The organism is Neobacillus sp. GCM10023253 (assembly GCF_042653105.1).
GTDB lineage: Bacteria > Bacillota > Bacilli > Bacillales > Cytobacillaceae > Neobacillus > Neobacillus citreus.
The window spans coordinates 1-57,671 of sequence record NZ_JBHSHV010000007.1; the positions used below are offsets into that span (position 1 = coordinate 1).

Genomic DNA, 57,671 nt, shown 5'->3' on the forward strand with positions numbered 1-57,671 from the left:
CCCCTTTCCAGGTTATTTCCCTTGTCACTAGTGTAAATAATTTACCATTTTCGTGTCCAATGGATTAAGGGGTCCTAAAAGCATAAGCCTACTTTACTTGCGATACTGGTTCCAAATAAGTTTGAAATGCCTTTTCATATGCATGACAAGCCTGTAAGACAAGTTTATCTGCAAATCTGTTTCCTGCCACCTGCAAACCGACAGGCAACCCGCTGCTTGTCAACCCAACTGGCAATGAGGCCGCAGGGTGTCCTGTTAAATTATAAATTTGTGTAAGCATCCAATCTGTGGAAGGGTTTACACTTTTTCCGTTAATCAAGGACGGACCCGGTAAGTGGTGTTCGAACGCTGTTGTTGCCAGAACAGGTGAAAGTAACAAATCATAATTGTTTAATACATCTTGGATTTTTTTCCATACAATCGTTCGTTTAATTTCAATCGCTTTATAATCAATCGCACTAAGCTTTCTACCGATTGCAATCATTTTGGCCATGCCATCCGAGAAGCTTGCGGGATCGTTATCGAAATATTCGCCGTAGCTGGCAGCAAATTTCACGCACCACATTCCGGAGAAGGCACGAGCTAGTTCCTTTAAGCTTAAACCCAGATCAAGGTCAATCTCTTCCACTTCACAGCCAAGATCAGCATAATGCCCAACCGCTTTGTCGATAACTTCGGCAACATCATCCGAAATTTCATACAGACCGAAGTTACGGGTATAGGCAATCTTTAGGCCCTTCAAATCCCTGTCAAGGTCCGTGAAATCCTCTCCTGAATCCGGAATAGAATTTGGATTATTCACATCATAGCCGGCCATAACCGAAAGTAGCAACGCAGCATCTTCCACAGTTCTTGCCATCGGCCCATTATGTAAATACGGATGTTCGGACCCAAATAAATTGAGACGATCCTCATGAGGAACCAGACCAAAGGTTGGCTTTAACCCAAAAATACCTGTCAGTGCTGCCGGAATGCGGATGGATCCGCCTCCATCGCTTCCTTCGGCGAACGGTGCAAGTTTAGCGGCCACAGCTGCAGCAGAACCGCCGCTTGACCCCCCTGGAGTTAACCTGTCATCCCAAGGATTTTTCGTCACCCCAAACAGTGGGTTATCTGTAACCCCTTTATGGCCGAATTCCGGTGTGTTTGTTTTTCCAAGGACAATCCCGCCCTCAGCCTTAATTCTTTGTAAAAAAATAGGGTCATAATCCGGAACATAATCTTTAAAAAGTGGAGATCCATATGTAGTTAAAATCCCTTTGGTGGGGGTTAAATCCTTGATGGCAATCGGGATACCGTGAAGCTTGCCAACGTTTTTTCCCTTCATCACGGATTCCTCAGCTCTGATTGCTTCTTCGAGAGCTTGTTCATTGATTGTCACATATGCATTCCATTTGGAATTGTGTGTTTCAATTCGATTTAAAAAGGCTCTTATTACCTCGACTGGGGACAATTCCTTTTGTCTGATTAACTTGCCTAACTCTATCGCCGTGAAATCTGTAATGGACACGCCATTCACTCCTTTTTGGGTTAGTCTTCCTTTCTATTATACTTGAATTTATCGTCAATTTTAATTATTTTCTGAATATTTGTTTAAAAAAAGCGCAAGGAACTCTCGAAACCTAGTTCCTTGCGCTTATCTTTTATTTCACCATCTTATTCAATAGAAATTCTACTTTTTCGATTAAACGCCCTTTTGAGGCAGAATCCCAATCCATTTCATTTATGGTTTCCTTCATATTAATAAACCACATTTCCGCCCGTTCTGGAGCGATTTGAAAGGGATGCCGATCCTTAACCTGATTCTCATGATCGTGAGTTGTTTCTTCAGACACCAGTCGATTGATAAATGTGCGTTGACGATTCTTTAACTGTTCAATGTCCACGTTTCTTTCTTTAAACATGTTGATATAGTAATCATCCTTCATCAACCTATCATAAAAGCGGTCCACGAACTCGTTAACTTTTTCCTGATCCAATATTTGAGACATGACAATACCTCTTTTCACAATAATAACAGTAATTTCTAATACCATTATAGTGTAAACCAAAAGGAGAAACTGTGACATGAATCACAATATAAATGATTTGCACAACCAAGATTCCTTGATCTGCTTGCATCAAATGAATCTGCTCATTTAGCTTGTCACAGTTTAGCTATGTACTATCTCCCTTATAAAAATACCTATATGTAATTTACATTTATATGTGTTAAAAAATTAAACTTGATGATATACTAAATTAAGTCTAATCATTATCGGTTTTTTCACCATAAAAATATAGGAAATAAAGGTTTTATCCAAACCCTTAGGAGGAATGAACTTTGAGTGAGGTACAAAAAAGTTGCTCCGAAATTCCTTATTTACGTCTCGGTGCCGGTGAGCCATTAGTTTTCATTCACGGACTTGGTGAAGTGAAGGAAGGTTGGTCAGATCAATTCGAATTAGCCAATCAGTTTGACTTAATCATTCCGGATTTACGTGGACATGGTGAGTATCATTTTCCCGGTGAAATATCCATTTATAACTTTGCCTACGATGTGATCACATTATTAAAAAGCCTTGGAATTGAAAACGCGCACATTTGCGGTTTATCAATGGGCGGAATGGTGGCACAGGAAATCTATCGTCAGGCACCAGAAATGTGCCGCTCCTTGCTGCTAGTAAGTACATTCCATTATGCCCCAAAACAGTTTGGGGAATTATTTTTAAAATACCGTCGTGCTCTGGTAAAGAATAAATCCTTGGAAGGTATGAAAGAAACTGCCGCCAAGACTTGTTTATATTCTTGGTCAAAGGAAAACTTCGAAAAGTTTTTCCGATATTATCAACCAAATAAAGAATTCTATATCCAATCGGCGGAAGCGTGTTTGAAAGTGAATTATTTAAGATTACTTTCAAACATAACTGTACCTACCCTTATAATCGGCGGACAATATGATTCTGTCACTCCAGTTTGGATACAGTACTTAATGCATAAGCAAATTGCCCACTCCGAGTTTGTGATATTCAGAAATACTGGTCATGTTGCCAAGCTTGAGGCAAAAGATGCCTTTAACAAAGAACTTCGTAACTTCTTAAATAAACTTAATACCGCAAGTTAGCCTCCCCCCATTATTACTAATTCCATACTTAAAGCCCCTCTCAACCAAGAGGGGCTTTCTTTATAATACTACCAATTTTTATTTCTTCCAAAGCCTGTTTCATTCAATACTCTGCTATATCGCAAGCTTAAATAGTAGGTTCATTTCCAGAGTTTTTCCTGACCAAATGGACAATAAATGTCCCCATGAAGGTGGTAATTAAAATGCTGAAGAATATGATTTCATCAATATGAATTCCAAATGAAGAAATAATCATTTTTACTCCGATTATTGCAATTAATATAAATGAGGTTGTTTCAAATTCCGGTATTTTAGTAATCAATTTCAGGAATAACTGAGCGACTCCCCGCATCATTAAAATCCCTAATATTCCGCCTAGGAACAAAACCCATTCTTCATTGGAGACGCCAAATGCGGCAACAATGCTATCAAAGCTAAAGGCAATGTCCATTAACTCCACCGTTAACACGGTCCTCCAGAAGCCCATTCTTTTAGGCCGAACCTCATCCTCTTCTTCTTTTTTCAAAAATAAGTTCTGCAGGACAATAAACAGCAAATAGTGGCCGCAGACAATCTTGATCCATGCAATATGAATTAAGGAAACACCTATGCCAATGACCAATAATCGAAAAAAATAGGCACCGAATATTCCATAGAATAATGCCTTCTTTCTCTGTTCCTTTGGCAGATGCTTCACCATTACTGCCAACACCAAAGCATTGTCCGCAGATAATAATCCTTCAAGAATGATCAATGAACCAATAATGCCCCAGCTGGCATGATCAAAAGCTACAGATTCAAAAGCCTTTAATGAAAAAAATGTACTATAATTGTGGATTATTTCTTGAAGGAATTCCATCAGCATGTTTACTCCTTTACCTTAAGCTAGAATTCTCTGTTTTTTACCTACAGATCGAAGGTTTGTCCACTTTAAATTGACCGTCCTTTCCTTCTCTCTAAATTTATGAACTGCTTTGTGATATATGAATTAAAAATAATTAAAGTCTACAAAGTCCCTTTTCCTGTACCTTTCTTTCCCATTAAAAGCAGGATATCTGATAGTTTTTCAGAATACATTATAAAAGACTGAAAGGGGTGGTTGTTCGATATGCTTCGGGCTGAAAAAATGGAAGTGAAGGATGGTCTAGCGGCCATTGAGCATTTTTTTCAAAAAGGCTGGACGGATGGTCTGCCAATTGTTCCGCCGACGGAAGAGCGAATCTATGAAATGTTGCAAAGTGTCAATATGGAACCGGACACCATCGTTGGTGCCATTCCTGAAAGAGGAAGAGTTTTTACAGCTGAAATAGTAGCCATAAATGCGGTCATGGCAGGTTGTTTGCCAGGATATTTCCCGGTCGTCATGGCAGCGGTACAAGCCATCTGTGAACCTGAATTTGGACTGCACGGACCAAGTGCCAGTACTCATGGTGCTGCCATCATGATTGCCGTAAATGGTCCCATTGTCGAACAAATTGGGTTAAATTCTGGTGCTAATGCCTTTGGCCCTGGGAATCGGGCAAACGCCACGATTGGACGGGCGATTCGCTTGTTGATGATAAATGCCGGCGGTTCTCCAGAATTCGACCGCTCGACACTTGGCACCCCAGCCAAATACAGCTTTTGTTTTGCTGAAAAAAAGACGGATTGGACACCTCTTCATGTTCAAAGAGGATTTAAAGAAAATGATAGTACAGTTACTGTGTTTGCCTGTGAAGGCCCAAATCAAATTCAAAATCATGGTTCCCTTAACAGCGTTGGAATTCTTCGAACGATGTCGGACCGGATGAGTGCTTTAGGTACCATGAATATGGCGAGTGAAACGGAAATGGCGGTTGTCCTTTGCCCTGAACATTACCATCACCTGCAAAAGGAAGGCTGGTCTAAGGAAAGTGTTCAGCAATTTCTCTACGAGAATGCAAAAAGGTCAATACGTGATATGAAACATGGCGGAATCATCGATGCGCCCATTGATGAGGGAGATGAATATAAATTTAAACACGCTATTCCTTCCCCTGAACAAATCCTTTTAATGGTAGCCGGCGGGGAAGCGGGAAGATTTTCCGCTTGTATGCCGGGATGGTTTAGCTACAAACAGTCTAAAGCCGTCACAAAGTCGATTAAAGCCGCAACAGGATTCACCTGACACGAGTGCTCTTAACCAATCGGTGATTGGTTTTCATAATTACTTTTCAATAGAAAGGATGGCTGCGATTTGAGTTTAATTGTGTTTAATCCTACCTCTGGTCCTAGTTTAAAAGAATTGCGAATGGCGAAAAGAGAAAAATCTTTAGAAGGCAGTGTCATCGGGTTAGTCGATAACGGAAAGAAGAATTCAGACACCGTCATTCGTTTTCTAGCAGAACGTCTTCAGCAAAAATATAATCTGAAGGATGTCATCCACCATAAAAAATTATCTTTTTCACATGGTCTCACCGATGCAGAGGCTAGTATGCTTGCCGAGAAATGTGACTTTATCATCTCCGGGGTCGGGGATTGAGGGTCCTGCAGCTCGGGCAGTTTGCTCGATGGGATTATTATGGAAAAACACGGCATCCCGACAGCCGTCATCAGCACCAAACCCTTTATTTCTTCAAGTAAAGCCATGGCAATCGCACACGGAATACCTGATTACCCATTTGCTACCATCCCGCACCCTATTGCGGCGACGGAAAAAGAGGTTCTTCATCAGTGGGTAGAGAAGATTGTTGGCGACGTTGAAGATATCCTATTAAGAAGTTTATAAAGAGAATAACCTGCTAAGATGGGTTCGTCCGTCTCGGCAGGTTATTTAAATTAGGTACCAAATAAGAAACCGACTTATAAATTATTACCTTTCTATAAATAAATCATTTTATAAGTTCACTTCCACTCTTGATTTCTAGATACTTTGGTCTTATGAACTCTTTATAAGACCACTTCTACACTTGTTTTCTAGCAACTTTGGTCTTATGAACCTTTTATAAGACCACTTCACACTTGTTTTCAAGCAACTTTGGTCTTATGAGCCTTTTATAAGACCACTTCTACACTTGTTTTCTAGCAACTTTGGTCTTATGAACTCTTTATAAGACCACTTCTATACTTGCTTTCCAGCCTTTTCGGTCTTATGAACTCTTTATAAGACCACTTCTATACTTGCTTTCCAGCCTTTTCGGTCTTATGAACCTTCTATAAGACCACTTCAACACTTGTTTTCTAGCAACTTTGGTCTTATGAGCCTTTTATAAGACCACTTCAACACTTGTTTTCTAGCGACTTTAGTCTTATGAACCTTTTATAAGACCACTTCAACACTTGTTTTCTAGCGACTTTTGTCTTATGAACCTTTTATAAGACCACTTCAACACTTGTTTTCTAGCGACTTTTGTCTTATGAGCCTTTTATAAGACCATTTCTACTCTTCTTCTCAAACCCCTTTGGTCTGAGAACTCTTATATGACCATTTCTATAACCAAAAAATAAAGCACTGAGGCCAGCCCCCAGTGCTTAAGACTTTTTATTAGAATTTAGAATGGTAGTTTGCGATTTCCCAAGAGTGAACGGCAGTACGATAGCTGTCCCATTCTCCTTTTTTCAGGGAAACATATTCTGTGTAAACGTGCTCTCCCAATGTTTGAGAAGCAATTTCTCCAGCCTCTAATTCTTTTAAAGCTTCAGCTAAGCTTCCCGGAAGATTGTCGATGCCGCGGAATGCTCTTTCTTCTTCATTCATGTGGAAAATATCCTCTTGAATTTGCGCCGGCGCTTCTAATTCTTTTACAATTCCATCCAGGCCTGCCGAAGCAATAACCGCAAACGTTAAATATGGGTTGGATGATGGATCTGGACAGCGTAATTCTACACGAGTAGCAAGACCTCTTTTGGCAGGAATACGAATAAGGGCTGAACGATTTGATGTGGACCATGCAATATAGCACGGTGCCTCATAGCCAGGAACCAAACGCTTGTAAGAGTTTACTAGCGGGTTCGTGATGGCAGTAAAGCTCTTTACATTTTCTAATACACCTGCAATAAATTGATAGGCTTTTTTCGATAATTGTAATTCATCAGAAGGATCGAAGAATACATTTTCGCTTCCCTCAAAGAATGACATATTGACGTGCATTCCGGAACCATTGATACCGAAAACCGGCTTTGGCATAAAGGTAGCATGCAAACCAAATTTCTTCGCAACTGTCTTAACAACCCACTTATAAGTAGTCGCCAAGTCCGCAGCAGTAAGGACATCTGCATATTTAAAGTTAATTTCATGCTGCCCTTCTGCAACCTCGTGGTGAGAGGCTTCAATCGTAAAGCCCATTGCCTTCAAGGCACGGTAGATTTCTAGGCGAACACGTTCACCTAAATCATATGGAGATGGCTCGAAATAGCCAGCTTTATCGCCGAGCTCCTGAGTTGGGTAACCATTTTCATCTGTTTTAAAAAGGAAGAATTCCAATTCAGGACCGACCGAAATGGTATAGCCTTGATCAGCAGCACGTTCCACTGTTTTCTTCAGGACATTTCTCGTGTCACCTTCAAATAGAGTACCATCCGGGTTTTTAACGGAGCATAAGAAACGTGCTTCTGAATAACCTTGTTCAACAGTCCAAGGAAGTACCGCAAATGTATTTAGGTCTGGCTGCAAATAAAGGTCTGACTTATTAATCGGAGAAAAACCTTTAATGGAAGAACCATCAAACATCATCTTACCTTCAACCACATCATCAAACTGCTCTACTGTAACAGTGACATGCTTTAAGATGCCTTCAATATCGACGAATTGTAAGTGCAAAAGCTCAACACTTTTTTCGTTCATGATTTTCTTAATTTGTTCTAAAGTTGTAGAATCAATTGCCACATTTGAAATAAGTGTTTCAGTCATGTCACATTACCTCTCAATTTCATGTTATATTTTCTTACATTATATTTAAAAGTTTATCATTAGACAAGTACTTTCTGCATATTTTTTTGAATATTTATGCTAGTTTTTCAGAAAGCGTTTTCATAATATGATAATGGACAATAGGTTACTATCAATTTATAAGAGGTTTTTTATTCATAAATATACATAATTATGTATGATAAACTAAAAAAGCCGACATTCCTACCTAGAATGTCGGCTTTAACAGCATGTTCGTTACCTTATAGGTTTTGTTTTTTCATAATATCATTAATTACTTCCTGAAACATTTCATTCAAAACACTCTTTTTTTGGGCTTTAAGCCATTCAATCTGGTTTATGGGCAGTTTTAATTTTAAACTAACCTCTTCCAACGGCATTTCCACTTTTCTTATTTCTTCCAATGTGATGCCCTCTTCAATATTAGGAAACCATGAATCATTTTCATTGATTTTATCGAAATCCTCATATTCATTTAGATCATCAAGTTCAGAAAATAAATTTAGCTGTGGCAAGCCTCCTGGGAGGATTTTCGCATGCATAATGGTCTGAAGGATGCGACCGTCCTCTAATTCTATTTCCATAATCAGGTTTTCAAACTTTCTATATTTTTTCACCGTCACTTCGCTCACAATGAGATCCAATTGCAAGCTGAATCCAGAACTTGATTCAAAAATATAGATGGCACTATTAAAAATATGGATACTCTCTCCATCGATTTTTACCGATTTTACAACAACCATATCTGTTCCCCCATGCAGCCGTCTCAAACATTCCTATAATTTTTAACTATTAACTTAATTTTATATCATAACCTATTAATTGTTCAATCGGCAGGAGGGCAGAATCCTATAACTATTTTACCCTGGCAAATCCAAATCCTGATGCGTAGTCATCCCCTGTTGCTGCACCGTAACCGCCTTTAATGTCGTATAGTTTAGCTCTTCTTTGCAGTTCTGCGCGGAGCTGAGTGTTGGTCCAGGATAAATTGGAGGACCAAATTTTCGCTGCTAACCCTGAAACATGCGGGGTGGCCATCGAAGTTCCGCTGATGGTATTGTAATTTCCATCGTACCAGGTAGATTGAATGTTACTGCCTGGCGCTGAAATTTCAACATCACGCTCCTGGATAATATAGTCACCATCAGTAGAGGAGTTGCCGCGGGACGAATAATTTGCGACTCGATACGTTCCGTTTTGTTGAACATTTTCCAAAGCAGCAACGGCTACAGCGTTTTTCAAGGCCCCCGGATAACCAATGGTATTATCGGCATAGCCGCTGTTTCCGGCCGCGGCGACAATCAGCGTACCTTTGCTGTAGGCGTAATCCACGGCGCTGGCAATCATGGTGTCTTTTCCGCTAGAACCAAGTGACATGGAAATGACTACTTTTGAACCAGTTCTAACTGCTTCATCTGCGGCATGGCGAATAGCACCAGCAATATCATCAGAATAACCGGAGCCTTGGTCATTTAACACCTTGTAAGCCCAAAGCTTAGCCTGTGGTGCTACACCATAGACTCCTAATCCATCAGAAGCTCCGTGAGCATTAGCTGTACCGGCTACGTGTGTGCCATGCCCGTTTCGGTCTGTACAAGTGCCATTAACTATTGAGGATGAAGATTGCGTAAAATCTTTACATTGCTCACCATTTCCAACTAAATCATAATGATTTATATATACACCTGTATCTAATACAGCAATTTTAATCCCCGTCCCGCCAGATGTGCTGCTAATATACGGATCATTATAAATTGCCTGAATTCCCCATGGTGTCCGGTCGTCCGGCAGAGAGGTTATGGCGGTTGCACCAACTTTTCCATTCGGCGCATTTTCAACTCGATCCAAATGCACCTCTGGTACTCTTTCAATCTTTATATTCTTATTATTCAATAATGCTTCATATTGCTTGGTATTTATAGTCGTTGTGAAGCCTTCTGTCCCAAAGTCCCAGCGAACGCCAACATTTTGCTTTGCTTTTGCCATTTCTGCACTTGGCCCTTCAATCATAACTCTAAATGTTTCATTTGAGTCAGGACCTTGACCGAATGCTCCGGTCGAAAACAAGGATGCCCCCATTAACAAACCAAGTATTGCAGAACCCACCTTTTTTGACTTTTTCATTCCCTCTTCCCCTCTCTTTTTTATGTAGCGGCATTCAACCGCAATATTGAGTTTATTTTTGAATCACTCATATATGAATGCGTTTACATTGATAAAAGTTGGGAAAATTTCTTTATAGCCCTTAGTTAACATAATACAATTATGGGTTCTCATTTTTCTATATGAATTTAATGCATTTAGAGCCAATAAAATGATATGATTATGGTTATGAATAAAAAAGGAAGCTCTCTTTCTTTTCACCTTGGAGGAACAGAATGAAAAAAATGAATAGAACCCTACTCGTCATCGGGATTATTTTTGTAGCGTTTAATTTACGGCCTGCCCTCACATCTGTGGGCCCCCTCATCGGATTTATCCGTACAGACTTAGGCATTTCAAACGGAACAGCCGGATTTATTACCACTCTGCCATTACTATCATTTGCCATCATTTCCGTGCTTGCACCAAGAATCAGCCGCACCTATGGCAATGAACGAACTATATTTTTCGGTCTTTTTATCTTATTTATAGGAATTATCATACGGTCACTTGGTTACATCCCAACCGTTTTTCTCGGCACCCTTCTGATCGGAGTTGGCATCGCAGTCGGGAATGTCCTCCTGCCTAGTTTAGTAAAGCTGAAATTCCCGGATAAGGTCGGAATCATGACAAGCACCTATACGACAGCACTTAGTACCTTTGCTGCGCTTGGGTCTGGGATTATTGTGCCGCTAGCCCAAGGGATGGCTTTAGGCTGGAAAACAGCTCTAGCTTTTTGGGCCGTATTAGCCGTGATGGCAATGATTATTTGGTTCCCGCAGCTTCGTGAAACAAGCGTCCGTAAACCGGTCGAGAACATACCTTCCGGAAATAAAGGCCTATGGTCTTCTGCATTGGCCTGGCAGGTTACCTTTTTTATAGGACTACAATCATTTTTGTTTTACTGCACAATCGCCTGGTTGCCGGCCATTTTAGAAAGCCATGGGATGAGCTTGACTTTAGCAGGCTGGATCCTTTCTATCATGCAATTGGCGGGACTTCCGGCCACGTTTATGACACCGGTCATAGCCGAACGTTTTCGACATCAAAAAGGAATGGTTCTCTTTTTAGGAATTCTTCACTTAGTTGGGTTATTTGGACTTATCTTTAGTAGTAATACCATATTATTAATAACGTCCGTTATTTTTATAGGAGTTGCCCAGAGTGCAAGCTTCAGTTTAGCCCTTACCTTTATCGGTTTAAGAACAACCGATGCCAAGCAAGCAGCGAGTTTATCGGGCATGTCTCAATCAATCGGCTATCTGCTGGCAGCAATCGGTCCTAGTTTGATTGGTTTCCTTTTCGACCAGACCCAGTCATGGACGATCCCGTTATTCGTTTTAGCAATTATAAATGTCATGTTAACCGTTGCAGGTATTGGTGCGGGAAGAAATCAATATGTATTTCGTGAACCATTGAAAAAAATTAGTTAAAAACTAAAAAAATGCCGGTACTCCTTTGTAAATAAGAGTAACCGGCATTTTTTTCTTCATTAAGAAAAACTATCTTCTTCTAAAGCCTTCTTCAACTAAAAATATTTCTGCCTCTTCCCGTGTACCGAAAGTTTCTTCGAGATTGAGTCCGAAATAAATATTCCAGGTTTCATCCTCGTTCACTAATAACAGAACTTGATTCTCCCCATTGACCCATCGTTCCTCTTCGTTATCCCCAATAATCGCTTCCTCTTCGATAGGCTTTTCAACAGCAGACAAGCTATTAATGGAGTCTCTAATCAGTTTTTTTAACTCTTCCTCCGAGTAGTCCCGAATATTAACCATCCCTTTTGAATCGGTTTGATATTGGGATATGCGGCCGGCATATACGAATCCATTTCCATTTGGATGGAGATGGTACACCACATTTTTCTTTTCATAAACACTTTCGTTATATTGGAAATTTACTCGTCCTAGTGAAACATTTACCTTCTCAAGTTCGGGAAATGATTCGATTACAGCCAGTTTTTCTTCAAAAGTTAGCATAATATCCTCCAAATTTCTATCTATAAAATATCATTTTAACCTACATTATAATATTTTGCATTTAAATCACCAACTTAATTAAAAAAGCCCTCTATCCCAGATAGAGGGCTTATAGCCTTATGCAGATTTACGGATGAAAGATTTCTTACCTTCTAAACGGTTCTTACGGTGTTCAGCAGTAGCCGTGAACAATACGTCTGTTGAGGAGTTCAATGCTGTTTCACAGGAATCCTGTAAAACACCGATGATAAAACCTACGCCGACAACTTGCATTGCCACGTCATTTGGGATTCCAAATAGGGAACATGCCAGTGGAATCAATAATAAGGATCCGCCCGCAACCCCCGAAGCACCGCAAGCACATACTGCCGACAGAACGCTTAGGATGATCGCTGTCGGGATGTCTACATGAATACCCAGCGTGTGAACTGCAGCCAATGTCAACACGGAAATTGTTACAGCAGCACCAGCCATATTGATGGTTGCTCCTAATGGAATAGAAACAGAGTAAGTATCCTTATCCAAACCTAGTTTTTCACATAATTTCATATTAACCGGAATATTGGCAGCAGAACTACGTGTAAAGAAGGCTGTAATGCCGCTTTCCTTAAGACACATAAACACAAGTGGGAACGGGTTTTGACGTGTAGCAACGAAAACGATAAGCGGATTGACGACAAGCGCCACAAAAATCATACAGCCGAGTAAAATGACTAGCAATTTTCCATAGCTAAGCAAAGAATCAATACCATTTGTCGTAATCGAGTCGATAACAAGACCCATGATGCCTAGCGGTGCCAACTTAATGACCCAAGTGACCATTTTGGAGACAGCATCGGAAAAGTTCGAAATCATTGTTTTTGTTGTATCCGGAGCATTTTTCAATGCAATACCAAGAACAACTGCCCAAGCTAAGATTCCGATATAGTTCGCATTAAAGATGGCTTTGACAGGGTTATCAACAACATTCAGAAGTAGAGTTTTCAGAACCTCTACAACACCCCCAGGAGCTGTCATATCCTCGGCGCCTTTTGCAAGAGTTAAATTTACTGGGAAAATAAAGCTTATAATTACTGCGATTAATCCTGCTAGAAATGTACCTAAGAGATAAAGAACGAGAATGGATTTCATATTCGTTTGTTGACCGCTCTTGTGCTGCGCGATGGCCGACATAACCAAGAAAAGTACCAATACAGGTGCAATGGCTTTTAAAGCACCGACAAATAATGAACCGAAAATGACTAGCGGCTTTGCTACTGCAGGAACCGTTAAAGCTAGGATAATACCAATAATCAAACCAACAATGATTTGTTTTACTAGACTTACTTGATTCCACTTTTTCAATAGGTTTTTCAAATAAACTCCCCCACTTTTTTATTATTTACGTAAAAAATATCTCTGCCAAACCCTATTGCCTAACATTATTATTATAAAGAATATTTAGATATCTCACAATAGTATTATTTTCAAGTATTTATATATAGAATATTTGAAAAATTCCTATAAATATAAAATCTTAGAAATCTATCAAGTTTATTCCCTGTCCAAATTATTATTAACACAATAATATCACAATCTCCTCTATTAGCGAATGGTATAATAATATAAACAGTTCCCTTAAGACGTCAGCTTTTTAGAAAACAAAACCCACCCTCATAGACAAAAAGGGTGGGTTACTTAGCTATCTTTTATTTTCGATTGACTAGATTTTCCTTTCTTTCCCTTCCCAGTGTGGGTCCCTCAATAGGCGGCGGACTACTTTTCCTACCGGACTTTTTGGCAAGGATTCAATGAATTCAATAGAAGAAGGCTTTTTATATGAAGCTAACTTCTCTTTACAAAATATGATAAGTTCTTCTTCAGATACTGTTTGGCCGTCTTTGAGAACGACATATGCCTTCACTGTTTCTACCCATTTTTCATCCGGAACACCAACTACAGCGGCTTCCATCACCGCCGGATGCTGATAGAGGATTTCCTCCACTTCCCGCGGATACACGTTAAAACCACCTGAAATGATCATATCTGATTTACGGTCAACCAAGAATAAATAACCTTTTTTATCGAGGTATCCCATATCCCGGGTATGTACCCAGCCATCTTTTATCGTTTCATCTGTTAATACAGGTTCATTCCAATAACCAAGCATAGCTTGACTGGATTTTACAGCAATCTCGCCAATTTCCCCAGCTTGGCGCTCCTCACCGAATTCATCAACTATTTTAATAGATGCAGTCGGAACGGGTCGGCCACAGGACAGCAATCTTTCTTCGCCTTCCTCTCCACCGATGGTATGGTCCTGTTTGTTTAAAATGGAAAGAATCAGCGGTGCCTCCGTTTGGCCGTAGTATTGAACAAATTTTGGGCCCCATAAGGCGAGTCCGCGCCGCAAAGCTTCACGAGGCATCGGTGACGCACCATATATAATATTTCTAACGGATTCAAAGGAATACTGTTCGACATTAGGCTGGGACAATAGCATGACAATCATGGTTGGAACTAAATTCAATGTGGTAGGTTTTTCATGGTGTATGGTTTGAAGATATTGTTCGGGATTGAAGCCTGACAGAATGGAATTTGCTGCACCTGATACCCAATGCGGAAGCACCAACGTACCTGACGCATGGGTCAATGGCGCCGCGTGAAGCATTGTATCTCCTTCGTGGATATCTAATGATGATAAGATATTATTGCTAATAGCTGTCCAAATTTCTTGAGTATGAACGGCTGCTTTAAGTGTACCAGTTGTTCCTGAAGTATATTGAATAGTGGCAATATCGGATTCATGTACTTTCACTGACGGTTCCTCTTCGGAAACACCTTTAACAAATTCCGCCATATTAATCATCCATGGTTCTCTTGTGGAACCATTCATTTGGCAGAAGTAACGGAGATTTTCACAATGAATTTTTATTTGTGCGGCTCGTTCACTAAATTCCTCTGTATATAAAAGCGCACTGGCACCGGTCTCCTTAATCATATGAATATGTTCATTCTCTGATAATCTTGTATTAAGTGGGACTCTGATAATCCCAGTAAGGAGAAGTGCAAAATCAATTTCAACACTTTGAAGGGAATTTGCCAGCAAAAATGCCACCCGGTCCCCTTTTTTGAGACCAAGGCTCAACAGGGCATTGGCTAAGCGATTGCTATTCCGATAAACTTGATCGAACGTTAATTTTTGCCCTTGAAAAATAACTCCTGTATGATTAGGGAAATAAACGGCACCTCTTTTGATTAATTCAGCTGCATTCACTAACGATTCCTCCCCGATAAGAATATATTTCTAACATTCAATAACGAATAAGATCCATTACCCGTCTATTTCAAGTTCAGTCCGAATTCTCCGTGCCTGCCCTGTCCTTTTGAAAAACGGGTGGCACCTTCTCTCGTTTCTCCACTATTAACGACATTCACCCCTAACAAGAACTCCAGCTGCATGGCCTTATCAAAGTCTTGATCAAAGCCCCGATAAACTGCTTCCCGGTCACTTATCATGCAAGCTTGTGGAAACTCGGCAATTTCCGCAGCAAGTTTTTCTGCCTCTTCCTTAGCTGTCCCTGTTTCAACGACACGGTTTGCTAAACCAATCAGCAGCGCCTCTTCCGCGTATACAGGCCGGCCAGTTAAAATCAAGTCCAATGCTCGGCTCATACCGATTAACCTTGGCAGTCTTTGCGTTCCGCCATCCACAAGCGGAACACCAAATCTCCGGCAAAACACACCCATGACAGCATCTCGTTCCATCACCCTCAGATCACACCAAAGGGCAAGCTCTATACCGCCAGCAACCGCGTAACCTGATACTGCAGCAATTACCGGTTTGGATAAGTGCATTCTGCTAGGTCCCATTGGACCATCCTTTAACATGTCAAGGTTCATTTCATTTCCTTCATCTTTAGAAAGCGCCTTCAAATCGGCCCCTGCACAAAAGGTTCCGCCTGCACCATGCAGAACAGCAACCCTTAATGTATCGTCATTTTCAAATTTTCTAAATGCATCCGCCAGCTCCTTAGCGGTCCTCCGATCAACAGCATTTCTCACTTCAGGTCGGTTAATCGTAATCGTACAGACCTTCCCCTTTTTCTCCATAATCACATTCATTCTTGACTGCCTCCTACTCTCCCGTTTAAATAACTAGAAATTAAATCTTTAAAGTTTAGTTCCATCTCGTCCATGTCATATAATTGATTATTCATTGTCCACATCGTCCCCAGGCCGATACCCATTGCGATAATCATGACAGGTAAGTTTTTTAGCTGCGTTCCCTTATTGGATACATCACCTAAATATTGCTGGGTATAATCTACTAGGTTGTTAAAAAACTTATTGATAATTTTACGGATTTGCGGATTATGATTTGCCTCGCCCAAATAATTTAAAAAAACGGCCATGTATTCAGGATTTTCTTTTGAAACCACATTAATATTTTCCAAATGCTTCATCAATTTGTCTTCCGGATTTTGCAGCGGTTCAACTGTTTCCATTACCTTTTCATGGGACCGGCGAAATGAAACCTTGAGAACCTGCATAAGCAAATCTTCCTTGCTTTTAAAATAATGATAAATAATCCCCGTGCTGATACCGGCTTCCTCGGCTATATCTTTCATGGACAAATTTGAAAGCCCCTTTGAAATAATACAATTTTTCGCGGCCACAATTACTTGCTCTTTCCTGATGTCTTCCATTCCTACTTTTGGCACAATGGCACCCCCTTTTTTTTTTTTTTATAATGAACGTTCAATATAAATAATAATACTTTAACGAATTTTCTGTCAACTATAACACCTTTTATTCCAACTCTTAAACTACATACGACTGTCCTGTCTGCATAAAATCTGGGACACCAAATCATACTAACATTGAGAAAATGTGGAATATTGGCAAGAGCACTTAAAAATACAGGGGAAATGGTACATGAAATTCCGTAAAAGGAAATTATTATCACAAATTATAAATGAAAAGAGTCAAATGGTTCTAGATGAACAACAATCGCTTTTGAGTAAGGATCGTTTATCTATCCATTTAGATGATAATGTACAAAAATTGGAATCCATCTATGCGGATTGTGCCGATATAAAGTTCCGGTATTTTATAATCGGAAATGAATCAAAAGCTGTTCTTATCTATGTTGACGGCATGTCAAACGTCGAAGAAATCGATAATAACCTTTTAACACCGTTAATGCGTTTAGAGCTAGAAACAGAACCGGATTTCCATGCTCTAATTGAAAAGACCCTAACGGTTTCTAATATAAAAGAAATACAAACCTATGATGATTTGGTTAATGAGGTTTCATCAGGAAATCCGATCATTTTAATAGACCATCAATCAAAAGGAATTTCCGCCGGAATTCCTAAATGGGAAAAACGTTCACTTCAAGAACCGACTGCAGAAACTGTGGTCCGGGGTCCGAGGGATGGCTTTATTGAAACGTTAAGCACAAATATTGTCCTCCTGCGCAGGAAAATAAGAAGTCCTAAATTGAAAATGAAATCCATTCAAATAGGACGCTATAGCCAAACACAAGTCGTCATCATGTACATCGAAGGTATTGCCGATCAAACGCTAATCGAAGAGGTTCAAAACCGTTTAAATCGGATTGATATTGACGGCATTCTCGAGAGTGGATATATCGAGGAGTTTATCAAAGATCATCCTTACTCTCCTTTTCCATTAATTTTAAATACTGAGCGCCCGGATATTGCAGCTGCAAGCTTACTGGAAGGTAACGTGGTCATCTTAACCGATGGGACTCCCTTCGCCTTGATTGCTCCAACGACCTTTTACTCCCTGCTGCAGTCACCAGAGGATTATTATGAAGGGTTTATCATTGGAACGCTGATTCGGTGGCTTCGTTATGTCTTTTTGCTGGTGGCCTTGTTGCTGCCTTCCGTTTACGTAGCCATCCTGACATACCATCAGGAAATGATTCCCACTACCCTGTTAATCAGCGTTGCAAAATCGCGGGAACAAATCCCTTTCCCGGCACTGGTAGAAGCATTGCTCATGGAAGTTTCATTCGAGGCACTTCGAGAGGCCGGCATCCGATTGCCTAAGAACATTGGTTCAGCGGTTAGCATTGTCGGTGCCCTTGTCATTGGTCAAGCAGCTGTCTCGGCGGGTTTGGTTTCAGCACCAATGGTCATGGCAGTGGCGATTACTGGGATTGCTTCCTTTTTAATCCCGCGTTACAGTGCATCGATTGTCCTTAGGATTCTTCGGTTCCCCATCATGTTTCTGGCTGGTACATTGGGATTAGTTGGCATCATGCTCGGACTTCTTACGATCATTGTTCATATGTGTACACTTCGTTCCTTTGGAGTTCCCTATCTGCAGCCCTTGGCGCCAATTAGAAATTCAGAGTTGAAGGACTCCATCATCAGGGCGCCCTGGTGGTCTTTTAAGAAGCGGCCCCATTGGACAGATGATTATAATAAGGTCCGCCAGCCAAATGGACAACAGCCTTCTCCTCTAAAAGGAAAGGAATAGGAGCTGACTTACCATGCTGGAACAAGGTAAAATTTCGCCGGTTCAAATGGCCTTGCTAATGATCCCGGCTATCATCGCAACTGTGCTTCTGTTGGTGCCATCGATAACCGCCAAACACGCCCATCATGATTTATGGCTGTCCCCAATATGGGCGTCCGGAACCGGTTTTTTCGTTGTGTTTTTATCCTATCAATTGAATAAACTTTTTCCAAAACAAACTATTATTGAATATAGCGAACAAATTCTTGGTAAAATATTCGGAAAATTGATTGGGGGCATTTTTCTATTTTTCTATTTGCACATAACAGGGATTATCGTGCGGGAATACGGCGAGTTTGTATCCGGCGCCGCACTGTTCCATACCCCAATGGGCGTTATAATCGGAACCATGGTAGTTGTTTGTTCGTTTGCAGTTCTTGGCGGCCTGGAAGTGATGGGTAGAGCCTCAGAAATCATCGTTCCCGTCGTGGTTCTTCTCTATATCTTGCTTTTCATTCTGCTCATCAAAGATTTGGAAGTAAATAATCTGTTTCCCATTATGGAAAAAGGGATTATGCCTTCGTTAATGGGGTCGATTGTCCCGCAAAGCTGGTACAGTGAGTTCATCCTGGTCTCTTTTTTATTGCCATATGTGACAAATCAGAAAAAAGGGGTTAAATGGGGATTTATAGCGGTTTTCATCGTCTTGTTTCTAATGGTTCTTACCAATATCATGACTCTCTTATTGTTTGGAAATTTGACCGCTTCCCTCACCTACCCTGTGATGGTGGCAGCCCGTTACATTAGTATCGCTGATTTCTTGGAACATTTGGAATCGATTGTAATGGCGATTTGGATTGCCGGGACCTTTATCAAAATTACGGTTTTTTATTATGCACTTGCTCTAGGCACCGCCCAGTGGCTTAAGCTCTCAGATTACCGCCCAATCGTGCTGCCGATTGGTTTCTTAATTCTCTTACAAGGGCTTTGGGCAGCGCGAGATCTTCAGGAATTATCCCATTTTCTTGCAACATCGGGGGCAATTTATATTTTATCCATTCAGGTAATTCTTCCAGTTATCCTGCTGATGACTGCATCCATTCGAAAAAAACTCGGACAGCGGAAAGGAAACAAGCAGAATGAAACACCGGTCAATCAGTGAAAAAGGACTGCTCTATTTTATTCTTATTTGTTCAGTCATTTTGCTCTCTGGCTGCTGGGACAGGAATGAAGTAAATGATTTGGCCTTAATTACAGCTGCAGGTTTTGACAAATTTGCAGATGATAAGATTGAGCTTACTGTTCTTGTTTATATTCCTAAAGGCGGCAGTAATGCTCAGGCAATGGAAAGCAACAACACCGGAGCGAGTCAAACCCTGGTAAGATCAGCTGTCGGGAAAACCGTTGCAGATGCCATGGCCAAACTTCAGGAGAAATTGCCAAGGAAAATCTTTTGGGGCCACACTGATGTTTTCCTCCTTCATGAGGAGCTTGCCAAAAAGGGGATTGCCGAACATGTTGACTTTATCATGCGGCATCCAACGCTTCGAGAACGCGGTCAAATTTTTGTCAGCAGCCAAAAGGCGAAAAAGTTATTAAGACTTATGCCCCCGCTCGAACGTGATTTGTCCGAGGTTTTGAAGGAATTAAGCCAGCATAAATTGGGATTAAACATTACCACCAAAAAATTAGCCCAAATGCTGCTTGGTGATTCAGGTGATTGTGCGCTGCCGTGGATTACCATCCTTCCCCCTGAAAGTAAGCATAAACCGCTGCAGACGATTGCTTATATTACAGGTACCGCCATTTTCAAAAAGGATAAAATGGTGGGAATCATTGACGATTCTGTTACAAGGGGCGTGCTTTGGCTAAGAAATGAGATTTTGTTAGGAGTGATTACGATTAAGCCTCCAAAAACAAATGGTTATATCTCAGTCAATGTATTGCAAGCACAATCAAAGCTGGTACCGAAAATACAGAATGGCATTTGGACAATCACGCTTAAATCAGAATCTGCCAGTGATATCGTTCAAAATACAACAAATTTAGATGTATCGGATCCGGTTGTTGTAAAATCTCTTGAACCTCTGTTAGCGAAAGAGGTTGAAAAAAGAATAAGACAGGCCAGGAATCAAGTGCAAGAGAAGATGAAAGCCGATATTTTTGGATTTGCTGAAGCCTTTCACCGTAAATATCCAGATGTATGGAATAAGAAAAAAAATCACTGGAATGAAATCTATCCCAATGTTGAATTAAAATTTGAGACTAAATCCCATATTCGCAGGCAGGGCCTAACTTCTTAACACACTTGCAGGAGAAAAAGAGGTGAAATCATGAAATGGGGTCTGGTGATAGCCAGTTTATTCATTGCCATCTCCATGTTTCTTTATCAATGGCCAAAACTAAAAAAGCATCAAAAGAAAGAAAAAGCAGCATTTCTATCACTAACCTTCCTTGGATTGTTTCTATCTGTTTTACTTATTTTTTTTCCAGAAATGCCAGGCCCCACTCAAATGATTGACTGGATTTACAAGCCATTAGGAAGGTTGATCGAAAAATAGGCTTTACGACAGTTAACTGTTGGTATCCGACAGTTAGAAGACCCTATCCGACGGTAATCCATTTTTTACTTCCGCAAAAATAAACAATCCACCCTAGCACTGGACTAAGGGTGGATTGTTTCGTAAAACGTTATTCAAATAAAGGACTGACGGCTTTTTTATTATGAACCCGATCGATGGCTTCAACTAGCAATGGACCAACGGACAATATCGTCATTTTACCGCTTCTCTTTTCTTCCGGAATGGAAATTGTATTGGTTACCACCAATTCTTTTATCGAAGATGATTCGATTCTGCTGACTGCTGGACCGGAAAGCAGCGGGTGTGTGCAGCAGGCATAGACAGCCTTCGCCCCTTTTTCCATCATGGCATTTGCTCCAGTTGTAATGGTCCCTGCTGTATCAATGAGATCATCCACAATAATTGCATTCTTTCCTTGAATGTTTCCAATAATGTTCATAATATCAGTTGTATCGTGCTCAGGGCGGCGCCGGTCAATCAAGGCAATCGGGGCATTTAACAGGCTGGCCATTTTTCTCGCTCTAACTACCCCGCCGTTATGCGGTGCAACCACAACGATATCTTCTAATCCTTTTTCTTCAAAATACTTTGAAAGAATCGGAATCCCGGTTAAATGCTCTACAGGTATATCAAAAAAACCTTGTACCTGCGGGGAATGGAAATCCATCGTAATAATCCTACTGGCACCAGCTGAAACCAGAAGATTCGCGACAAGTTTTGCTGTAATCGGTTCCCGCGATCTTGCTTTCCTGTCTTGGCGGGCATAGCCGTAATATGGCACAACAATGTTAATCACTTTTGCAGAAGCTCGTTTCAAGGCATCAATCATGATAAGAAGCTCCATAATATGTACATTCGTTGGATGTGAAGTAGATTGGACTAAGAAGACTTCACTTCCGCGAACACTTTCTTCTATGCTAATTTGAATTTCACCATCGCTAAATTGCTTCACGGAGCTTCGGCCTAACGTACAGCCTAAAAGTTCAGCCATTTCTTCTGCCAGCTTGCGGTTTGAATTTAAGGTAAACATTTTGAAGTCTTTATTTAATTGATAAGGCACCTTGTTTCCTCCAAAAATACTTTTTCTATTATTATAACATTCAATTGGGACAAGGATAAAATTTTGCTTAAAAATAAAAAAGCACCCTCGAAAGGATGCACCCATTATTATTTTTCAATTACCTCCACAGAGGAAATCCGTGTTGGATTGATGACAATTTTCTCGTCTCTGTCTAAATATACCAGCGTGTTATGCAAGGTTTTTTCACCATTTGCTGAATCAGTATAAAACGTTCGAGTGAAGTCTTTTAATGAATAATCCTTTTCGCTAATGACATATTCCTTCCCAGAATCCATGACGACTTTAATTTTCATTTCCCCCACTCCTAACTTATGTTGTTACTATTCATTATTCGATGTTGGAGGGTGAAAATCCTTTTGAAAAGCCATTCAATTTTTGAAATTATTAAGAACAACTGTTAATAACGTTTCTTTTTGCTGAATGATAAGACGAGATTTTTTAGCGTATAGAGTCTTCCCGAGAAAATAAATAAATCATCGTAGTTATTTTTTACATACTCTTCAATAATGTCGTGCCCTTCTTGAAACCTGTTCACTAAATAATGAGTGTATTTTCCATCCCAGGAAAATTGATTAATCCTAATAAGTTCATCTGCGATGATTTGATACTGAAACTCCTCCATGATTAGTTTCATTTGATACACCTTATCCACATTTACATAAACACTATTTTTATTTGCGTGGGTCTTATGGACAAATTTAATAAAGTTATTTATATTTTCAGCGAGCATGATCGCTTTTTGCATTTCGAATTGCATGTTTCCATCACCCCTGAAAACATAATGTTTTCCTAGGAAAAGTGTATGTTTAGAACTTTTATTATATTACAAAACGAAAAGTGCCAGGCACCTGTCAATGAATGATGCCCGGCACTTACTTTACTTTTTAAAAAATATACATACAAACTGAGATAATGATTCCCGTGTAAACAAGTGTGATGACGGTGAAGCCCATGATGTCGCGGATTTTCAGGCCAGCGATGGCTAAAAGCGGGATGGCCCAGAAAGGCTGGATCATGTTGGTCCAGGCATCGCCCCAGGCAACGGCCATGACCACTTTTGCCGGATTCACACCCATCTCTAGTGCAGCAGGAATAACCATCGGCGCCTGAACAGCCCATTGCCCGCCACCGGATGGAATAAACATGTTCAGCAGTCCCGCCGCCCAAAATGTAAATAATGGCAAAGTATTGCTCGTGGAAATATCCGTGAATAAATCGGAAATCCATAACGCCAAACCTGAAGCACCCATCATCCCCATGATTCCTGCGTAGAACGGGTATTGTAAGGCAAATTGGCCGACGCTGCCGGACGCCTTCAAAATCCCTTTTCCAAGGTCGCGGACGTTTCCATATAATAAAAGAGCAAACGTTAAGAAGATGAGGTTGACCGTATTTAAATCCAGTGAGAAGCCATTTTTCACAAAGTGATTGATTAGGTAAGATAATCCTAAAAGCCCTCCGAAAACGGTGATAAGTCTGCTTTTTTCTAATTTATCATTGAGGTAATTGGTCTCAGAATCTTTTGTGTCCACTTCAATTTTGTCTTCCAACAGTTTTTGATCAATAATAAAGCGGTCTTCTTTTCTTTTTGGATGGACTAGTTTCATGATGAATGGCAAAGTGAAGAAGGTGATGATGACGATGGCCAAATTTAAAGGTGAGAAAAGCGTCTCAGATGTTGGAATGATGCCAATTTTATCTTGAAAAACATGATCTTTTGTCGCTACGAACAAAGCCGGTGAGGAAGAAAGGCCGCCCTCCCAGATGACAAATCCTGAATATCCAGCGGCAACTAGGACTCGGTAATCCACATCCCGTACCTTTTTCGCCACTAGCTTCGCGATAATGCCGGCGACCACAAGTCCAAATGCCCAGCTGATCAGTGAGGCAAAAAGCGACGTAAAAGTCACTAGTAAAATAGCAGAAGTCGGCGTTTTACAAATTCCGGCGATTGATTCAAGTGTTTTCGAAACTGGTTTTGTTAAAGCTAAAGCGTAACTCATGATGAACGTAGTGATAATTTGCGCGGTAAAGGTTAACAGTCCCCAAAAACCGTCTCCCCAATAAATGGCCATGTCTACCGGCGACTTATCTGTGATGAACATTCCGCCAAGAAACGTGATCACCGTAAGTAAAACAGCAAAAACGAAGGCATCCGGCAGCCATCTTTCGGCAATTTTGGCAAAGAAAAGCCCAATTTTTGCAACAATATTATTCTGGTTATTTAGCGAAGATTTTGGTGATTCATTTTGCAGATTCGTTTTCATTTCATTTCCTCCCTTTTTCTAAGAAATAATTTTTCAATAAATGCTTTTGAATTTTTCCAACCGAAGTTCTGGGGAACTCTGAAAGAATCTGAACGGATTCCGGAACCTTAAATTTGGCCAGTTTATCCGTACAGAAATCAATTAACTCCTGTGGAAGAGTATTATACCCGTCCTTCAAGATAACGAAGGCGTGAATGGACTCGTCTCTCATCTCGTCTGGCATTCCTATGACAGCGCTTTCAAACACAGCGTGATGCTGATTCAAAACAGACTCGACTTCACTTGCTGCCACATTCTCTCCAGCCCGTTTGATCATATCCTTCTTCCGGTCAACAAAATAGAAGAAATCCTTATCCGGGTCTTTACGGGCCATATCCCCTGTATAAAGCCAGCCATCCCGCATTGTTTCGTTTGTGGCTGTTTCATTGTTAAAATACCCCTTCATAATCGTTCTGCCCGGAATACCGGAAACAACAATTTGCCCTTCCTCCCCATCCTCTACTTCACAGCCATTTTCATCCACTAGCTTGACGTTATAGGCAATATTAGGACGACCTATACTTAAGTTATCTCGATTTCCGTTGATTGGATTGATGAGTGGTGTCCCGACTGTTTCAGTCATGCCGTACAACTGGCATAATGGAACCTGGTACCTTTCCTCAAAGATACGCAGCTGTTCACTCGTTACTGCTTGGGCAAAAACAATTAAGCGCAGTTTGTTACTGGCATCCTCGGAATCAAATTCTTTTTTCAATATCATTTTGATTGGTGCGGCAAACAAGGAACCCACCGTGGCCTCGAGACGTCTCGCCTGCTTAAAATACCTGGAAGCGCTAAAGGATTCTGTTATGGCGATACTTGCGCCTACCGTCAGGGCCGGCATCGACAAATAATATTGACCGTTTCCATGGAAAATCGGCAGCACAATCATCACGCGGTCTTCAGGAGATAACCTTAACGACCTCGACATGATTTCCCCGACAAACACATAGTTGGCGTGAGTGATTAGAACCCCTTTTGGCTTGGAGGTCGTCCCGGATGTATACAATATAGCAGCAAGATCATCACTTGAGATTTCAGGAAACGCCTTCAATGGTCCGTGTTGCTTGATCACTTCATTAAGACTTACCCCATACTCTTGGCTGCCCTTGCTTCTTGATAAAAACAAACCATTTAATTGAGCTTGGAAACTAGTAAACTTCTCTACGTATTCATCTTCGGTAATGACAAGCCTTGTTTCCGAATGTTCCAATAAGTAGGCAATTTCATCTGCAGTGGAAAGAATATTAGTTGGCACCATAACCGCGCCGATGGATGTAATAGCGAACCAGGAAATCATAAAGTCCATGCTATTCGGCAAGTGCAACAGGACTTTATCACCCTTTTTAATACCGTAAGCATGTAAAGCGGATGCAAGCCTTCTGACCTGGCCGCAAAATTCTTCATATGTATGAGAAAGTGTCTGTTCGTCTTTGTCTTCAAATACGATAAAGGTCTTTTTTGGAAAAAGCGCAGTCATTTCTTCTAAAAGCTTTGGAATCGTTCTATTTCCGATAATATCTGTCATGGGTTGTTCCCTCCTGCCAACCATCGTTTCATTTTCAATGAATTCCTCCCTATTATTTTTAATAGTTCTGCACGTTTATCTAATATGCAATTTCCATGCCAAAACCACAAAACATTGTCATGTTCACAAAATTGTTATTTTTATAGTCTAAAAGCACAATAAAAGTGATTCTATTCAGAATCACTGATGAAGAACGTAATCGGTTTGCTGAAATCCAAGCCTCTGCATTTTTTTCACTAATGTTGATTGGCTGATACCGAGGGATTTCGCCGCTTTTCTTGTAGAACGGTATTGAACCATCGCTTCCATGATCATCGTTCTTTCAAGGTCTTGGACAACTTCTTTTAATGTCTTTTCAGTTGTTAAGGATTGGGACAAATACTGATGATTGAAAGAAAAATGGTGAGAATCGAGCATTTCTGACTCGACAGTTACCACAAGCCGTTCTATCAAGTTCTGCATCTCGCGAATGTTCCCTGGCCAGGAATAGGTCTTCATTTGGGTAATGGCCGCATCCGACAATTGTTTATTCAAGTTATATTTTTGGTTCAACTTCTTTAAAAAATAAAAAGCGAGCACCGGGATGTCCTCTTTCCGTTCGCGTAAGGAAGGAATTTTAATAGGAACAACATTTAAGCGGTAGTATAAGTCTTGGCGAAACTCCCCTCTGACTACCATTGATTCCAAGTCTTTATTAGTAGCTGAGATTATCCTAATATCTATTTTCTTCGATTGGCCGCCGCCAATCCGTCTGACTTCTAATTCCTGAATGACTCTTAAAAGCTTGACCTGGAGATGAAGCGGCATTTCCCCAATTTCATCAAGGAAAATGGTGCCTTTGTCGGCCTGTTCAAATAATCCTGCTCGCCCCCTGCTGTCAGCACCCGTAAAGGCCCCTTTTTCATAGCCAAATAACTCAGATTCAAGCAAATCCTTGGGGATGGCGGCACAATTTACTTTGATGAAGGGCTGATTGGCACGGGAACTTAATTTTTGAATTAAATTGGCGATTATTTCCTTCCCAACCCCTGATTCCCCAAGCAGCAAAACCGTCGAAAGAACCGGAGCGATTTTTTGCACTAAATCGATGACTTTCAGCATTTTATCACTATTAGCAACAATCCCATCATGCGAGATAATATGGTCCTTTTTTTGATAGAATTCCAATTCTTGCAAATACTGGTCAGCAAGCGCCTTGGTCTGTTTTAATTCGATCTTCAATTGATTTAAAGTGGAGATGTCCCTTAGGTTAGTGACCACATACAAAATTTCACCATTCTCATCAAAGATGGGATTTCCTGTTACCAATAGCTCTTTCCCGTTCACTTTTTGGACCATTGTCAGTCTTTCTTTTTTTTCTAAAACATGCATGGATATGGAATCGGAAATGATGCCTTGCTCTTTTAAATCGTTCATATGTTTCCCCATTAACTGTTCTTTTGTGGCACCCGTGACTCTTGTATAAGCCTTGTTCATTTTAAAACCATATCCGTTTTTATCGGTAATAAAAATTGGATCGTAGCTGGAGTCGATAAAATCTTCAAAAATCTTGGCCAATTTGCTGGTACGGTTTAATTCGTCAGTTAGTTTGTGAATTTGTTCTTGAAGATTTGTTCCCAAATTATTCATCTATTTCCACCCCTTGTCAGTTTATTATAAATTATCTGATTACTTTTTTCATCACTTAATAGTGGAAACTTGTCCTTGAAGAAGGAATACTTCAACTTGAACAAGAATAAATATAGTGGATTATGAACTGAGGTGACAAAGATGTTAAAACAGGAACAATTAAAGGAAATTAAAGCTCTACAAGAGACTTGTGAAAAAGAAGGTGGTTTCCACCTAAAGCTTAATGATGACATGCTCGAAAACCGTAGCGCAGACCGGCAGGAAGACTTCTTTCGTTACGAAGATGGCAAGCTCGTCGCTTTCCTAGGAAGCTATGGATTTGGAAATAAAGTGGAGCTTTGCGGGATGGTCCACCCGGATTATCGTAGAAGAGGGATTTTTTCGGAACTGCTGGAAATGGGACTTATCGAGGCAAAGAAACACGGTGCGAGCACGATTTTATTAAATGCTCCAACCGAGTCTCAATCAGCTAAGGATTTCTTGAAAAATATTCCGTGCACGTTTGCGGTGGCGGAGTATCAGATGAAATGGCAAGTTACTGAGTTATACGATGATCCTTCTGTAACTGTCAGACCTTCTGTTTCTAAGGAAGATTGGGAGGCTGAAATCCAGTTAGAAATTTCAGGCTTTGGGTTTAGTGAAAAAGAAGCACGGGAATTTCAGCAGACCATCTCGGAAACTAGCAGTGAGGATAGGCTGATTATTGAGGCCGAAGGCAGGATAGCTGGAAAGATGCGTGTTTCTGAGTTGAATGGTGAAGCTTGGATTTACGGTTTCGCGATTTTCCCTGAACTGCGAGGTAAAGGGATAGGACGTCGTGCTTTATCAAGGGTCGTCAAAATGGAACATCAGAAAGGCTTGCCGATTTTTCTCGAAGTCGAAGCTAAGAACGCCCATGCCCTGAGGCTCTATGAATCTTGCGGATTTAGGAGTTATCATTCGCAGGATTATTATCTATATCAGAATTAAAATCACAAACAGCCAGGATATGTTTAGTATCCTGGCTGTTTTTAGTGAATTATTCATTGCAGGTTTATCATTTTTTTAGGAAACATTTTTATAAAGTTAATCGTATTAAATATAAAGAACCTTTTTGGTGGTGATATTATGAAATATTCATCAAAGATGGATTGGTGGCTAACAGTTGTTGTTTTTGGGGGCATGATATTTGCAATTGGAAGCAGCGGTTTGGCGGTTTTTAAAGACACCCCGAATGTTGGAGAATTAATAGTTGCCCTCCTGTTCCCGATTCTATTATCCATTTTTATAGTGTGGCTGTGGCTGACTACTTACTATGTTTTTGATGATAAATACTTAATTGTCAGGTATGGGCCATTTAAGAAAATTATTCCTTTTTATTCAATAAAATCTGTCAGGAAAACGATGAATCCCTTATCTAGCCCAGCGTTGTCTTTAAAAAGACTTGAGATAACGTACGGTCAATATGATACTGTTCTCATTTCACCTAAGGACAGGGATGAGTTTATGGACGTTCTTGCCAAACACTGTCCTCATGCAAAAATAATAAGATCATAGAAAGTGCCAGATGGCCGCTAAAAGGTGGTACCTGGCACTTTTTTTGGTTTATATCATCGTTTATAGAGACACACGGGTAATATCGAGCGAGTACTATTTTTACCATTCGTGGGTTACCAGACACCTGTTTGGGCAAAATAGGGCTTCTATTTTTACCGTTCACAAGTTTCCGGGCACCTCGCGGGTAAAATAAACCCCCTATTTTTACCGTTCACAGGTTTCCAAGCATCACGCGGGTAATATAGTACCTCTATTTTTACCGTCAAAACTATCCAGGCATCCCAACGGGTAAAATACTAACCAACTTATCTCTAAGTTCATCACTCTAACTTTTTTTCTTCACCACAATCCCGCATTGTTCCTCCAACGGCAGAATAACCGCCGACATATCCAAATCACCTAAACCTTGCTCGGTTGACAAGCGATAGGCCTCCTCTGCCAATTGACCCGTAAATTCCCTCAACCCTGCCTCTTGTAATAGCTGATTGGCCAAGCGGACGTCTTTGTGAACATATTTCACGGCGCCGCCAGGCTCAAATTGGCGGTCGAATACATACTCCTTCATATGTCTCCGCAAAATTCGGCTGTCCCCATAGCTCGCAGAGAGAATTTTGTAAAGTTGCTCTGGGGCAAGGCCAAATTTAGACCCGGTTACCATCACTTCAGAAACTGCCAAGGAATGAACCGCAACAAGATATTGGTTCATGAGTTTGGCAATGCTGCCAGCACCTGATTGACCGAGATGTTCAATTGTTCCCCCGACAACGCCTAGTATCGGAAAAACCTTTTCAAAAGCAGTCCGTTCGCCCCCGGCCATTATCGTTAAAGATCCACTTTCCGCACCCTCTGGCCCGCCGCTTACCGGGCAGTCGAGATAACTCAATCCTTTTTCAATGGCACGAGCGTGGATGGTCTTGCTCGTATCTGCACCGACCGAAGTAAAATCGATACAAATGGTACCGGGCCGGGCATTTTCGAGGATTCCGCCGTTTCCTTGATACACTTCTAGAACGTCCCCTGGCATCGATAAACATGTGCAAATAACATCACTGTTTTGTGCCAGAGATGAGATAGATTCTTCTTGTCCTGCACCATGCTCCACCAACGCTTTTACTTTTTCCTTCGTCCGGTTATAGACATTTACTTGATACCCGTGATCCAAGAGCCTTTTTACCATCCTTGAACCCATTACTCCAATCCCAACAAATCCTATTTTCATGTTTATTTTCCTCCTCCCCTAAGCCATTCGAAGCTATCTTGGCTTTTCCCTAAAGGGGTATATTCCAGCCCAATATACCCTTCATATGTATCATGTAAATATTGAAAAATACTTTGATAATCCATTTCCCCTATGCCAGGCTGATTCCGCCCCGGAACATCGGCAATTTGAATATGGCCCACCACGTCTGCATATTGTTGAAAAAGTGTGAGCGGATTCCCATGGATTCTTTGAATATGGTAAAAATCAAATTGAAGCTTCACATTCGGCAACCTCAACGTATCGAGAATGTCCTTTGCCTGATGAATATCACTCAAAAAATAATCCGGCATATCGTTCTGGTTAATCGGTTCTATCAAAACTGTGAGGCCATGCTTCGCCATTTCCGTTCCGGCAAAGAAAAGGTTCTCAAGAAAGACTTCATTAGCGATTTTCTTATCATCTTCGGAAACGATACCGGCCATACAGTGAATTCTCGGAACGTTCATGGCTGTGGCATACTTTATTCCTTCCATAACTGAACTTCTAAATTCATCCACCCGATTAGGGTCTACCGCAAGGCCACGGTCACCCTTTGACCAAGTACCTGGCGGCAAATTCAAGAGAACCATCGATAATTCATTCCGGACAAGTTCCATCTGAATTTCTTCTATCGAATAAGCATAAGGAAATTGACACTCCACATATGAAAATCCACATTCCCGAGCTTTTTTTAACCGTTCCAAAAAAGGAACTTCAGTAAAAATAGTGGTAAGGTTAACAGCAAATTTGTTCATCTTAAACTCCATCAATAAAAATTTTTAGAAAAGCACTAAATTAAAGATTCGACTATAATTTTAATTTTTCCTTGCTTTTTTTCAAAAAATCGACAAATAAAATGCCTGGTACCGTCTTAAACCGGATGATACCAGGCACATGTTACATTATTTAGATGCGAATTCCGGCTTTCTTTTTTCTAAAAAGGCAGATGTTCCTTCGTTTTTGTCTTCTGTAGAAAACAGGACAGCTTGGGCAAGTTTTTCAATAAGCAGGCCAGTTCTTTGGTCTGTTTCAAATCCGGTTAAAACGGCAAGCTTTGCCAACTTAACAGCAAGCGGTCCTTTTGCAAGGATTTTATCGGCTACTTCCTCGGTTTTTGCTACCAGATCTTCCGGTGCTACTACTTCAGATACTAATCCAATCCGGTACGCTTCTTCGCCGTCAATCATTTTTCCAGTTAGAATCATCTCAAGCGCTTTCCCTTTGCCAACGACGCGAGCTAGTCGCTGGGTCCCGCCAGCAGAAGGAATGATAGCAAGATTCAGTTCCGGCAGGCCAAACTTGGCATTCGCGGACGCAACCCTTATATCACAAGAAAGCGCAAGCTCGCAGCCCCCGCCTAAGGCAAAGCCGTTTACCATCGCAATGGTTGGTTTATCATACATTTCAATGAGGTCATATACCTCTTGCATCCCGCCCGGTTTGAAAACATCAAGAGCAGTCTTCTTTTTTAACTGGCTGATATCTGCTCCTGCAGCGAAGGATTTTTCACCTTTTCCGGTAAAAACAACAACGCCGACTGAATCGTCTCCCCTTAACTCGTTAAGCGCGGCAACAATCTCCTGCAAAGTCTCAAAGTTCAAAGCATTGCGAAGCTCAGGACGATTGATGACGATATAGGCAAGGCGCCCTTTTCGATTAATTTCAAGATTTTGATAGTTTTGCATCAATAACTCCCCCTATTAATTATAGTTATAAAACCCTTTACCGCTTTTCTTTCCAAGCCGCCCTGCTTTTACATATTTTACGAGAATGGGACATGGGCGATATTTCTCTCCAAGTGTTTTATGGAGATATTCCATATTGCGGAGCCTTGTATCAAGGCCAACAAGGTCGGCGAGTTCAAGCGGACCCATTGGATGGTTAAGGCCTAATTTAATCGCTTTATCAATATCTTCGACCGTCCCAACACCTTCCATGACCATATTCATGGCTTCATTCCCGATGAGGCAGTTCATCCGGCTGGTGGCAAACCCGGGGAACTCATTGATTTTGACACATTCCTTTCCGAGCGCTTTTCCAAATTCAAAGCTTCTTTCGATCGTCTCCTCGGATGTTTCCAAGCCACAAACCACTTCAATCAGCTTCATTCTCGGTACCGGGTTGAAGAAATGAAGAGCAAGACAGCGTTCCGGTCTCGAGGTTTGTGCCGCAATTTCCGTTGGGCTCATCGTCGATGTATTGGTAGCCAAAATCGCAGAAGGCTTAACGATTTTATCCAGCTGCTTAAAGATTTCTATTTTTAAATCCATGATTTCCAAAACAGCTTCAATGACTATATCGGCATCCTGCGCGGCTTCTTCAAGCTGGGTGGTATAGCGGATTCTGTTTTTGGCAGCATCTGCCGTTTCTCTATCAAGTTCTCCTTTTTCAACAGCACGATTAAATTGCTTTTCGATGTAGGATCGGCAGGTTCCCAGGGCAGATTCACTGATATCTTGAACATAGGTTATAAAACCCGCCGCTGCACTTGTATAAGCAATTCCTCGTCCCATCGTGCCGGAACCGATAACACTAACTATTTCCATGCTACTTTCCCCTTTCATGCAGAAAGAGCCCTCCTTAAGAAGGGGGCTGCTTTTCTGTTAATCTCCTAAACCTAAGCTTTTACAAGCAAATTTTTAATTTCTTCGGTAAGCATTGGCACCACTTCAAATAAATCTCCGACAATTCCGTAATCGGCCACTTTAAAAATATTGGCCTCTGGATCCTTATTGATCGCAACGACCACTTTGGAGTTGGACATTCCCGCAAGGTGCTGGATGGCTCCAGAAATTCCGCAAGCGATATAAAGATCAGGCGTCACAACCTTACCTGTTTGTCCAATCTGCAGGGAATAATCGCAGTACTCCGCATCACACGCACCGCGTGAAGCGCCAACCGCGCCGCCAAGTACATCTGCAAGCTCTTGAAGCGGCTTGAAGCCTTCTTCACTTTTCACGCCGCGTCCACCGGAAATGATCACTTTTGCTTCTGTTAGGTCAACACCTTGGATTGCCTTTTTCGCTACTTCGCGAATAATAGTACGCAAATCCTTGATTTCCACAGAAACAGAGGACACCTCACCAGTGCGGGATGCATCTTTTTCAAGCGGTGCAATATTATTTGGTCGGATGGAGGCAAAAATTAAGCCGTCCGTGACAATTTTCTTTTCAAATGCTTTACCGGAATAGATTGGGCGGGTAAAAACAACATTTCCCCCTGCTGCTTCAATCGCTACGGCATCGGAAATCAATCCGGAACCAAGCTTGCTGGCAACCTTTGGTGATAGGTCTTTACCAAGTGCTGTGTGGCCAAAGATAATCGCATCCGGCTGTTCCTGCTCCACAACAGCAAGGATTGCCTGGGAAAAGCCATCTGGCGTGTAGCTGGCAAGCTTAGGGTTTTCCACCACGACAGTCCGGTCAGCACCATACTGAATCAACTCTTGTGCCAGATTTCCAACCGATTCACCAAGCAGGACAGCAACTACTTCGCCACCTTCAGCAACAGTTTTTGCTGCGGCAATCCCTTCAAATGATACATTTCTTAGTTCCCCATCACGGATTTCTCCAAGTACAATAACTTTTCTAGTCATGTCATTTCCCTCCTTAAATTACCTTTGCTTCTGAATGCAGCAGATTTACGAGTTCTTTTACTTGATCTTGAAGCTCTCCTTCAAGAACGCGGCCGGCTTCTTTTTTCGGAGGCAGGTAAATTTCGATTGTTTTCGTTTTTGCTTCAACATCGTCTTCCTCTAAATCAAGGTCATCTAGCTCTAATTCTTCGAGCGGCTTTTTCTTCGCTTTCATGATTCCTGGCAAAGATGGATAGCGCGGTTCATTTAAGCCTTGCTGTGCTGTTACCAAAAGCGGCAGAGATGTTTCAATCGTTTCAGAGCTTCCTTCAACGTCCCTGACGATGTTGGCGGTCCCGCCGTCTACTTCAATTTTTGTAATGGTGGTGACATAAGGGATATCTAAGAGGTCTGCGACACGTGGTCCGACTTGTCCGCTTCCTCCGTCAATCGCGACGTTTCCTGCAAAAATCAGGTCTGCATCCTTATCCTTCAGGTATTCGGCCAAAATTTTCGCCGTCGTAAATTCGTCGCCCGCTTCAAGGTCGTCCTCTGTATTAATTAACACTGCTTTGTCTGCTCCCATTGCCAGCGCCGTGCGCAGCTGCTTTTCTGCATCTTCTCCGCCAACAGACACGACGGTTACTTCCCCGCCTTGATTGTCGCGGATTTGGATTGCTTCTTCCACACCGTACTCATCGTATGGATTGATAATAAATTCAGCACCGTCCTCTTGGATGGCTCCCTTTGAGACGACAATTTTTTCCTCGGTATCAAATGTTCTTTTTAACAACACATAAATATTCATTTTATAACCCTCCTATTAAACTTTTGCCGGTGCGGCATCATACGTATAAAACCCTTTGCCTGTCTTTCTTCCTAACTCGCCTTTTTCAACTTTTTCTTGGACAATCTTTGAAGGTTTGTCCCGCTCGTCGCCGCTCTCCTGGTAACGCTGCATGCGGACGAGGTAATTGACATCGAGTCCGGTTAAATCCATTAGGGCAAATGGGCCAATTGGATGGTTGAGCGCTTTTTTGACAACTAGGTCGATGTCCTCGTGGCTTGCAATCCCATTTTCGAGAAGGAACAACGCTTCGTCCATCAACTTTCCTAAAATTCTGTTGGCGACAAAACCGGATATTTCTTTGTTGAGCAGGACTGGAAGCTTATTGATGGATTTCACAAACTCCATCGCCGTTTCGGCCGTTTCAGCAGAAGTGTGCGGCCCGCGGACCACTTCGACAAGCTCCATCACAAGGGCAGGATTGAAGAAATGGACATTGCACACTTGATCCGGACGTTCGGTTGCATCTGCAATTTTCGAACTAACGATGGTTGAGCTGTTAGTGGCAAGAATCGCGTGGGCCGGTGTGATTTTATCAAGCTTTGAAAATAGCTCTCTTTTAATCTCTAATTTTTCAACAATGGCTTCAATAACAATGTCGGCATCGCTTAAATCTTCCAAGAACGAGGTGAACTTGATTCGATTGAAAGCAGCTTCAACGGTTTCTGCTGTCAGTCTTCCTTTTGCCACCCTTTTTTGCATTTGTTCATCAAGGATTTGTTTTCCTTTTTCAAGGCTTTCTGCACTTACATCCTGCAGTGTGACGCTATAGCCGCCGAGCGCACAGACCATGGCTATTTGCGCTCCCATGGTGCCGGCGCCAACGACACCAACTTTTTGAATGTTTGTTGTCATTCTTTTTCTCCTTTCTCAAGCTCCTCTTTGACTAGGAGCCTTTTTAAAAGTTTCCCTACGGTATTTCTCGGCAGGGTATCGCGCACTTCGAACACTTTCGGAACCTTGTATGGTGTTAACTTTGAATAGCAGTATCCCTTTAATTCATCGTGATCGATTTCCCTCCCGCTTTTTGGGACGATAAATGCTTTGACGATTTCCCCGTGCATTTCGTGGGGAATACCGACTACGGCTGCTTCCTCGATATCCGGGTGTTCATATAGGACACCCTCCACCTCTTGTGGATAGATATTGAATCCCCCGACAATGATCATTTCTTTTTTTCGGCCGACGATGTAAAAATAACCGTCATCATCCATCATCGCGAGGTCTCCGGTATGAAGCCATCCGTCCTGCAGTGCTGCATGAGTCTCTTCTTGGTTATTCCAATAGCCTTTCATAATCTGCGGTCCTTTGATCAAAAGTTCCCCGATACTTTTCGGACTCACTTCGTTGTTCTGTTCATCTACAATCATGCAATCTGTGCCAAGCAGGGGAATCCCAATGCTTCCAACCTTCCGGATTCCAAATGGCGGATTTCGGTGTGTGGTAGGGGATGCTTCCGACAGTCCGAATCCTTCCGAAATTTTTGCACCTGTTAGCCCCTCAAAGCCTTTGAGCACTTCTACCGGCAGCGGGGCAGAACCGGATGAACAAAATTTCAAGCAGTTCAAGCGATAATCTTTGATTGCCGGGTGGTTCACGAAAGAAATATACATTTTTGGTACACCTGGAAAAAATGTAGGTTGATATTGTTCAATTTTTTCCAGAACATAATTGATTTCAAATTTTCTGAACAACAAAATTTTGGCGCCAATATGGATTCCGAGATTCATAGCACTTGTCATGGCGTACACGTGATACAAAGGGGTTGCAGCGAGAATCGTCTCCTCACCGCGAACCATGTTCTCCCCATACATATGAAGACTTTGAACCACATTTGCAACTAGGTTGTAATGGGTGAGCATGGCCCCTTTCATTTTCCCGGAGGTGCCGCCGGTATATTGAATGACCGCAATATCTTCCCTGACGTCTATTTCCACAGGTGCATTGATTGGTTCTGAAAATGGAATCAGCAAATCCAGTGTTTTACACTCTTCTGAGTGCAAATCTTCAAATTGTGAGCCAATAATGTACCGAAACGGATAGAGTTCGTTTACATCGAGAATGGTTTTTCTTGACTTTGGATCCCCTACAATGTAGGAAACCTGCGAGTCATTTACGATTTGCAATAGCTCTCTTGGCGTATACAATGGATTGATTTGCACGACCGTTAGCCCGAGTGCTTGTGCAGCATAATAACAAATAATATAATCTGGATGATTGGCAAGCATTAAGCCGATCCGCTCGCCTTTTTGAAAGCCCAGCTCCAGCCAAGCGCCTGCCAGCCTGTCGACCTGATCCTTCAGGTCCTGAAAAGTGACATGTTCATCCTCGAAAATAATTGCTGTTTTATCGCTATATTTTTGGACGGATTCTTCCAGCATGCGGTAAAGCGGAATTTCCGGAATTTCAATACTCTCATCCTGCTTGTAAAATTGATACCAGGGCCGGTTCTTTAAATTTTGCAAGTACATCGCACCTCCTTTTTAAAGCGTTTAATTAAATATGGTTTCTGGCGCTACTCACGGATAAATTGGTTTTTCTCTCGGATAGATAGGAAATACTCTTGCATAGGCCTGATTTACTCTCGGATAAACTCAAATTTCTCTCGCAAGACGCTTTTACTCTCGGATAAGCAAGAAATACTCTAGGATAAACCCGATTTACTCTCGCAAGATGCCCTCAAGGCAGAGACGAGCCTTAAAGCGTACTTCCACCATCCACAGCCAAAACCTGCCCAGTCACAAAGTCACTTGCCGGGCTAGCGAAGTAAAGCGCGGCTCCCATTAGAGCGTGGTCATCGCCAATTCTGCCAAGCGGATTGTGCTTTTTAATTTCCTCTCCGCGTTCTGCTAGCACATGTTTCGTCATTTTGGATGGGAAGAATCCCGGTGCAATGGCATTGACATAAATTTGATGACGGGCCCATTTTCTAGCAAGGTCTTTTGTAAAATGATGAACGGCCGCTTTGCTAGTGCTGTAGCCAATGGCATTTAGCACTTCAGGCGGTTCAGCCTTGATGCCGGCCACTGAACCAATGTTGATAATCTTGCCGGATTTTCGTTCAATCATCTGTTTGCCCACTGCTTTTGTCACTAGAAACATCCCGGTCAGGTTAACGTTCATGACTTTTTCCCAGGCTTCCAAAGGCATTTCTTCAACCGGTGCTCCCCAGGTGGCGCCGCTGTTGTTAACAAGAATGTCAATTTGTCCGAAATCAGAGAGAATCTGGCTTACCAGCTCGTTGACGTCGTTTTCATTTTGAATATTGCAGGAATACCCTTTCGCTTTCACACCAAACGTTTCAGATAAATACTGTGCCGTTTCCTCACACTGGTCTAAATGCCGCGAACAAACGGCGATGTGGCAACCGGAGGAAGCATATGCCTCAGCGATTTGCCGGCCGAGCCCTCTGCCTCCGCCTGTAATAAAAGCAACCTTATTTTCGATATTAAACAGTTCTTTTTGCATGTCGTTCCCCCATCTTAATTCTCTTCTAAGATTCTTCTTGCAATAATCAGGCGCTGGATTTCATTGGTGCCCTCATAAATCTTTGTAATCCTCGCATCACGGTAGAAGCGTTCAACCGGATAATCGGATACATATCCCATACCTCCATGGATTTGAACAGCTTTATCAGCAACTCGGTTAAACACTTCGGAAGCGAATAATTTCGCCATCGATGCTTCCTTGATGACTACTTTTCCTTCATCAATCATCATTGCTGCTTTTAAGGTAAGGGCTCTTGCCGCCTCTGTTTCAGTTGCCATATCGGCCAGCATCCATTGAATCGCTTGATTTGCCGCAATTGGTTTTTTAAATTGGACTCTTTGCTTAGAATAGGAAGCAGAAAGCTCAATTAATTTGTCACATGAACCGACGGACCGTGCGGCCAAGCCCACGCGGCCTTCGCCCAAGATTTTTAACGCTGACATGTAGCCCATGCCGACTTCGCCGATCACATTTTCTTCAGGAACCACACAGTCTTCAAAAATTAACTGGGCAGTATAGGAACCACGTAAGCCCATTTTTTTATCCTTCTTGCCGACGGTGAAGCCAGGGAAATTCTTTTCAACGAGGAACGCCGTAATGCCGCCCTTGGCACCTTTTTCAGGATCTGTTAAGGCAAATACGGTAAACACATCGGCAACCGGTGCATTGGTAATGAAATGCTTTGTCCCATTTAGAATCCAGTTGTTGCCCACTTTTTCTGCACGTGTCGCTAGATTAGTTGCATCTGAGCCGGCACCTGGTTCAGAAAGTGCGAAGGCGGCAATTTTTTTGCCTGCGGCCATGTCTGGAAGGTATTTTTGCTTCAGGTAATCAGAGGCTAGCTTTACAAGCCCAGTAGAACCGATTCCAGTATGGGCACTGATTAAGCTGACGAAACCGTTATGCGTGCGGCCAAGCTGTTCAAGAACAACAGCTTTGCCAACCGTATTTAGCCCGATGCCGCCGTATTCTTCAGGAATGCTGATGCCGAATAATCCTAAGTCTTTTGCCTGATCAATCAGGTGCTGCGGAATGCGATCCTCGTCCTCGATGATCTGAGCGTAAGGTTCAACTTCTTTTTCAACGAAGTTACGTACCATTTGTTTCATTTGTTCAATTTCTTGTGGAAGTGTCACTAACATATGTATTTCCTCCTCTTTTTTGTTTCTGTTTAGAATAGATGCAAGAACCGTGCCAACATTGGAAACGCTTCAAAATAAATATTTTGAACTTTTTTATAATTTAAATGATTCATTTTTGAATTAACGAAAAGGATACTGATGGCCAAATCATGGTAAAACCCTGTGATTCAATTTTGAATTAAAAAATTCATTAATGAATCAAAAATAAAAACCACCTTTGAAGGTGGTTTGGTCAATCAAAATTTCAAGTTGTATTTCTTTAATTTCCTTACGATGGTTGGCTGGCTGCTATCTAGTGCTTCCGCTAATTCATAGGTGGTCCGATATTTTTTCAGTGCCAGTTTAAGTAGCTTCTCTTCCGCTATTTCAGTTGCCTGCTTCAAGGTCATCATTTCATTGATTGGAATGGCCTGCATTTCCGTTTTTCGATAATCAGCTGGCAAATGATCAACGGTTAAGGTTGATTCTTCTGTAACAAGGCACATTCTCTCAATCAAATTGGACAATTCTCGGACGTTCCCCGGCCAGCCATAATTATAGAAGAACTCTTTGAGACCCGAGGAGAGTTGTTTTTCCAAGGAATATTTGCTATTCATTACCTCCAGGAAATAATCGACTAGCGGCAGAATATCGGCCTTTCGATCGCTGAGCGGTGGAATTGAAATGGGAATCACATTCAAACGATAAAATAAGTCCTCGCGAAACTTCCCGTCCGCTACCATTTCCTTTAAATTTCTGTTCGTGGCAGCAATGGTGCGAACATCCACTTTCTTAGGGACCGTTCCGCCGATCCGCTGCACTTCTCGCTCCTGGATGACCCGTAAGAGTTTAACCTGTAAGTGAAGTGGAAGCTCCCCCACTTCATCAAGGAAAAGGACGCCATCATTGGCAAGCTCAAACATACCCGGCTTGCCTTTGCCACTCGCTCCAGTGAAGGCACCGGCCTCATAGCCAAACAATTCCGATTCGAGTAAATCCGGGGGAATGGCACCACAATTGATTTTAATCATTTGGCCTCTCCGGCTTCGTTCACTATTGTCAAATATATAGCGGGCCAGAACATCTTTCCCTGTTCCTGTTTCACCAAGAATCAGCACGGTCGCATCGACATTGGCGATGCGCTCTGCTGTCTCATAAATTTTCTGCAGCTGCTCACTCCGGATGACCACGCCACTTTTTGTAAATGATTTGCCTTTCAGACGCTCAATTTCTTCTTTATAACTATGATTCAACTGATTTGCTTTTGTCAGTGCTGCCTGCAGGTCATTTAGCTCCGATAGGTCGCGGATATTGGTGACAATACTTTCAATTTCTCCATTTTCATCAAGAACAGGGCTGCCGGTCAACAGCACTTCCCTGCCTTTGAAATTTTGCTGGACTAAAGACACGCTTCGCTTTTTCTCAAGGACCTGATGGGTGACGGAGTTTTTTAAAATACCCCTTTTCATCAAATCAGCGACTTTTTTGCCAATATAATATTCCTTTGGAATCCCGGTCAGCCTTTCAATCGCTGAATTTGTTTTAACGGTAATACCTTCTTTATTGGTAATATAAATCCCGTCATACATGTTCTCAATAACCGCATTAAGCTCGCGGTTCACTTTATTGGCTTCCTTTAGTTCCTTGATCAAGGAAGTCAGTTCAGTTGAAAAGGTGCCGATATAGCCGATTTTCTCAGAATCAAGGAAGGGGCTTTTGATAAAAATCCAATCCTTACCCTCCCATGATGCATGAACCAGCTGGCCTCCCCTTAGCTCTGCCCAAGTATCAAAGACCTCATGAATACATTTCCCTGAAAATGGGATGTGCTTTTGAAGCATTTCATTGCTATAAAGAATGCGATTATCGGACGCAGCGATAAAAAACGGAAACGGGAGTTTGTCTATGATGACTGCCTCCATGAAATCACCTCAAAAAATTGTTATGATTATAATTTCAACAATAGGTTGATAATCCCTCTTGGAGTATTTTTCCTATTTATACACCTTCATAATACCAAGTACCGTTATGCATACTTTTTGTGCACTGATTTTTAAAATAAAGATATTCCAAGTGTGCTAATGTTTCACCAACGGCAAAGCGTGTTTCGTGGATGTTTAGATTTTGAAACAAATGCCCGTTAACTTCGTAGATGGTCCTTGGTTGTTTCAGCACCTCACAGACTTTTTCCAACCGCTCCTGATGATGGGCCAATAATTCATCGATTCTCTGGTTGGCTCCACGAAAAGGTTTGCCATGGGAAGGGATGACGATATCAGCATCCAATACTTTTATTTTTTCAAGAGATTGAAAGAACGCTTCTAATGGATTGCGGATGCCACGGAACCAATAAGAGATATTAGGTGAAATTCTCGGCAAAATATGGTCTGTTGAAAAAAGAATGCTATTTTCCTTGTTAAAAAGGCTTATTAACCCATCTGAGTGTCCCGGTGTAAATATCACTTCATATTCATAGTTACCGAAAGGGATCTTCATTCCCTCTATAAGGTGATGGTTTACTGTAGGATAAGGTTTTACCTTAGCATTAAAACTATTCTCATCTGATGTTAGTACCGCGGATAAATCATCGGGAAAGCCAAAGGTATCATAATGCTGCTTCATTTTAGCGATCGATTCCTGCTCCCAGCAGTCTAGTCCTGTCTTTTCATCCACTTCGGTCATCCAAACCTCAGCGTTAGTTAATTGCTGCAAAGTCCCGGCATAGCCAAAATGGTCAGGATGATAATGGGTAATGATGATATCTTTGACATCATGTTTTTCAATTATGGGCCGCCAGATATCCCTGGAAACCTCTGTATTTAAACCTGCATCGATGATGGTCCATCCATTTGCTCCCTCAGCTAAAAAACAATTCACGTGATTTAAACGAAAAGGAAGTGGGACGGTTACTTGTGTGACTCCTATTTCTGTAAGCAAAATTTACGACTCCTTCCTGGTACTTTCTAATTCTCTTAAAACAGTTTTTAGAATTTTTCCTGCCGCATTCCGTGGCAATTCTTCCAATAATTCTACATAGCGCGGTTTTTTGTAGCTTGCTAATGCACCAGAACAATAGTTGATAACCTCTTGTTCTGTTAAACTTTTCCCATTGCGCAGGACAATCAAGGCTTTTACCGTTTCGCCCCATTTAGGGTCCGGGACACCAATGACTGCTGCTTCAAGAATATCAGGGTGGGTATATAATACCTCTTCAATTTCTTTTGGATAAATATTCTCGCCGCCGCTGATAATCATGTCCTTTTTGCGGTCAACAACGGAAATATACCCTTCTTCATCTGTCACGGCCAAATCGCCGCTGTGAAGCCAGCCGCCTCGAAACGCTTCCGCCGTCGCCTCAGGATTTTTATAATAGCCCTTCATAACGGTCGGACCTCTGAAGATAATTTCGCCAACCTGTCCCGGTTCTACATCGAGCATCCGCTCATCAACAACCCGAATCTCGACATTGGTAAAAGACAATCCCACCGAGCTAGATTTATTTAAGGAATCGGTTGGTTTTAAGGTCGTGGTTCCTGGTGAAGTTTCTGTCTGGCCGTAAGTATCAAAGACTCCTGCATTCGGGAAATGCTTCATGAGCCGTTTTTTCAATTCTAATGGTGTGGAAGCAGCGGCAGTACAAAGGACCCGCAAACTTGAAACATCAAATTCTCCAAATCTCGGATGTTCTAATAACATATTCCACATGGAAGGGACCATGAAGCTGTATGTAATTTTCTCAGCGTCAAAGGTTTCCAATACTCGTTCCGGATCAAATTTATCATGAAAAATAGACCTTCCTCCCATGAGAACCACCATGGAGAAGGCAGAAATCCCGCCGATATGGAACATCGGTGTCGTAATTAACTGGACCTCATCCTTTGTAAGGCCAAATTCAAGAGAGTAGTTCATGGCATTCATATAAACATTTTTATGAGATAGGACAGCGCCCTTCGGTTTGCCAGTTGTCCCGGATGTATAGCAAATTAAGAAATCATCATCATCTTCAAGCTCTACCAAACTAGGAGTATATGGATTGGCAAAAATCTGATTATAGGGATAATGGGAATCATTATGTAGGCTGTTATCATCAACCACAACCATTTCTTCAAGGTTCGGAAGATGATTTTTAATAGCTTCTATCGTGGAAACAAGTTTGTTGTCAACAACAATCATTTTTGCTTCAGAGTTTGTGAGAATATACTCAATTTCAGCCGGTTGTAAACGGAAGTTAATCGGAACAGCGACAGCCCCTATTTTGGCTAAAGCATATAAACACTCTGCATACTCGATTCGATTGAATAGTAACAAGGCAACCTTGTCACCCTTTTTAATACCTTTGAATTGGAGCCAGCCAGCAAGGATGTTGACCCGATTATGTAGTTCTTCGTAAGTTATCCGCACCTCATTGCTCACTAAGGCAATCTTATTGGGAAACCTTCTTGTTGACCGCTCAAGCATTTGGTCCACTAACAACTGTCTTGATCGAATGAAATCTATCATGATATCGCTCCTTAACTGACATAATGTTTAAAATTAAAAGGTTACTATATTAAAATTCCATTTATAATCGAAAATCCCTCCATTTATTGTAATTTTCAAAAAAATAATTTTAAAAAAGGGCCGGATCCCGCTAAGTTTGTAATCCGGAAACTTGACAGGTCAGACCCCTTAAGAGAATTTTCTTTAACCCTAAAGTATTATATAGGCAATATTTTCCATGATAGATTCAGCTTTTTGTAGGTTAACCCTTGCTATCCGAATTTCCTTGTACCATCGCTCGATTGGCAGGTCACCGGCGAACCCTGAACCGCCGTGTATTTGCACAATATCATCGATGACTTTTGAAGCAGTTTCGGTTGCCTGCAGTTTTGCCATTTGGGCTGCAAGCTGCCAGTTCTGTTCCTTTGATTCTATTTTTTTGGCTGCATCGCTTACCATTAATCTTGCAGCCTGCAGATTCAAATATGATTTTGCCAGCATGGTTCGGATGGTTGGAAATTCAGAGAGCGGTTTCCCTCTAGTTATTCGTAATATTGCATATTGTTTCCCAAATTCAAGCGCTTTGGTAGCTACGCCAATACTTTTTGCACCAAGCAGTACCTGTGCCTCTGCAAGCCAGTGCTGAACGAGAACTTTGCCTTCCCCTATTGCCCCGACTCGTTGACAATCGTTGACGCGGATATTTTCCAATACAATACTATGAGTTGATTGAACATCAATCAGCACGGTTTCCTTAACACTAAGTTGATTGGTCTCCAGTAAAAATAAGGCTGGCTGATAATCGCCATTTTCTAATTGACAGTTGACAAGAATGACTCCAAAGGAAGATTGGGCCATGTTTTGAATGAATGCCTTATGGCCGTTAATGATCCACTCCGTTCCGTCCTTTATCGCTGTCGTGGTCAAACTATCAAGATGGTTATCTTCTTGTTCCTCCCATACAGCAACAAAACATCCCTTGCCCAGACTGATGGCAGGCTTTATATATTTATCAATCTGTTCCTGTGAACATTTGTCCAAAAAACTTGGGAAGTCTCCGCCAAATGCATCACCGGCAGGATGGTAGAGTCCCAGCCTGTGCTTAGCGGCTTCCTCAAGCAAAACTGCTCTTGCTGATAAAGACAATCCTGTCCCGCCCCATTCCTGTTTAGCATGCAATGCCTGTAATCCGGCCTTTTTGGCCTCGGTTTGGAGACGAGCGACAACTTCTTCGGAAAGCTCTTTTACATACTTTTCAGGCGCATGTTCTGCGGGCAGAACATGTTCTTTGATAAAGGACTGGACAGTCTTTTTTAGTATTTCGAGCTCAATATCTACTATTGTGTTGGGCATGTGTTTCACTCCTTTGTTAAAGGCTAACTCCTAAATAATCGGTGGCAATCCAATTCGCTAATAAACGGGGGTAATTCGCTAATAAAACTGCTAAATTCGCTAATAAAAGTTGGAAATTAGCTAATAGACGGCTAAAATCCGCTAATTGGAAAGCTTTTTTCAGCTTAAGTAAAGCTTTTTATCGCAAAAGTTCCTTCCGCTGTGCTTTTTCCGCTTTTTTCAGCAGGTTTTTAATGCCCGTATCTAGTTTGCCAAAGCGTTCATCAGGTGCTTCGCCAATTTTCCAGCGGTAATAAAGTTGCTGAAGGATGACGGCAATTTTATAAAAAGCAAACGTAAGATAATAATCAATGTTGGATACATCACGGCCGCTTATCTTCGCATATCGTTCTAACATTTCTTTTCTCGAGAGAAAACCGGGATTGGCTGTAACAGACGTCAATCCGCTATCCTCCTCACCAGGTTCCGCCCAGTAGGCGATTGCGGAGGCTAGATCTGTTAATGGATCACCTATTGTACTTAATTCCCAATCAAAGACGCCGACGACTTCTCCTGGGTTGCTGGCTGAAAACATCATATTATTTAATTTAAAATCATTATGAACGATAGATGGTGCGGGTGAAGATGGGATATTGTCAATTAACCACTTCTCTAATTTTTCAACGGAAGGAATATCATCTGTTTTCGAGTTATGAAATCGTTTAATCCAGCCATGCACCTGCCGGCTTAAGTACCCATCCGGATATCCGAAATCTTGCAGATCAGCTGCTTCATAATCTACGGCATGCAACTGTGCCAGGGTATCCACAACGGCATTAGAAACTAGTAAGCAGGTATTTCCTCGGGTTTGAAACTCATCAGGTATTGAATCATCAATCACGACACCTTCTTTTTTCTCCATCACATAAAAGTGCCGCTCCATAATCCTTGAATCCTCACAATAAAGAAAGGGTTTAGGTGCTAATGGAAAAACGCGATTTAGTTTCTGAAGGATGATAAATTCTCTTTTCATATCATGAGCTTTAGGAGGAATGGCGCCAAACGGTGGTCTTCTTAATACTGCCTGCCAATCCCCTATTTTGATAAAGTAAGTTAAGTTGGAGTACCCAGCAGAAAACGCTTTGACCTGAATGGGTTCGTCACTTAGTACAGGGATTTCCTGCTTAAGATACTCTTCAACCTTTGACCAATTCACTTCAGTTACTTTATTTTGGAACTGCTGCTGGCTCATTCAACCTCTCCTTTGCTTGATACTCTTTTAATACGTGTCTCGCTACGACCATTCGGTGGACCTCGTCGGCCCCATCATAAATGCGGGCTGCCCTTGCTTCACGGTACAGGCCTTCGAGCGGTGTATTAGGGGTTAAACCGTACATTCCAAGAGTTTGAATGGCACGGTCAATCACATTGTTCAGTACTTGGGCTCCGTAAAACTTGATGAGGGATACTTCTTTGCGGGCTTCATCGCCCTGGTCCATTTTCCAGGCTGCATGCAATGTTAGGAGTCTTGAGGCTTGTATTTCTGCTTCTGAATCAGCGATGTAATTTTGGATAATTTGCGAGTCTGCGAGTGTCTTATTACCGTCTTTTTTCGTTAAGGAATAGGCGATCATTTCATTTAGTGAGCGGCGGGCAACCCCTATCCAGCGCATGGCATGGGTAATCCGGCCGGGACCTAAGCGCAGCTGGGCCAGCTTAAAGCCTTCGCCGCGTCTCCCGAGCATGTTTTTCTCCGGAATTCGGCAGTTTGAAAAACGGACTTCACAGTGTCCCCCGACATAATGGTCACCTAAAACAGGAACCTCGCGAACAATTTCAAAGCCCGGATTATCGGTATCGACAATGAACAAACTTGTTCTGTTGTATGGGTCTGCAGCAGGATCCGTCACCACCATAGCAATGGCAAAAGCCGCCCCCTCTGCTCCTGTTGTGTACCATTTATGGGCGTTTATGACCCACTCATCACCATCTTTTACAGCCGTGCCTTGTAATGTTCTCGGGTCAGAACCAGAAACTTCCGGCTCTGTCATGGCAAAGCAGGAGCGGATCTCGTAGTTTGCGAGTGGCCTTAAATATTTTTCCTTTTGTTCTTCTGTTGCCGCATGAACTAGAATCTCACCGTTACCTGCATCTGGGGCCATCGAACCAAAGCTATACGGTCCAATTGGACTTTGGCCAATCACCTCAGAAAGCAAACCTAAAGAGACGAACCCCATTCCCATTCCGCCGTATTCCTTCGGTAAGTGGGCGGCCCATAATCCGTTATCTTTCACTATTTGCTGCAAGGGCTTTAAAATTTCATCCGGCAGCCCACGATGGGGAACCATGTACTTCTCATTGGGAAATACATATTTATCCATAATTTCCGTAGCCTTATCGAGCATTCTTCGTTGTTCTTCGCTTTCTGTGAAATGAAACACGATGGATCACTCCTTTTAAAAAATAAATGGGAAGGCCAAAAAGAACCAAACAGGCTCTCTTATGCCAGGCTATGAACGGACAGATTTTCAAGAGCATCCTTCACGGCATTGGTAAATCCGGCAGCAGTTACACCATCAATAAACCGATGATCATAAGCAATCGACAGCTTCATCATCGGGGCTACCACAATTTCGTCAAACTCATTTACGACAGGGGTTTTTTGGATGCTGCCAGCAAAGATAATCGTTGATTGTGGAGCATTGATAATCGGTGTACCTGTTTCGATACCAAGGCTGCCCAAATTCGAAACGGTAATCGTTCCGTTTGCATAATCATCAAATGTTAACTGATTATTATTGGCTTTTTCAGATAGGGCTTTAATTTCTTTCGAGATTTCTGATACTGATTTGCTGTCAGCATTTTTCACTACCGGCACCACTAATCCTTGCCCACTGTTGACGGCAACGGAAATGTTCACATCATCAAACACAACAATTTTATTTCCCTCTAATCTACTATTTACGATGGAATACTCTCGTACCACATTCGCAACAGCCTTTACAATTACATCGTTAATCGAAACACCCCCTAATTCCTTCTTCGCCTTTACTACTTGGGCCATATTGACACTGACGATTTGGGTAAATTGTGGGATGTTTCTCCAGCTGTTTAACATGTTTTCAGACATAGATATTTTCACATGGTTCAAAGGAATCGTTTCTTTGATTCTGAGTACAGCAGTTGTTTCCGTAACGGCAGCAGCATTTTGGACATCCTTTTCAGTAATGAGACCATCTTTTCCAGTTCCAATCACCGTAGCAAGGTCAATCCCTAACTGTTTGGCAAGCTGTCGTGCTTTCGGTGCGGCTTTGCCGCCTCCGCCTACCTTCCCTGCTGCTTCTTGTTTCTCAGCCACTGCCTCAACTGCTGCAGCAACCTGCACTGTTGCTTCTTCCGCAGATTTTTCTTCCAAATATCGGGAAAGGTTAATCTCTTCATCTTCTTCGGCAAGAATGGCGATAACCGTATTAACAGGCACCTCTTGTCCCTCTGGAATGATAATCTTACGCAGGACGCCTGAATTCATGGCTTCAATTTCCACTGTGGCTTTTTCTGTTTCCATTTCAAAAAGGTAATCACCTTTCTCGACAAAATCACCTTCTTCCAATAACCAATTTGCTACCGTTCCAGCCTGCATCGTGACACCGAGACGGGGCATTTTAACTTCATTCATCCACATTACCTCCTTTTAATAGTATGTAAGAATCGCCGAATACATCCCGAATAGATGTATTCGGCGACATCGACTAGTATTCTAGCAATTCTTTAACCACTTCAATAATTTGATTTTCGCTAGGTCGGTAGAATTGCTCCAAATAGATACTTTGGGCTATCGGAACATCCGGGCTGCCAATTCGCTTGATCGGAGCATGAAGATCGAACAAGGCCTCTTCCGCAATTTGTGCAGCAATTTCGGCACCGCAGCCGCCTGTTTTTGGTTCTTCATGGACAATCAGCACTCTTCCTGTTTTCCGTACAGACGCTAGAATCGTATCCATGTCTAATGGCGCAAGTGTTCGCGGGTCAACCACTTCCGCCTCAATTCCGTCTTTCGCCAAGGTATTCGCGGCATTCAAGGCTGTGTGTACCTGCAGGGCGGTAGCAATAATCGTTACATCCGTTCCCTCACGTTTTACATCAGCCTTTCCGAGTGGAATTAAGTATTCCTCCTCAGGAACTTCTCCTTTCATTCCATAAAGAAGCTTATGTTCGAAGAAAAGTACCGCATTATTGTCACGAATTGCGGTTTTTAATAAGCCCTTGGCATCTGCCGGAGTGGATGGAATCGCAATGTGAATGCCAGGAGCGTGCATAAACAATGCCTGCGGGCTTTGCGAATGTTCCGGACCGGCACCTCCGGCAATCCCAACCGGTAACCTTAATGTGACAGGCACTTCCATCTGACCGCCATGCATATAGCGCCATTTACCAAGTTTATTAAACACTTCATCGAAAGCTATTCCGACAAAGTCACCGAACTGTAATTCAGGTATTGGCCGCAGCCCCGTTATGGCCATCCCCAAGGCCGCACCTACAATCGTAGTTTCCGCGATAGGTGTGTCAAACACGCGCTGGCCGCCGAATTTTTCGTACAAACCCTTCGTTATGGCATTAATCCCGCCAAATTTACCAACATCTTCTCCAAATAAAACGGTACTTGGATCGCGCTCCATTTCCTCTACTAAGGCTTCAATAATCGCTTCGCGCATGGTAATTGTTTTTACTTTTACAACTGTACCCATCGTTATCCCTCCTTAAGCATATAGGCCTTCAAAAATTCGATTTGGTTCCGGCAGCGGCGCTTCTTCTGCTACTTTAATAGCGGTAAGAATTTCATATTCCACCTGTTCATCAACAATCAATAAATCGTTCTCTGTACAATATTGATTTTCCAGCAATTTTTTCTTTAAGTTCTTAATCGGATCACGGTTTTCTTTCCAGTCATTTAAGACTGCCTTGTCAACATAATCATAGGCATCGCCTTCGAAGTGGCCCCGGTGGCGGAAGGTTTGGGCCTCAATGAAAGTAGGACCTTCACCGCGTTTGGCTCTTTCAACCGCTTCCTTCACCACTTCCTGCATTAATAGAACATCGTTGCCATCGACTACGTAGCTTGGTATTCCATAACCCCAAGCCCAATCTGCTAAATGCTCCCTGACTGAATGTGTTTCTTCAAAAGTAGAAGAAATAGCATAGCCGTTATTCTCGCAGATATAGACGACTGGAAGCTTATACAGCCCTGCCCAGTTAAGGGAACCGTGCAATGGTTCACGAGATGCTGCTCCATCACCAAAATAGCAAACCGAAACCTGGTCAGTGCCTCTTAATTTAGCGGAATAGGCTGTTCCAACAACAATATTAAACTGAGAACCAATCGTTCCACATTGGCCCAACACGCCCCTAGAAGGATCGGCGCTATGTACAATCCCTGCGCCCAATCCTCTAGTGGTTCCCTCTACCGTCCCCAAGAAGTCCCCGTAAATTTTAGAGAGAGGTACGCCTTTAGCAATTTTTTGGTTGCAGCCCCGGTGATTGTAGAAGATATAATCTTCATCACGGAGGATATCAGTGATAGAACCCACTGAGACACTTTCTGAACCGATACCGGAATGATAGAACCCGGACACTTTCCCTTCATGCATTAAACGAATCAGATGTTCATCAAATTTCCTGATTTTCACCATTTCTCTGTAAAACTTAATTAAATCCTCTTTCCGGTATTCACTGAGCTTAATTTCCTTTTGATAGATTTCAGCCAAAGTACTCACTCCTTTGATTTTTATAATTTAACGTAGTAAACCTACGGTAAATACTTATTTACTGTGCCGCGATGCCGCCATCGACTGGCATAATCAGTCCGGTAATATAGCTGGATTCATCGGAGGCCAGAAATAGAGCGGCGTAGGCTATCTCTTCCGGTTTCCCTACTCTTCGAAGCGGATTGCTTGTAAATGCCTTTGAAAATGCCTCATTTTTCAACACATCCGCGATCATCGGCGTGTCAATCGCTCCCGGACAAATACAATTGACGCGGATATTGTATTTACCATAATCAACAGCCATCACACGTGTAAGTGCCACGACACCGCCTTTTGCGGCGGAATAGGCATCAGCACCCGGCACGCCGACAATCCCATTTAATGAGGAATTGTTGATAATACTTCCATAGTTTTGCTTCTGCATAATGGGCAGAACATGCTTAGACAACAAATAAACACCGTTCAAATTGATGGAGAGAATATCATTCCAATCTCTTTGCGGTGTTTCAATCAGCGATGCCATTTTATATTTTGAACGGGAAGAAAATCCTACCCCTGCATTATTAAAGACGATATCGATTCGGCCATAACGGTCCATGACTTCCTCGACAAGAGCGATGATGTTATCCTCGTTGGATACATCTGTTTGAAAAAATAATGACTCTTGCCCTTCAAAATTGATTTCATCCTCCACACTTTTTCCGTTCTGTTCATTCCACTCAGCAATAATCACCTTGGCACCTTCTGCTGCGAATAATTTCGCTGCTGCTTTCCCTTGACCGCTACCTGCACCTGTTATAATAGCTACCTTATCTTTTAATCTCATATTCTGCTCCTTTTTTGAAAATTAGAATTCAATCATGACCTTCACGGATTGATACGGGTCCATTTGGGTCTCAAATGCTTCTTTGGCATGCTGAATGGGGAAAGTATGGCTAATTAAATGGCGGGTCTTAACTTTCCCTTCCTTTAATAACGAAATCGATGATAGGAAATTCCCGCCTAGCGCCCCAATAATCCTTGGCATTTTATGAACGATCTTGGTTGTATCGATTTGCGCTTTTTTCTCAGGTAGGCCGACAAAGGCAATCGTGCCGCCGCTTCGGACAATATCAAACGATTGTTCCACAGCAGACGGGGCACCGGCTGCATCGACAACGATATCCGCCATTGCTCCTTCATTAAAATGGTAGGGGCCAACGCCGGTTATGTCTTTGAGCCTCTCGATAACATTTTCCTTGGCTGCATTGATAACCAGATCAGCCCCGGACTGGATGGCAGCCTGCAGGCGAAGCTCGGAAACCTCCGTGACAATGGCTTTTTCAACGGAAGATGCTTTGAGCACCTGCATGACTGTGTTTCCGATTAAGCCAGCGCCCATCACAACCACTTGATCGCCAGCTTTTGGCTGGCAAAGCTCCACTGTGTAGGCCGAGACAGAAACCGGTTCTATCGTGGCGGCGGTTATATCGTCAATTTCATCAGGGAGGTGATGGAAACTTATCCCGGCAATGGCGTTTGGTATTCTGACATATTCGGCAAAAGCACCTTGCTGACCATAACCAGTAGAGTTTTTAAACAAATCGGGACATAGGGTGTATTGATGGTTTTTACACCAATAGCAGGTGCCGCACACACCGGCATAAAAACCTGTTCCTCGTTCTCTCACCTGGATTCCATGGACATTTTTCCCGACCTTTACGACCTCACCGGAAAATTCATGGCCCATAATCTGCCCTTTGTTGATATATAATCCAGTGCCGTAGCTATGGACATCTGAGCCGCAAATTCCACAATATTTCACCTTTAGCAGGATATCGTTTGGACCAATTTCCGGTAGGGGTACATTTTCGACACGTAAATCGCGCGGGCCGTAATAGACAGCAGCCTTCATCGTACTGTTCATCTAGATTTACCACCTTAAAAATAAAATTTGCTAATCAGTTTTTTTACAAAAGAAGACAGCAGGAATGGCGCGAGCATATACTTTTGTTGAATTCATATGGACGATTTAAAAGATTTATTTCGTTCATCGAAATATTTTCTTAAATCACCGCGTTTATGGTTTCCCATCCCGTTTCTCGCCTCTTCAGTAGAGTGGCTTAACAAATGGGAGGCAAAGTGCATTTTCATGGAATTGGTGTAGCCCATATTATCAAGGGTATTGTTAATCGACTCTTTGACGAGTGAAACCGCCATTGACGGCATGAGGGCCACTTTTTTGGCCATTTCATAGACTGCTGAATCCAGCTCCTCTCTAGGAACCACTTGATTGATCATCCCAAGACGGAACGCTTCAGGAGCAGTTAAACTATCACCAGTAAACAAAAGTTCTTTTGCTTTTTTCTCGCCAACAACCCATGGCAAGATCATCACTTCTTGACTATTGGCACCCATTCTGACAACCGGGTCATTAAACACGGCATCCTCGGAAGCTATGACAATGTCAGCCATTAATGCCAGTACCAAGCCCGCTGCGATACAGTAACTATGAACTTGAGAGATTAAGGGCTTGCGAATATTCCGCAAATACATAATTTCATCAAAGTAATATTTTCTCTCCCATATAATCCGTTCTTCGGAAGTACTCGGATATTGTTCTTCGACTGATAAATCATGTCCGGCAGAAAAACAAGGACCTTCGCCATTAAAGATAATCACGCGAATGTCATCATTATTCTCGGCACGGCGGAAGGCGTCCCCCATCTCCAGAATCATCTTTTTATTAATGGCATTTCGTTTTTGCGGACGGTTCATGGTCACCCAAGCAATTCCTTCTCCAGGCGATTCTTTATATATAATCGTTTCATAAGCCACAACCTGCACCTCCATTTCATATTAAAATCCAAGATAAATTTTTCTGACACGATCATCATTTAATAAATCGGCTGATTGTCCTTCGAGACCAATCTTACCTGTTTCGAGGATGTAGGCACGGTCTGAAATCTTTAATGCGGCATTGGCATTTTGTTCCACTAATAGGATGGTGGAGCCTTCTTCGTTCATCCTTTTAATCATCTTGAAAATTTCGGCAACAATGATGGGGGCTATGCCTAACGATGGTTCATCAAACAAAAACAACTTAGGCTTTGCCATAATCGCCCTGCCTATTGCCAGCATTTGCTGTTCCCCGCCGCTCATCGTTCCCGCCATTTGCTGGCTTCGTTCCTTCAGCCGGGGAAATAGGTCAAAAATGTGTTCTAAATCCTTTTTGATAGCAGCCTGTGAATCCTTGCGGCGGAAGGCACCCATCTGCAGGTTTTCATAGACAGACATGTCAGGGAAAACATGCCGTCCTTCCGGAACATGCCCAATTCCCATCTCCACAATTTTATGGGAGGTCATCTGATGGATCGGCTCTCCCATAAAAGTAATCGACCCTCCAGAAGCCCTTTTAATACCGGAAATGGTTCGTAATAACGTGGTCTTCCCCGCACCATTTGAGCCAATGAGGGTCACGATTTCGCCCTCATTGACCTCCAGCGAGACATCATGGATGACCTGTACTTTATCATAATGGACTTGAAGATTCTCGATTTTAAGCAAGTGCCTCACTCCCTAAATAGGCTTCAATCACACGAGGATTCTCCTGGATTTCCTGTGGTGTTCCTTCTGCAATTTTCTTGCCGTACTCCAATACGACGATTTTGTCGCACAAGCCCATGACGGCTTTCATATCGTGTTCAATCAAAATAATGGTCACACCTAATTTGGTCCGGATTTCTCTCAGTAAATGCACCAATTGCTTCGTTTCCTCCGGATTCATCCCGGCAGCAGGTTCATCGAGGAGAAACAGCTTTGGTTCTGTTGCCAATGCAATACCAATGGCGAGCCTGGTTTGATAGCCCAGACTCAAGTTTTCAGCAGTGGTATCTTTATATTCGCTGACACCGACGAACTCCATAATCTCGAATGCCTTTTGTTCCAGCTGGCGCTTCGTTCTTGATGGGTCTTTTCTCTTCATAACGTACTGTCCAGTTGTGATATTTTCATAGACGGACAATTTTGGAAAAACCTGCGTATGCTGAAAGGTTCTTGTTAAGCCCAATTCAGTAATTTGAAAAGGATTTAAGCCTGTTATCTTCTTTCCTTCAAAATAGACTTCTCCTTGTGAAGGCGGGAAAAAGCAGGTGATACAGTTAAAAAGCGTACTCTTTCCGGCCCCGTTTGGACCGATAATCCCCAAAATTTCCCCTTGCTCAACCGTAAACGAAACATTGTCAAGTGCCACTAACCCTTTAAAAAATCGGCTAATTCCTTTCACTTCCAGCAATGGCTGCCTCCTCCTTTCCTGTCGACAGAAGATTTTTTTCGCTATGGTGTTTCTTTTTCCGGAATAAACTCTTAAGGAGACCAAGAATACCGTCACGCATAAACATAATCGTTAAAACAAGCAATCCTCCGTAAATTACCATCCGCCATTCCGATACACTACGTAACAGCTCAGGCAGAAAGATAAGGAAGGTTGTGCCTAAAATCGGTCCGATGATGGTTCCCATCCCCCCGATAATGACCATCAGAAGTATACTGACAGACTCTGAAACGGTAAAGGAATACGGGGATATATAGGAGTTATAGGATGCATAAAGACTGCCCGCAAATCCAGCGAGCGCGGCACTTAACGTAAAAGCAAAAATCTTCACTTTCCAAGTATTAATCCCGACAAACAACGCAAAGTTTTCATTTTCGCGGATGGCGATCATGGCTTTACCCGTTCTCGAGCCAATTAACAGCTTCACAAACAAAACTACCAAAACCGCACTGATTAATATTAAGTAATAAAAGTGTTCACGCAGGGCAAAATCAAGCCCGAGAATATTAGTTGGAAACGGAATGTTATAAATACCATTTGGTCCGCCGGTTAAATCCCGCCAATTATAGATGGTTAAGCGGATAATCTCGCCAAAGCCCAAGGTAACGATGGCAAAAAAGTGGGTTTTAAAGCGCAGTACCGGAAGCCCAATTATAAACCCCAACACCCCCGCAACGATTGCTGCAATGGGGAAGGAAGCCCAAAACGAAAAGCCTGCTGAAGTTGTCAAGATGGCACTTGTGTAAGCGCCAACTGCAAACAAACCAACATGGGCAAACGAGAGCTGTCCGGTATACCCGACCATCAGGTTAAGGCTGGCAGTTAAGATGACCCAAATACCAATTTGATTGAGAATATGGATTAAATACGAGTCTAATAGGAACGGCAAGACGGAGAGAACAACCAAGACCGCGATAATCGTTCCCATCTTCATTCGATTATTGATCATCTCTTCGCCCCCCCAAACAAGCCATTAGGTTTTAGTAAAAGAACCAAAATTAACAGAATATATCCAACTAAATCTTGGTAGGAAGCAGCCCAGAATAAAGAGGTAAACGTTTCGGCGTACCCCATAACGAAGGCACCGACAATCGCCCCCACGACACTCCCCATACCGCCAAGAATGACAATAATAAAAGCTTTCAAGCCAGGCCCTAACCCCATCGTCGGGTCAACGACATAAAGAGAACCAATTAATCCGCCCGCCATCGCCGCCATACCGGCACTAATCGCAAACACCAGGCCGTATGTAAGGTTTATGTTGACCCCCATCAGGGCCGATGCATCCTGATCCTGTGATGTTGCCCTTAGTGACCTTCCAAACTTCGTAAATTTAATGACCCAAAATAGAACCGCCACTAATAATGCCGTCAGCAACAACACCATTAAACGATGGGTGGAAATAGAAGCACCGATGAATGTAAAACTCTTATCAGAGAAAGGCGTCGGGATGCTTCTCATTCCTGTCCCTGCAATCTTCAAAACTAGATTGCTAATAAAGATGGATAACCCAATGGAAGCTAATAAGGTATTTAACATAGCCGTATTTCTGAGCGGCCGGAAAATATAGCGCTCAATCAAAAACCCAAGACCGCCGACAATCAACATGGCCGCAAGAATCGCTACAAAGAAGTTAATCTGATAGACACCAACCATAATAAACGTAGTAAAAGCACCCAGCATATACAATTCGCCATGTGCAAGGTTAATAACATGCATAATGCCAAATACAAGGGTAAAACCAATCGCCATTAATCCATAAATGCTGCCACTCACTAGTCCATCCAATATAGATTGAATTATTTGATCTCCCATGATTACCCCCCTTTTAGAAATAGAGGCAGAGACCATGATCTCTGCCCCCTATATAATTATTTCGGTAGCGGTTCGTTGACTGTTTGGTAAATCACTTTACCGTCTTTGATGATAGCTCGGTTTCCTACTAGGCTGTTTTCACCCTTTTCATTGAAGCTGTATGTTCCAATAAGTCCCTTATACTTTGCATCACGGATTGCTTTGTTAATTTTTTCCTTATCTGACACAGTACCCGCTCTCTGCATCGCATCGACAATAAAGTGGATGCCATCATAACCCGAATAGTTGAAGGAGTTTGCTTTGTAACTATTGGATTTAGCAAATAGCTCTTGGAATTTTGTGATTTCAGGTGTTATCGCGCCGGCACGGCTTAAGGTAACCAAGCCGTCTACGGCATCTGGAGCCAATTTAATCAATTCTTCCGGAATACTTCCGCCTGACTCCATGATTTTCACATC

Annotated in this window: 54 protein-coding genes (1 of these 54 running past the window's edge); 10 read left to right on the forward strand and 44 right to left on the reverse strand. The window is 42.2% G+C overall.

Annotated features, from left to right (window positions below):
* Positions 1-88: 88 nt before the first annotated feature.
* Complete coding sequence (locus tag ACFPA1_RS10110; RefSeq protein WP_378582524.1) at positions 89-1,510, reverse strand: amidase; 1,422 nt, start codon at positions 1,508-1,510, stop codon at positions 89-91.
* 133 nt (positions 1,511-1,643) lie between these two features.
* The gene (locus ACFPA1_RS10115; RefSeq protein ID WP_213139894.1) at positions 1,644-1,991 is read right to left on the reverse strand and encodes a hypothetical protein; all 348 of its coding nucleotides are present in this window, start codon (positions 1,989-1,991) and stop codon (positions 1,644-1,646) included.
* Positions 1,992-2,323: 332 nt separating this feature from the next.
* Here ACFPA1_RS10115 and ACFPA1_RS10120 point away from each other — a divergent pair, with 332 nt between their 5' ends.
* Positions 2,324-3,103, forward strand: coding sequence for an alpha/beta fold hydrolase (locus ACFPA1_RS10120; RefSeq protein WP_378582526.1), 780 nt, complete (start codon positions 2,324-2,326; stop codon positions 3,101-3,103).
* Between the two features lie 127 nt (positions 3,104-3,230).
* Here ACFPA1_RS10120 and ACFPA1_RS10125 read toward each other — a convergent pair whose 3' ends face one another.
* Positions 3,231-3,968, reverse strand: a complete 738-nt coding sequence (locus ACFPA1_RS10125) for a TerC family protein (protein WP_378582528.1) — start codon at positions 3,966-3,968, stop codon at positions 3,231-3,233.
* A 243-nt stretch (positions 3,969-4,211) separates the two neighbouring features.
* Between ACFPA1_RS10125 and ACFPA1_RS10130 the strand changes: the two genes are divergently transcribed.
* Positions 4,212-5,249, forward strand: a complete 1,038-nt coding sequence (locus tag ACFPA1_RS10130; protein ID WP_378582530.1) for a hypothetical protein — start codon at positions 4,212-4,214, stop codon at positions 5,247-5,249.
* Between the two features lie 69 nt (positions 5,250-5,318).
* Positions 5,319-5,849, forward strand: coding sequence for a UGSC family (seleno)protein (locus tag ACFPA1_RS10135; RefSeq protein WP_378582532.1), 531 nt, complete (start codon positions 5,319-5,321; stop codon positions 5,847-5,849).
* A gap of 756 nt (positions 5,850-6,605) precedes the next feature.
* Here the strand turns inward: ACFPA1_RS10135 and glnA are convergent.
* The 3 genes from glnA to ACFPA1_RS10150 all read right to left on the reverse strand — a co-directional run bounded on the left by glnA (position 6,606) and on the right by ACFPA1_RS10150 (position 10,112).
* Positions 6,606-7,970: a type I glutamate--ammonia ligase gene (glnA, locus tag ACFPA1_RS10140; RefSeq protein ID WP_378582534.1), complete on the reverse strand. Its 1,365-nt coding sequence runs from the start codon at positions 7,968-7,970 to the stop codon at positions 6,606-6,608.
* A gap of 260 nt (positions 7,971-8,230) precedes the next feature.
* Positions 8,231-8,731: a hypothetical protein gene (locus tag ACFPA1_RS10145; RefSeq protein WP_378582536.1), complete on the reverse strand. Its 501-nt coding sequence runs from the start codon at positions 8,729-8,731 to the stop codon at positions 8,231-8,233.
* Between the two features lie 112 nt (positions 8,732-8,843).
* Complete coding sequence (locus ACFPA1_RS10150; protein WP_213139887.1) at positions 8,844-10,112, reverse strand: S8 family peptidase; 1,269 nt, start codon at positions 10,110-10,112, stop codon at positions 8,844-8,846.
* Positions 10,113-10,366: 254 nt separating this feature from the next.
* Between ACFPA1_RS10150 and ACFPA1_RS10155 the strand changes: the two genes are divergently transcribed.
* On the forward strand, positions 10,367-11,563 hold the full coding sequence (locus ACFPA1_RS10155; protein ID WP_213139886.1) for a CynX/NimT family MFS transporter: 1,197 nt from the start codon (positions 10,367-10,369) through the stop codon (positions 11,561-11,563).
* A gap of 69 nt (positions 11,564-11,632) precedes the next feature.
* Here the strand turns inward: ACFPA1_RS10155 and ACFPA1_RS10160 are convergent, their stop codons facing one another.
* The 5 genes from ACFPA1_RS10160 to ACFPA1_RS10180 form a co-directional block, all read right to left on the reverse strand.
* Positions 11,633-12,109 carry a hypothetical protein gene (locus ACFPA1_RS10160; RefSeq protein WP_213139885.1) on the reverse strand — a complete coding sequence of 159 codons (477 nt, stop codon included), beginning with the start codon at positions 12,107-12,109 and terminating at the stop codon, positions 11,633-11,635.
* A gap of 117 nt (positions 12,110-12,226) precedes the next feature.
* Positions 12,227-13,465: a serine/threonine transporter SstT gene (gene sstT, locus ACFPA1_RS10165; protein WP_213139884.1), complete on the reverse strand. Its 1,239-nt coding sequence runs from the start codon at positions 13,463-13,465 to the stop codon at positions 12,227-12,229.
* 346 nt (positions 13,466-13,811) lie between these two features.
* The gene (locus ACFPA1_RS10170; protein WP_378582539.1) at positions 13,812-15,365 is read right to left on the reverse strand and encodes a class I adenylate-forming enzyme family protein; all 1,554 of its coding nucleotides are present in this window, start codon (positions 15,363-15,365) and stop codon (positions 13,812-13,814) included.
* Between the two features lie 65 nt (positions 15,366-15,430).
* Complete coding sequence (locus ACFPA1_RS10175) at positions 15,431-16,213, reverse strand: crotonase/enoyl-CoA hydratase family protein (protein WP_213139882.1); 783 nt, start codon at positions 16,211-16,213, stop codon at positions 15,431-15,433.
* Positions 16,210-16,812, reverse strand: a complete 603-nt coding sequence (locus ACFPA1_RS10180; protein WP_241113703.1) for a TetR/AcrR family transcriptional regulator — start codon at positions 16,810-16,812, stop codon at positions 16,210-16,212. The genes ACFPA1_RS10175 and ACFPA1_RS10180 overlap by 4 nt, the downstream gene beginning before the upstream one ends.
* A gap of 214 nt (positions 16,813-17,026) precedes the next feature.
* Between ACFPA1_RS10180 and ACFPA1_RS10185 the strand changes: the two genes are divergently transcribed.
* Genes ACFPA1_RS10185 through ACFPA1_RS10200 form a run of 4 tightly spaced genes read left to right on the forward strand, consistent with a single transcriptional unit; the run spans position 17,027 to position 21,141 of the window.
* Complete coding sequence (locus tag ACFPA1_RS10185) at positions 17,027-18,601, forward strand: spore germination protein (RefSeq protein WP_213139881.1); 1,575 nt, start codon at positions 17,027-17,029, stop codon at positions 18,599-18,601.
* Positions 18,602-18,614: 13 nt separating this feature from the next.
* Positions 18,615-19,742: a GerAB/ArcD/ProY family transporter gene (locus tag ACFPA1_RS10190; RefSeq protein ID WP_378582543.1), complete on the forward strand. Its 1,128-nt coding sequence runs from the start codon at positions 18,615-18,617 to the stop codon at positions 19,740-19,742.
* Positions 19,720-20,883 (forward strand): Ger(x)C family spore germination protein, encoded by a 1,164-nt coding sequence (locus tag ACFPA1_RS10195; RefSeq protein ID WP_378582546.1) that lies wholly within the window; start codon positions 19,720-19,722, stop codon positions 20,881-20,883. The genes ACFPA1_RS10190 and ACFPA1_RS10195 overlap by 23 nt, the downstream gene beginning before the upstream one ends.
* A 30-nt stretch (positions 20,884-20,913) precedes the next feature.
* A complete protein-coding gene (locus tag ACFPA1_RS10200; protein WP_378582548.1) occupies positions 20,914-21,141 on the forward strand; it encodes a hypothetical protein in 228 nt (75 codons plus the stop codon).
* Between the two features lie 130 nt (positions 21,142-21,271).
* Here ACFPA1_RS10200 and ACFPA1_RS10205 read toward each other — a convergent pair whose 3' ends face one another.
* The 6 genes from ACFPA1_RS10205 to ACFPA1_RS10230 form a co-directional block, all read right to left on the reverse strand.
* Positions 21,272-22,222 carry a ribose-phosphate diphosphokinase gene (locus ACFPA1_RS10205; RefSeq protein ID WP_338088257.1) on the reverse strand — a complete coding sequence of 317 codons (951 nt, stop codon included), beginning with the start codon at positions 22,220-22,222 and terminating at the stop codon, positions 21,272-21,274.
* 107 nt (positions 22,223-22,329) lie between these two features.
* The gene (locus ACFPA1_RS10210) at positions 22,330-22,536 is read right to left on the reverse strand and encodes a hypothetical protein (protein WP_213139876.1); all 207 of its coding nucleotides are present in this window, start codon (positions 22,534-22,536) and stop codon (positions 22,330-22,332) included.
* A 104-nt stretch (positions 22,537-22,640) separates the two neighbouring features.
* Positions 22,641-23,000, reverse strand: a complete 360-nt coding sequence (locus tag ACFPA1_RS10215; RefSeq protein ID WP_378582551.1) for a hypothetical protein — start codon at positions 22,998-23,000, stop codon at positions 22,641-22,643.
* A gap of 127 nt (positions 23,001-23,127) precedes the next feature.
* Entirely contained in the window at positions 23,128-24,510 is a 1,383-nt protein-coding gene (locus tag ACFPA1_RS10220) for a short-chain fatty acid transporter (protein ID WP_213139874.1), read from the reverse strand.
* Position 24,511: 1 nt separating this feature from the next.
* Positions 24,512-26,077, reverse strand: a complete 1,566-nt coding sequence (locus ACFPA1_RS10225; RefSeq protein ID WP_378582552.1) for a class I adenylate-forming enzyme family protein — start codon at positions 26,075-26,077, stop codon at positions 24,512-24,514.
* 180 nt (positions 26,078-26,257) lie between these two features.
* A complete protein-coding gene (locus ACFPA1_RS10230; RefSeq protein ID WP_378582554.1) occupies positions 26,258-27,706 on the reverse strand; it encodes a sigma-54 interaction domain-containing protein in 1,449 nt (482 codons plus the stop codon).
* Positions 27,707-27,847: 141 nt separating this feature from the next.
* Here ACFPA1_RS10230 and ACFPA1_RS10235 point away from each other — a divergent pair, with 141 nt between their 5' ends.
* Positions 27,848-28,675 carry a GNAT family N-acetyltransferase gene (locus ACFPA1_RS10235; RefSeq protein ID WP_378582557.1) on the forward strand — a complete coding sequence of 276 codons (828 nt, stop codon included), beginning with the start codon at positions 27,848-27,850 and terminating at the stop codon, positions 28,673-28,675.
* Positions 28,676-28,813: 138 nt separating this feature from the next.
* Positions 28,814-29,242: a PH domain-containing protein gene (locus ACFPA1_RS10240; protein WP_378582559.1), complete on the forward strand. Its 429-nt coding sequence runs from the start codon at positions 28,814-28,816 to the stop codon at positions 29,240-29,242.
* 325 nt (positions 29,243-29,567) lie between these two features.
* Here the strand turns inward: ACFPA1_RS10240 and ACFPA1_RS10245 are convergent, their stop codons facing one another.
* From ACFPA1_RS10245 to ACFPA1_RS10375, 27 genes are all read right to left on the reverse strand, one after another.
* Positions 29,568-30,461 (reverse strand): NAD(P)-dependent oxidoreductase, encoded by an 894-nt coding sequence (locus ACFPA1_RS10245; protein ID WP_378582562.1) that lies wholly within the window; start codon positions 30,459-30,461, stop codon positions 29,568-29,570.
* 2 nt (positions 30,462-30,463) lie between these two features.
* Positions 30,464-31,237: a hydroxypyruvate isomerase family protein gene (locus ACFPA1_RS10250; protein ID WP_378582564.1), complete on the reverse strand. Its 774-nt coding sequence runs from the start codon at positions 31,235-31,237 to the stop codon at positions 30,464-30,466.
* A 147-nt stretch (positions 31,238-31,384) separates the two neighbouring features.
* Complete coding sequence (locus ACFPA1_RS10255; RefSeq protein WP_213139867.1) at positions 31,385-32,167, reverse strand: enoyl-CoA hydratase/isomerase family protein; 783 nt, start codon at positions 32,165-32,167, stop codon at positions 31,385-31,387.
* 15 nt (positions 32,168-32,182) lie between these two features.
* Complete coding sequence (locus ACFPA1_RS10260) at positions 32,183-33,028, reverse strand: 3-hydroxyacyl-CoA dehydrogenase family protein (RefSeq protein ID WP_378582566.1); 846 nt, start codon at positions 33,026-33,028, stop codon at positions 32,183-32,185.
* A gap of 71 nt (positions 33,029-33,099) precedes the next feature.
* Positions 33,100-34,077, reverse strand: a complete 978-nt coding sequence (locus ACFPA1_RS10265; protein ID WP_213139866.1) for an electron transfer flavoprotein subunit alpha/FixB family protein — start codon at positions 34,075-34,077, stop codon at positions 33,100-33,102.
* A 13-nt stretch (positions 34,078-34,090) separates the two neighbouring features.
* Complete coding sequence (locus ACFPA1_RS10270) at positions 34,091-34,864, reverse strand: electron transfer flavoprotein subunit beta/FixA family protein (RefSeq protein ID WP_213139865.1); 774 nt, start codon at positions 34,862-34,864, stop codon at positions 34,091-34,093.
* 15 nt (positions 34,865-34,879) lie between these two features.
* A complete protein-coding gene (locus ACFPA1_RS10275) occupies positions 34,880-35,758 on the reverse strand; it encodes a 3-hydroxyacyl-CoA dehydrogenase family protein (protein ID WP_213139864.1) in 879 nt (292 codons plus the stop codon).
* The gene (locus ACFPA1_RS10280) at positions 35,755-37,374 is read right to left on the reverse strand and encodes a long-chain-fatty-acid--CoA ligase (RefSeq protein WP_378582569.1); all 1,620 of its coding nucleotides are present in this window, start codon (positions 37,372-37,374) and stop codon (positions 35,755-35,757) included. The genes ACFPA1_RS10275 and ACFPA1_RS10280 overlap by 4 nt, the downstream gene beginning before the upstream one ends.
* Positions 37,375-37,600: 226 nt before the next feature.
* On the reverse strand, positions 37,601-38,371 hold the full coding sequence (locus ACFPA1_RS10285; RefSeq protein WP_213139863.1) for an SDR family oxidoreductase: 771 nt from the start codon (positions 38,369-38,371) through the stop codon (positions 37,601-37,603).
* 14 nt (positions 38,372-38,385) lie between these two features.
* Complete coding sequence (locus ACFPA1_RS10290; RefSeq protein WP_213139862.1) at positions 38,386-39,534, reverse strand: acyl-CoA dehydrogenase family protein; 1,149 nt, start codon at positions 39,532-39,534, stop codon at positions 38,386-38,388.
* Between the two features lie 236 nt (positions 39,535-39,770).
* Positions 39,771-41,435, reverse strand: coding sequence for a sigma-54 interaction domain-containing protein (locus tag ACFPA1_RS10295; protein ID WP_378582572.1), 1,665 nt, complete (start codon positions 41,433-41,435; stop codon positions 39,771-39,773).
* 76 nt (positions 41,436-41,511) lie between these two features.
* Positions 41,512-42,450 carry an MBL fold metallo-hydrolase gene (locus ACFPA1_RS10300; RefSeq protein ID WP_378582573.1) on the reverse strand — a complete coding sequence of 313 codons (939 nt, stop codon included), beginning with the start codon at positions 42,448-42,450 and terminating at the stop codon, positions 41,512-41,514.
* 3 nt (positions 42,451-42,453) lie between these two features.
* Complete coding sequence (locus tag ACFPA1_RS10305) at positions 42,454-44,013, reverse strand: class I adenylate-forming enzyme family protein (protein WP_378582576.1); 1,560 nt, start codon at positions 44,011-44,013, stop codon at positions 42,454-42,456.
* Positions 44,014-44,202: 189 nt separating this feature from the next.
* The gene (locus tag ACFPA1_RS10310) at positions 44,203-45,345 is read right to left on the reverse strand and encodes an acyl-CoA dehydrogenase family protein (RefSeq protein WP_378582578.1); all 1,143 of its coding nucleotides are present in this window, start codon (positions 45,343-45,345) and stop codon (positions 44,203-44,205) included.
* A gap of 178 nt (positions 45,346-45,523) precedes the next feature.
* The gene (locus ACFPA1_RS10315) at positions 45,524-46,576 is read right to left on the reverse strand and encodes a phosphotransferase family protein (protein ID WP_378582580.1); all 1,053 of its coding nucleotides are present in this window, start codon (positions 46,574-46,576) and stop codon (positions 45,524-45,526) included.
* Positions 46,551-47,765, reverse strand: coding sequence for an acyl-CoA dehydrogenase family protein (locus ACFPA1_RS10320; protein ID WP_378582583.1), 1,215 nt, complete (start codon positions 47,763-47,765; stop codon positions 46,551-46,553). Before ACFPA1_RS10320 ends, ACFPA1_RS10315 begins: the two co-directional genes overlap by 26 nt.
* Positions 47,766-47,824: 59 nt before the next feature.
* The gene (locus tag ACFPA1_RS10325) at positions 47,825-49,000 is read right to left on the reverse strand and encodes a dihydrolipoamide acetyltransferase family protein (RefSeq protein WP_378582586.1); all 1,176 of its coding nucleotides are present in this window, start codon (positions 48,998-49,000) and stop codon (positions 47,825-47,827) included.
* A gap of 73 nt (positions 49,001-49,073) precedes the next feature.
* Positions 49,074-50,069, reverse strand: coding sequence for an alpha-ketoacid dehydrogenase subunit beta (locus ACFPA1_RS10330; protein WP_378582588.1), 996 nt, complete (start codon positions 50,067-50,069; stop codon positions 49,074-49,076).
* A 12-nt stretch (positions 50,070-50,081) separates the two neighbouring features.
* Entirely contained in the window at positions 50,082-51,086 is a 1,005-nt protein-coding gene (locus ACFPA1_RS10335; RefSeq protein ID WP_378582589.1) for a thiamine pyrophosphate-dependent dehydrogenase E1 component subunit alpha, read from the reverse strand.
* 58 nt (positions 51,087-51,144) lie between these two features.
* Positions 51,145-51,912, reverse strand: a complete 768-nt coding sequence (locus ACFPA1_RS10340; protein ID WP_378582592.1) for an SDR family NAD(P)-dependent oxidoreductase — start codon at positions 51,910-51,912, stop codon at positions 51,145-51,147.
* A gap of 21 nt (positions 51,913-51,933) precedes the next feature.
* Positions 51,934-52,992 (reverse strand): zinc-dependent alcohol dehydrogenase, encoded by a 1,059-nt coding sequence (locus ACFPA1_RS10345; RefSeq protein ID WP_378582593.1) that lies wholly within the window; start codon positions 52,990-52,992, stop codon positions 51,934-51,936.
* Between the two features lie 92 nt (positions 52,993-53,084).
* Positions 53,085-53,903 (reverse strand): enoyl-CoA hydratase, encoded by an 819-nt coding sequence (locus tag ACFPA1_RS10350; RefSeq protein WP_378582596.1) that lies wholly within the window; start codon positions 53,901-53,903, stop codon positions 53,085-53,087.
* A gap of 21 nt (positions 53,904-53,924) precedes the next feature.
* Positions 53,925-54,632: an ABC transporter ATP-binding protein gene (locus tag ACFPA1_RS10355; RefSeq protein ID WP_378582598.1), complete on the reverse strand. Its 708-nt coding sequence runs from the start codon at positions 54,630-54,632 to the stop codon at positions 53,925-53,927.
* Positions 54,625-55,350: an ABC transporter ATP-binding protein gene (locus tag ACFPA1_RS10360; protein WP_378582643.1), complete on the reverse strand. Its 726-nt coding sequence runs from the start codon at positions 55,348-55,350 to the stop codon at positions 54,625-54,627. Before ACFPA1_RS10360 ends, ACFPA1_RS10355 begins: the two co-directional genes overlap by 8 nt.
* Positions 55,337-56,347 (reverse strand): branched-chain amino acid ABC transporter permease, encoded by a 1,011-nt coding sequence (locus ACFPA1_RS10365; protein ID WP_378582601.1) that lies wholly within the window; start codon positions 56,345-56,347, stop codon positions 55,337-55,339. Before ACFPA1_RS10365 ends, ACFPA1_RS10360 begins: the two co-directional genes overlap by 14 nt.
* The gene (locus ACFPA1_RS10370) at positions 56,344-57,213 is read right to left on the reverse strand and encodes a branched-chain amino acid ABC transporter permease (RefSeq protein ID WP_378582604.1); all 870 of its coding nucleotides are present in this window, start codon (positions 57,211-57,213) and stop codon (positions 56,344-56,346) included. The genes ACFPA1_RS10365 and ACFPA1_RS10370 overlap by 4 nt, the downstream gene beginning before the upstream one ends.
* Before the next feature lie 56 nt (positions 57,214-57,269).
* Positions 57,270-57,671: the end of an ABC transporter substrate-binding protein gene (locus ACFPA1_RS10375; protein WP_378582605.1), read on the reverse strand. The gene runs 777 nt beyond the window's last position; only the last 402 of its 1,179 coding nucleotides appear in the window; the start codon falls outside the window, past its right edge; the stop codon is at positions 57,270-57,272.

Coding starts and splice junctions, on each gene's coding strand:
- ACFPA1_RS10275 (WP_213139864.1), bottom strand. CDS start 35,758: ATGACAACAAACATTCAAAAAGTTGGTGTCGTTGGCGCCGGCACCATG.
- ACFPA1_RS10290 (WP_213139862.1), bottom strand. CDS start 39,534: ATGTTAGTGACACTTCCACAAGAAATTGAACAAATGAAACAAATGGTA.
- ACFPA1_RS10155 (WP_213139886.1), top strand. CDS start 10,367: ATGAAAAAAATGAATAGAACCCTACTCGTCATCGGGATTATTTTTGTA.
- ACFPA1_RS10150 (WP_213139887.1), bottom strand. CDS start 10,112: ATGAAAAAGTCAAAAAAGGTGGGTTCTGCAATACTTGGTTTGTTAATG.
- ACFPA1_RS10230 (WP_378582554.1), bottom strand. CDS start 27,706: ATGAATAATTTGGGAACAAATCTTCAAGAACAAATTCACAAACTAACT.
- ACFPA1_RS10215 (WP_378582551.1), bottom strand. CDS start 23,000: ATGCAATTCGAAATGCAAAAAGCGATCATGCTCGCTGAAAATATAAAT.
- ACFPA1_RS10145 (WP_378582536.1), bottom strand. CDS start 8,731: ATGGTTGTTGTAAAATCGGTAAAAATCGATGGAGAGAGTATCCATATT.
- ACFPA1_RS10330 (WP_378582588.1), bottom strand. CDS start 50,069: ATGGGTACAGTTGTAAAAGTAAAAACAATTACCATGCGCGAAGCGATT.
- ACFPA1_RS10125 (WP_378582528.1), bottom strand. CDS start 3,968: ATGCTGATGGAATTCCTTCAAGAAATAATCCACAATTATAGTACATTT.
- ACFPA1_RS10115 (WP_213139894.1), bottom strand. CDS start 1,991: ATGTCTCAAATATTGGATCAGGAAAAAGTTAACGAGTTCGTGGACCGC.
- glnA (WP_378582534.1), bottom strand. CDS start 7,970: ATGACTGAAACACTTATTTCAAATGTGGCAATTGATTCTACAACTTTA.
- ACFPA1_RS10235 (WP_378582557.1), top strand. CDS start 27,848: ATGTTAAAACAGGAACAATTAAAGGAAATTAAAGCTCTACAAGAGACT.
- ACFPA1_RS10295 (WP_378582572.1), bottom strand. CDS start 41,435: ATGGAGGCAGTCATCATAGACAAACTCCCGTTTCCGTTTTTTATCGCT.
- ACFPA1_RS10210 (WP_213139876.1), bottom strand. CDS start 22,536: ATGAAAATTAAAGTCGTCATGGATTCTGGGAAGGAATATGTCATTAGC.
- ACFPA1_RS10250 (WP_378582564.1), bottom strand. CDS start 31,237: ATGAACAAATTTGCTGTTAACCTTACCACTATTTTTACTGAAGTTCCT.
- ACFPA1_RS10370 (WP_378582604.1), bottom strand. CDS start 57,213: ATGGGAGATCAAATAATTCAATCTATATTGGATGGACTAGTGAGTGGC.
- ACFPA1_RS10310 (WP_378582578.1), bottom strand. CDS start 45,345: ATGCCCAACACAATAGTAGATATTGAGCTCGAAATACTAAAAAAGACT.
- ACFPA1_RS10270 (WP_213139865.1), bottom strand. CDS start 34,864: ATGAATATTTATGTGTTGTTAAAAAGAACATTTGATACCGAGGAAAAA.
- ACFPA1_RS10365 (WP_378582601.1), bottom strand. CDS start 56,347: ATGATCAATAATCGAATGAAGATGGGAACGATTATCGCGGTCTTGGTT.
- ACFPA1_RS10325 (WP_378582586.1), bottom strand. CDS start 49,000: ATGAATGAAGTTAAAATGCCCCGTCTCGGTGTCACGATGCAGGCTGGA.
- ACFPA1_RS10195 (WP_378582546.1), top strand. CDS start 19,720: ATGAAACACCGGTCAATCAGTGAAAAAGGACTGCTCTATTTTATTCTT.
- ACFPA1_RS10240 (WP_378582559.1), top strand. CDS start 28,814: ATGAAATATTCATCAAAGATGGATTGGTGGCTAACAGTTGTTGTTTTT.
- ACFPA1_RS10130 (WP_378582530.1), top strand. CDS start 4,212: ATGCTTCGGGCTGAAAAAATGGAAGTGAAGGATGGTCTAGCGGCCATT.
- ACFPA1_RS10280 (WP_378582569.1), bottom strand. CDS start 37,374: ATGTACTTGCAAAATTTAAAGAACCGGCCCTGGTATCAATTTTACAAG.
- ACFPA1_RS10245 (WP_378582562.1), bottom strand. CDS start 30,461: ATGAAAATAGGATTTGTTGGGATTGGAGTAATGGGTTCAAGGATGGTA.
- ACFPA1_RS10160 (WP_213139885.1), bottom strand. CDS start 12,109: ATGCTAACTTTTGAAGAAAAACTGGCTGTAATCGAATCATTTCCCGAA.
- ACFPA1_RS10185 (WP_213139881.1), top strand. CDS start 17,027: ATGAAATTCCGTAAAAGGAAATTATTATCACAAATTATAAATGAAAAG.
- ACFPA1_RS10190 (WP_378582543.1), top strand. CDS start 18,615: ATGCTGGAACAAGGTAAAATTTCGCCGGTTCAAATGGCCTTGCTAATG.
- ACFPA1_RS10200 (WP_378582548.1), top strand. CDS start 20,914: ATGAAATGGGGTCTGGTGATAGCCAGTTTATTCATTGCCATCTCCATG.
- ACFPA1_RS10285 (WP_213139863.1), bottom strand. CDS start 38,371: ATGCAAAAAGAACTGTTTAATATCGAAAATAAGGTTGCTTTTATTACA.
- ACFPA1_RS10260 (WP_378582566.1), bottom strand. CDS start 33,028: ATGGAAATAGTTAGTGTTATCGGTTCCGGCACGATGGGACGAGGAATT.
- ACFPA1_RS10315 (WP_378582580.1), bottom strand. CDS start 46,576: ATGAGCCAGCAGCAGTTCCAAAATAAAGTAACTGAAGTGAATTGGTCA.
- ACFPA1_RS10225 (WP_378582552.1), bottom strand. CDS start 26,077: ATGACAGATATTATCGGAAATAGAACGATTCCAAAGCTTTTAGAAGAA.
- ACFPA1_RS10340 (WP_378582592.1), bottom strand. CDS start 51,912: ATGAGATTAAAAGATAAGGTAGCTATTATAACAGGTGCAGGTAGCGGT.
- ACFPA1_RS10265 (WP_213139866.1), bottom strand. CDS start 34,077: ATGACTAGAAAAGTTATTGTACTTGGAGAAATCCGTGATGGGGAACTA.
- ACFPA1_RS10220 (WP_213139874.1), bottom strand. CDS start 24,510: ATGAAAACGAATCTGCAAAATGAATCACCAAAATCTTCGCTAAATAAC.
- ACFPA1_RS10175 (WP_213139882.1), bottom strand. CDS start 16,213: ATGAATGTGATTATGGAGAAAAAGGGGAAGGTCTGTACGATTACGATT.
- ACFPA1_RS10255 (WP_213139867.1), bottom strand. CDS start 32,167: ATGCAAAACTATCAAAATCTTGAAATTAATCGAAAAGGGCGCCTTGCC.
- ACFPA1_RS10345 (WP_378582593.1), bottom strand. CDS start 52,992: ATGAACAGTACGATGAAGGCTGCTGTCTATTACGGCCCGCGCGATTTA.
- ACFPA1_RS10305 (WP_378582576.1), bottom strand. CDS start 44,013: ATGATAGATTTCATTCGATCAAGACAGTTGTTAGTGGACCAAATGCTT.